This window comes from Sphingobium sp. FG58 (genome assembly GCF_057809055.1).
On the sequence record NZ_JBMDJF010000001.1, the window covers coordinates 387,398 to 440,335 of the forward strand.

Sequence of the window (52,938 nt, forward strand, 5' to 3'; positions counted from 1 at the left end):
ATTTGCGATCGTCTTGAGCTTCGCATAACGGCCGGCATATTTCTTCACCAGCTTCTTGCGACGTTCATTCTTGTTGATCGAACTCAGTTTCGCCATGACTTAAGTTCTCTTCCTTAGCTAATGCGTTGGGAGAGAAGCGGGGCCGATTAAGCCGCCTGCTTCTCTTCTTCCTGCGGGAAGGGGAAACCGAACAGGCGCAGCAGCTCGCGCGCCTCGTCGTCCGTCTTCGCGGTGGTGGTCACGATGATGTCCATGCCGCGCACCTTGTCGACGCGGTCATAGCTGATCTCCGGGAAGATGATCTGTTCCTTGATGCCGAAGGCATAGTTGCCACGGCCGTCAAAGCTTTTGGGGTTCAGACCACGGAAGTCGCGCACGCGGGGGAGCGCGATGTTGATCAGGCGATCCAGAAATTCATACATGCGCTCGCGGCGCAGCGTGACCTTGGCACCGATCGGCATCCCCTCACGCAGCTTGAACTGCGCGATCGACTTCTTCGCCTTGGTGATGACCGGCTTCTGGCCAGCGATCAGTTCCATTTCCTCGGCGGCCTGGGTGACCTTCTTCTTGTCCTGGGTCGCTTCGCCCACGCCCATGTTGAGCGTGATCTTTTCGATCCGGGGGATTTCCATGACGTTCTTATAACCGAATTTCTCGGTCATCGCCTTGATGATCTCGGCGTCATAGAGCGCCTTGGAGCGCGGGATATAAATGTCGGCCATTACAGCACCTCACCGGACTTGACGGCGACGCGAACCTTCTTGCCGTCGCGCTCCTCGAAACGAACGCGGGTCGGCTTGCCGTCCTTATCGGCGACCGCCACGTTCGAGATGTGGAGCGGCGCAGGCTTGCGCTCGATGCCGCCCTGCGGGTTCGACTGGTCGGGCTTGCGATGCTTCACATGCACGTTGATGCCTTCGACAAGAACCTTGTCGTCCTTGGGCATCACCTGAAGGACAGCGCCGGTACGGCCCTTGTCCTTGCCAGCCAGGACGACAATCTTGTCGCCCTTCTTGATCTTAGCAGCGCTCATTACAGCACCTCAGGGGCTAGGCTGATGATCTTCATGTGCTTCTTGGCACGCAGTTCACGAACCACGGGGCCAAAGATACGGGTGCCGATCGGCTCCTCGTTCTTGTTGATCAGCACAGCGGCGTTACCGTCGAAACGGATCACCGAACCATCGGCCCGACGAATGTCCTTGGCGGTACGCACGATGACGGCGCGGTGAACGTCGCCCTTCTTGACCTTGCCGCGCGGAGCCGCTTCCTTGACGGAGACGACGATGATGTCGCCAACGCCGGCGAAGCGCCGCTTCGACCCGCCCAGCACCTTGATGCACTGGACGCGCTTGGCGCCGCTGTTGTCCGCGACGTCAAGATTGGATTGCATCTGGATCATGGATCCGGTTCCTTCTTATTTGGCCTACCGGAAAAATTCCGGCGGTTCCGAATTTCGTGCCTGGACCCTTGGAGTCATACGCGAAGCGCGGGCCTGTAACCCCTTCTGAACGAAAAGGCCAGCCCCGCGTCGCAATTAGACTCAAAGAGTCGGTGACCTATCCCTCAGGCCGCCGTTTCCGGCGACTTGTGGGTGTCCACGCGCTCGATGACCTTCCAGGTCTTGAGCTTGGAAATCGGGGCGGTTTCCTCGATGCGGACCGTCTCGCCTTCCTTGTAGACATTGCCCTCGTCATGGGCATGATATTTCTTCGAACGACGAATGATCTTGCCGTAGAGCGCGTGCTTTACCTTGCGCTCCACGCGAACGACCACCGTCTTGTCGGTCTTGTCGGAAACCACAGTTCCCGTCAGCACGCGCTTGGGCATCGTGTGGTTCCTTTACTTGGCAGCGGAGCTGTTACGCTCCGTCTGCAGGGTCTTGATCTGAGCGATCGACCGGCGGACTTCCTTGACCCGGCTGGGCTTTTCCAGCTGGTTGGTGGCCGCCTGGAAACGCAGGTTGAACTGCTCGCGCTTCAGGTTGTTCAGCTCGGTCGACAGCTCGTCGTCCGTCTTGGTCTTGAGGTCAGCAACATTCGCCATGACCTTAGCCCTCCAGATGCGAGGTGTCGCCGAGGCGGGCGACAACCTTCGTCTTGATCGGCAGCTTCATCGCGGCACGCGAGAAAGCCTCAGCTGCGAGCGGACCGGGCACGCCGTCCAGCTCGAACAGAATGCGGCCGGGGGCGACGCGGGCCGCCCAATATTCGACCGAACCCTTGCCCTTGCCCTGACGGACTTCGGCCGGCTTCTTCGTCACCGGAACGTCGGGGAACACGCGGATCCACAGACGGCCCTGGCGGCGGATGTGGCGCGTGATCGCGCGGCGGGCCGCTTCGATCTGGCGCGCGGTGATCCGTTCCGGCTCCATGGCCTTCAGGCCGTAGGCGCCGAAGTTCAGCGCAGTGCCGCCCTTCGCATCGCCCTTGATCCGGCCCTTGAAGGTCTTGCGGAACTTCATTTTCTTCGGTTGCAGCATGACGCTATACCCTATTCAAAATCAGCGCGCCGGACGCACGCCGGAGGTCTGAGCCTCCAGCATGAGCCGGTCGGTCGCGAACGGATCATGGCCGAGAATCTCGCCCTTGAAGATCCACACCTTGATCCCGCACACGCCATAGGCGGTATGCGCGGTGGCTTCGGCATAGTCGACGTTCGCACGCAGCGTGTGCAGCGGAACGCGGCCTTCGCGATACCATTCGACGCGCGCGATTTCCGCGCCGCCCAGACGGCCGCCACAGGTGATCTTGATGCCTTCGGCACCCAGACGCAGCGCGGACTGAACCGCCCGCTTCATCGCCCGGCGGAATGCCACGCGGCGTTCCAGCTGGTCGGCAATGCCCTGCGCGACGAGACGGCTGTCGACTTCCGGCTTGCGGATTTCGACAATGTTCAGCGACACGTCGGACGAGGTCAGCGCACCCAGCTTCTTGCGAAGCTTCTCAATGTCCGCACCCTTCTTGCCGATGATGACACCCGGACGGGCGGCATAGATCGACACGCGGCACAGCTTGGCGGGACGCTCGATCACGACCTTGGAGATCGCGGCCTGCGGCATGTTCTTGAAGATGAACTGGCGGATCTTGAGATCTTCCAGCAGGAGACGACCATAGTCGGCACCTTCGGCGAACCAGCGGCTGTCCCAGGTACGGTTGATCTGGAGACGCAGACCGATCGGATTGCTCTTGTGACCCATGTGCTTACGCCTCCGCTTCTTCGCCAGCTTCACGCACGACGATACGCACGCGGCTGTAAGGCTTGAGGATCCGGGTCGACTTGCCGCGGCCACGGGCATGGAAGCGCTTGAGCGTGAACGCCTTGCCTACCGATGCTTCCGCGACGACCAGTGCGTCGACATCCAGATTGTGATTATTTTCGGCGTTGGCGATGGCCGAAGCCAGCACCTTGCGCACGTCGACCGCCATCGCCTTCTTGGAGAAGGCGAGGATATTCAGCGCGTCCTCGACCTTGCGGCCGCGGATGAGCGTGGCGACCAGGTTCAGCTTCTGGGCCGAACCACGGATCTGCGTGCCAACGGCCAGCGCTTCATTGTCGGCGACGCGACGCGGAGCTTTTTCCTTGCTCATTAGCGCTTGCCCTTCTTGTCGGCAGCGTGGCCGGGGAAGAAGCGGGTCGGAGCGAATTCGCCCAGCTTGTGACCCACCATTTCCTCGTTCACGGAGACCGGAACATGCTTGCGGCCGTTATAGACGTTGAACGTCAGACCAACGAACTGCGGCAGGATGGTGGAACGACGCGACCAGGTCTTGATCGGCGCACGGCCACCCGCGTCCTGCGCGGCTTCCGCCTTCTTCAGAAGGCTGAGGTCCACGAACGGACCTTTCCAGACGGAACGAGCCATCTCGCTTACCTCTTCTTCTTCGCGTGGCGGCTACGGATAATCATCTTATCCGTCGCCTTGTTGTGGCGGGTGCGGGCACCCTTGGTCGGCTTGCCCCAGGGCGTGACCGGATGACGGCCGCCAGAGGTCCGGCCTTCACCACCACCATGCGGGTGATCGACCGGGTTCTTGGCAACACCGCGGGTCAGAGGACGAATGCCCTTCCAACGGTTGCGGCCTGCCTTGGCGAGGTTGGTATTGCCATTGTCCGGGTTGCTGACGGCACCGATGGTGCCCATGCAGTCGGAACGAATGTAGCGCTGTTCACCCGACGACAGGCGAACCATGACCATGCCGCGGTCACGACCGACGAGCTGGGCATAGGTGCCTGCCGAACGGCAGAGCTGACCGCCCTTGCCTGGCTTCATTTCGATGTTGTGGATGATCGTGCCGACCGGCATCTGACCCAGTTCCATCGCATTGCCCGGCTTCACGTCGGTCTTTTTCGCCGCGATGACCTTGTCACCGGGGGCCAGACGCTGCGGCGCCAGGATATAGGCCTGGGTGCCGTCGGGATAGTTGACCAGCGCGATGAAGGCGGTGCGGTTGGGGTCATATTCCAGACGCTCGACCGTACCTTCGACGTCCCACAAGCGACGCTTGAAATCGATGATACGATAGCGCTGCTTGTGACCGCCGCCGATACCGCGCGAGGTCACATGACCCTTGTTGTTGCGGCCACCGGTCTTGCGCTTGCCTTCGGTCAGCGCCTTGACGGGCTTCCCTTTGTGCAGGCTCGACTTGTCGACCAGGATCAGGCCGCGCTGGGCGGGGCTGGTCGGGTTATAGTGCTTGAGTGCCATGGTCCGCGCCTCAGATACCGGTGGTGACGTCGATGGACTGGCCTTCGGCCAGCGTCACGATCGCCTTCTTGACGTCCGAACGCTTGTAGGGCTTGCCCTTCCAGCGCTTGGTCTTGCCCTTCTGCACCAGCGTGTTGACCGCTTTGACGGTCACGCCGAACAGTGCTTCGACAGCGGCCTTGATTTCCGGCTTGGTCGCGGTGTTGGCGACCTTGAAAACCACGGCGTTGTTTTCGCTCAGGAGCGTCGACTTCTCGGTGATGTGCGGCGCGACGACGACGTCATAATGACGGTTGTCGACGGTTCCGGCTTGCTTTTTAGCCATTGAAACGGGCCTCCAGCTTTTCGACCGCAGCGCGCGTGAGCACCAGCGAGTCGGCTTTCAATATGTCGTAGACATTGGCGCCGACGGCAGGGAGCAGGTCCACGCCGATGATGTTGGCCGATGCCTTGGCAAAGCTGATGTTCACAGCGTCACCGTCGATGAACAGCACCTTGGTGAGGTTCAGCTTGGCGAGGCTGGCGACCAGCGCCTTGGTCTTGCCTTCGGCAACATCCAGGCTGTCGATGATCGTCAGCGTTCCGGCCTTGACCTTCGACGACAGCGCCATCTTCAGACCCAGCGCGCGAACCTTCTTGTTCAGCGAGGGGTTGAAGTCACGGACGCGGGCGCCGTGGGCCTTACCACCGCCGATGAACACCGGCGCGCGGCGATCGCCGTGACGGGCGGTGCCGCCGCCCTTCTGGCGGCCGAACTTCTTGCCGGTGCGGGCAACATCGCTACGCTCACGGGTGCCGCGAGCGGTGCCGCGACGCTTTTCGAGCTGCCAGGTGACGACGCGATGCAGGATGTCGGCGCGGGGCTCGATACCGAAAACGGCATCGTTCAGCTCCAGATCGCCAGCTTCTGCTGCGTCGAGGGTCTGTACCTTGACCTTCATGGTTTAGCCCTCCTGGCCTTCGGTGACGTCGGTCGCCACGGCTTCTTCAGCCGGGGTGTTCGCAGCGTCATTGCTGTTGTCAGCCTTTTTCAGGCTGGCGGGATAGGGTGCATCCGCCGGACGAGCGACCTTGACCGCGTCCTTGACGGTGAGCCAGGTGCCCTTGGCGCCCGGAACGCTGCCCTTGACGAAAATCAGGCCACGCTCGACGTCGGTGCGCACGATTTCCAGATTCTGCTGGGTACGTTCACGATCGCCCATGTGACCGGCCATCTTCTTGTTCTTGAAGACGCGACCCGGATCCTGGCGGTTACCCGTCGAACCATGGGCACGATGGCTGATCGACACGCCGTGGGTGGCGCGCATACCGCCGAAGCCCCAACGCTTCATAGCGCCGGCAAAGCCCTTACCCTGCGTGTGACCCGCCACGTCGACCAGTTGGCCGGCGATGAAATGGTCAGCGGCGATTTCTGCACCGACATCGAGGAGTGCATCCTCGGCGACACGGAATTCGACCAGACGTGCCTTAGGCTCCACTTCCGCCTTGGCGAAGTGACCGCGCTGCGGCTTGGCGACATTCTTAACTTTCGCGGTGCCGGCACCCAGCTGCACGGCCACATAGCCGTCGCTGTCCACATCCTTCCGAGCCACGACCTGGTTGCCTTCAAGGGCCAGAACCGTAACCGGAACATGACGCCCGTCCTCTTGGAACAGGCGGGTCATCCCGACTTTCTTCGCGATCACGCCAGTGCGCATGATCCATACTCCCAATAGAGGCCCGCCTTATCAGCGGGCGTATCCAACGAAAAAACCGCTCAGGATTTCTCCTTCGCGGCCAACCCTTTGCTTGTAGATCACCCCGTCTGGGTTGGATGCCACCCCCTATTCGGGAACAGCGACGGGGGACCAGGGCCACGGCATGAGCCGCGCGGTATCCCTTGTGTCGTTTGAGCTTCCACCCTTCCCTAAAAGAAAGAGGGGGCGGAATACCCGATACCCTGCTCACCTTTCGGTCAGCAGGGACTTGCTGGCTTTAGGCCAGCTTGATCTCGACGTTCACGCCGGCAGCCAGGTCCAGCTTCATCAGCGCGTCGACCGTCTGCGGCGTCGGCTGCACAATGTCAAGCATACGCTTGTAAGTGCGGACTTCGAACTGTTCGCGCGACTTCTTGTCGACGTGCGGGCCACGGTTGACCGTGAACTTTTCGATGCGCGTCGGCAAAGGAATGGGGCCGCGAATGAGGGCGCCGGTGCGGCGGGCGGTGTCGGCGATATCGCCGGTCGCCTGATCGAGCACGCGATGATCGAACGCCTTGAGGCGAATGCGGATGTTGCTGTCCATGTCCTACTACCGATGCGAAAGAGCCAAAAAACAAACCGCCCCGTTTAGACCCTCTAGCGCAAAGCCGGCGAGGATCGGTCCGAGGCGGTTAAAATCCGAGCCGCGCGAATCAGGTGACCCGCGCGGCTCGCTGCCTATATTACTTGGTGACTGCCGAGACAACCCCCGAACCGACGGTCCGGCCGCCTTCGCGGATCGAGAAGCGCAGACCCTGCTCCATCGCGATCGGGGCGATGAGCTTGACGCCGAGCTTCACGTTGTCGCCGGGCATGACCATCTCGGTGCCTTCAGGCAGCACGACTTCGCCGGTCACGTCGGTGGTGCGGAAGTAGAACTGCGGACGGTAGTTGGCGAAGAACGGCGTGTGACGGCCACCCTCTTCCTTCGACAGAACATAGACTTCCGATTCGAACTCGGTGTGCGGCTTGATCGAGCCGGGCTTGCAGAGAACCTGGCCACGCTCAACGTCTTCACGGCCAACGCCACGAACCAGCGCGCCGATATTGTCGCCAGCTTCACCCTGATCGAGCAGCTTGCGGAACATTTCAACGCCGGTGACGACGGTCTTGCGGGTGTCCTTGAGGCCGACGATCTCGACTTCTTCACCAACCTTGACGATGCCGGTTTCAACGCGGCCGGTCACAACCGTACCACGGCCGGAGATCGAGAACACGTCTTCGATCGGCATCAGGAAGGGCTTGTCGACCGGACGGTCGGGCTGCGGGATCCAGCTGTCGACCGACTGCATCAGCTTCAGAACGGCGTCATGGCCGATTTCGTTGTTGGTGCCGTTGAGGGCGCAAACAGCCGAACCCGGAATGATGGGGATGTTGTCGCCGTCAAAGTCATAGGACGACAGCAGCTCGCGGATTTCCAGCTCGACCAGTTCCAGAATTTCTGGATCGTCGACCAGGTCAACCTTGTTCATGAACACGACCATCTGCGGCACGCCGACCTGACGGGCGAGCAGGATGTGCTCGCGGGTCTGGGGCATCGGGCCGTCGGTGGCGGACACGACCAGGATCGCGCCGTCCATCTGGGCGGCACCGGTGATCATGTTCTTCACATAGTCAGCGTGACCGGGGCAATCGACGTGCGCATAGTGGCGCTGCTCGGTTTCATATTCGACGTGGGCGGTCGAAATTGTGATGCCGCGCTCGCGCTCTTCAGGCGCCTTGTCGATATTGTCATACGACGTGAAGGTCGCGCCGCCGGTTTCGGCCAGTACCTTCGTGATCGCTGCGGTCAGCGAGGTCTTGCCATGGTCGACGTGACCGATGGTGCCGATGTTGCAATGCGGCTTCGTCCGCTCAAACTTAGCTTTCGCCATTTTATCCTACCTTCTAATCAAATCCGATGGGTTTGACCGCTCGGCCGCGCCTTGCGAAGGCGCGTCCATAGCAGCAAATTCGCATAATGAAAGCCCTAACCGCCCCGTTTGCACGGGGCGGATCAGGATTTTCAGGCCATCTTGGCCTTCACCTCGTCAGCGACATTCTGCGGCACTTCATCATAGTGCGAGAACGACATGGAATAGCTGGCCCGACCCTGGGTGAAAGAGCGCAGCGTATTCACATAACCGAACATGTTGGCCAGCGGGACCATGGCATCGACAGTCTGTGCGTTGCCGCGGCTGTCGGTGCCCTGGATCTGGCCACGACGGCTGTTCATGTCGCCGATGACGTCACCCAGATAGTCTTCCGGGGTCACGACTTCGACCTTCATGATCGGTTCGAGCAGCTTGATGCCCGACTTCTGCGCCGCTTCGCGCATCGCGCCACGGGCACAGATTTCGAACGCCAGAGCCGACGAGTCGACGTCATGATAGGCGCCGTCATAGAGATGGACTTCGAAGTCGATGATCGGGAAGCCGATCAACTGACCGGTCAGCGCCGTCTCACGGAAGCCCTTTTCGACCGAGGGGATATATTCCTTGGGAATATTGCCGCCCTTGATCTCGTCGAAGAACTGATAGCCCGAACCACGCTCGCCAGGAATGACGGTCGCCTTGATGCGGCCGAACTGACCCGAACCACCCGACTGCTTCTTGTGGGTATAGTCGATGTCGACCTTCTTCGCGAGATATTCGCGATAGGCCACCTGCGGCGCACCGACATTGGCTTCGACCTTGAACTCGCGACGCATACGGTCGACGAGGATTTCCAGGTGAAGCTCGCCCATGCCCTTGATGATGGTCTGGCCCGATTCGTGATCGGTCGACACGCGGAAGCTGGGATCTTCGGCCGACAGGCGATTGAGCGCGATGCCCATCTTTTCCTGGTCCGCCTTGGTCTTGGGTTCCACCGACAGTTCGATAACCGGCTCAGGGAATTCCATCCGCTCCAGCACGATCGGCTGACGCTCGGCGCACAGCGTGTCGCCGGTGGTGGTTTCCTTCATGCCGGCCAGCGCGATGATGTCGCCGGCAAATGCTTCGTCAACGTCCTTACGTTCGTTGGCGTGCATTTCGAGCATACGCCCGACCTTTTCCTTCTTATCCTTCACCGAGTTCAGGTAAGTACCCTTGACGAGCGTACCCGAATAGATGCGGATGAAGGTGAGCGAACCCACGAACGGATCGTTCATCACCTTGAACGCCAGCGCGCTGAACGGCGCGTCGTCGGTCGCGGGACGGCTGTCCGGCTCGTTGCTGTCCATCTTGACGCCCTGCACGTCCTCAATGTCGAGCGGGCTGGGCATATAGTCGACGACGGCGTCGAGCAGGGGCTGAACACCCTTGTTCTTGAACGCCGAACCGCAAACCACCGGGACGAACGACTGGTTGAGCGCGCCCTTGCGGATCAGCGCCTTGAGCGTCGCCGTGTCAGGCTCGGTGCCGTCAAGATAGGCTTCCATCGCAGCGTCGTCCTGCTCGACGGCCAGCTCGATCAGGTCGCTGCGATATTTCGCGGCTTTTTCAGCCATGTCGGCGGGGATTTCTTCAAAGAAGAATTCAGCGCCCAGCGATTCATCCTTCCAGATGATCGCGCGGTTTTCGACCAGGTCGACCAGACCCTTGAAATCGCTTTCCGTGCCGATCGGCAGATACAGCACGGCGGGACGCGCACCCAGACGATCGATGATCGACTGCACGCAATAATAGAAGTCGGCACCGGTGCGATCGAGCTTGTTGATGAAGCACATGCGCGGGACTTTATACTTGTCCGCCTGACGCCACACGGTTTCGGACTGCGGCTCAACACCGGCAACGCCGTCGAAGCAGGCAACCGCGCCGTCGAGCACGCGCAGCGAACGTTCGACTTCGATCGTGAAGTCGACGTGGCCGGGGGTGTCGATGATGTTGATGCGGTGGCCGTTCCAGAAACAGGTCGTCGCAGCCGAGGTGATCGTGATCCCGCGCTCCTGCTCCTGCTCCATCCAGTCCATCGTCGCGGCGCCGTCATGGACTTCGCCGATCTTGTAGGACTTGCCGGTATAATAAAGAATACGCTCGGTCGTCGTCGTCTTGCCGGCGTCGATATGGGCCATGATGCCGATATTGCGATACAGTTTGAGCGGATGGCTGCGGGCCATGATGCTTCTCCGTTGCCGGCGCACCGGCGGTTGGGGATTCGTGTTCTTGCGTGGCCCCTAAACCAATCCGTCCGCCATGGGTAGGCCCACGACGAACGGATGGATTTTTAAGAGCGATAAACGGGGCAACTGTCGATCGACCGCCGCCCCGCCAATCTTTTTACCAGCGATAGTGCGAGAAGGCGCGGTTCGCTTCCGCCATGCGGTGCGTGTCTTCGCGCTTCTTGACCGCGTTACCACGGTTGTTGGCTGCATCCATCAGCTCACCCGACAGGCGGGCAGCCATGGTGGTCTCGCTGCGGTTGCGCGCAGCGGTGATCAGCCAGCGGATGGCCAGAGCCTGCGAACGCTCAGGACGCACTTCGACGGGAACCTGATAGGTCGCACCGCCAACGCGGCGGCTGCGGACTTCGATGCCCGGCTTGATGTTGTTGAGCGCGTCATGGAACATGCCGATCGGATCCTTCTTGGCGCGAGCCTCGACGGTTTCCAGGGCGCCATAAACGATCGATTCAGCAACGGCTTTCTTGCCGTCCTGCATGATGGAGTTCATGAACTTCGACAGAACCTGATCGCCATATTTGGGATCGGGCAGGATGATGCGCTTTTCGGGGCGACGACGACGTGACATATTTTAGTCTCCCTTACTTAGGACGCTTGGCGCCGTACTTCGAACGGCTCTGCTTGCGATCCTTGACGCCCTGGGTATCCAGAACGCCGCGAAGAACGTGATAACGCACGCCCGGAAGATCTCGCACACGACCGCCACGGATCAGCACGACGCTATGTTCCTGCAGGTTGTGACCTTCACCAGGAATATAGGTGATGACTTCGCGCTGGTTGACCAGGCGAACCTTGGCCACCTTGCGGAGCGCGGAGTTCGGCTTTTTCGGGGTCGTGGTATAGACGCGGGTGCAAACGCCACGCTTTTGCGGGTTCGCATCCATGGCAGGGACCTTCGACTTGGCCTTCTGCGGTTCGCGGCCCTTGCGGACCAGCTGGTTGATTGTTGGCATGAAGCCCTTCACCTTTTTCAGTTACTTTACCGCAACACCCCTGCGTTCAATGCCGCCGGGAAACATATCGCTTCCAAACAGCAAAGGCCCCGGCGGGTGCAATACCCCCCTGGAGCCGCAAGAGCATCCGGTAATGTTCAGCTCTGTGTTGCCCGCGTGGGATGATGCGAGGAGACGAGTCTCTACGCGGCAGACCGCTGGGCAGGCGGGCCTATAGCGATGCCGGGGCAAAGGGTCAAGCATAGTGCCGACACTCTGCCCGTAGCGCTGACCGAGCGGGTCCGACAGGCGCTGGTTAGGGAATTACTAACCTTGCCTGCCCTATCTTGCGCCCCGGCACCATTGGGGTGCGTCAACTGGACAGGGCGTGACCGGGCTTTCGACCATCAGCGGCGAATTTCGCCTAGCCGAACGGGAAGCGGCGTTCCAGGCCGAACGCCTGCCCGAATCGCGACGCCATGCCCGCAACCTGTTCATCCTCTCGATCGTCCTGAATATTCTGTTCCTGATAAGCGACTGGCGCTTTGCCGGGACGCCGCATTTCTGGATCGCGGTGCCTGCACGGTTGACGGTGATTGTCTGGTCCATCGTCTGCCTGTCGCTATGCCGCCGGATGACCAGCTTTCCGGCGGTCGAGCGCATCTGCTTCGCCTGGCAGGTCGTGACAGCCATCGGCGTCGCCTTCCTCGTCAGTTCGCGCAGTGACATCGCCATCTTCGTCCTCGTCATGCTGCCGCTGGTATTCTACCTCGTCGTTCCCACTAGCTTTCGCGGCAATGTCGGCGGCGGACTGGGGTGCTGTATCGCGCTGCTGATCGGCTATCTTGCCCCTGCCCCGCTTTCCTCCACCACGCCCGGCATGGTTCTGGCCATGCTGATGCTCCATTGCGGCATGTGGATCGCGATCGCCCGGAACAACCGACTCCAGCGGCAGGAATGGACCGCCGGGCAGGTCGCACACGCCGTGCAGCTGGAACTGGCCAATAGTCGCGACACGCTGGAACGGATGTTCATGGCCGTGCCGCTGCCCTTGCTCGTCACACGCTATGACGGAAATATCCTGCGCCTCAACCGCGCTGCCACCGATGCCTATGCGGCAGGACATGATATCAACCTTGGCCATGTCGAGCAGACCTATGTCGACCTGCCGGTGCGCGACGAACTGTTCGCAATGCTCCAGCGCGGCGAGGCGGTCGACAATTTCGAGTGTCGGCTACGCCGCGCCGATGGCGCGCTTCGCCATGCGCTCCTGTCCTCCCGCCCGATCGTGATCGATGGCGAGCCTTGCTTCATGACGAGCGTGGTCGACATTACCGAACGCAAGCAGGCCGAACGGCATCTGGAGCGCCTGGCCATGACGGACGCGCTGACGGGCCTTGCCAATCGCGCGCACTTCATGGCTGCCGTCACGCAAGCAACGGCCGCGTCGAATGACCGGGCGCAACTGGCCGTGCTGCTGATCGACCTGGACGAATTCAAGCGGGTCAACGACACGGCCGGGCATGATGCCGGCGACGCGCTGTTGTGCGCGGTGGCCGGACGGTTGCGCCACGCCCTGCGACCGGGCGATCTGGTCGCGCGGATGGGCGGTGACGAATTCGCCGTGCTGCTTACCCGCCTGCCCGACGCCGACACGCTGCAACCCATCCTGGCACGCATCGCCGATCATCTCCACGCCCCGCTCGACTATCGCGGTCGCCCTATCGAATGCCGCGTCAGCATCGGCGTCGCGCTGTTCCCCGACCATGGCGAGGATGTGACGGCCCTGGTCAAACATGCCGACATCGCCCTCTATCATGCCAAGAATAATGGGCGGGGCCGCGCGATAATATTTGGGCCGGACCTGCTGGAAAGCTGGGATCGGGAAGCGGCCATGCTCGACCGTGCCCGCCATATTCTGGCGCAGGAACATCCCTGCCCCTGGTATCAGCCCAAAATTGCACTCGATACCGGCGCGATCGTCGGGTTCGAGGCGCTGTTCCGCTGCCCGACCGCCGATGGCACGGTCATCATGCCAGCCGACATCGCCGCCGCCTTCGAACATCCCGAACTGGGGCCTGCCATAACCGGCCGGATGATAGACGGAATCATTGCCGACTGCGTCGGCTGGCGCGACGCCGGGCTGCCGATCGGCCATGTTGCCCTCAACGTGTCGGGCGCGGACCTGAATGATGACAATTTCGTCGATCATTTGCTGGAGCGACTGGCGCAAGCCGGCCTGCCCCCGGCGATAATCGAGCTGGAAGTTACCGAATCGGTCTTTCTGGGCCGCAATGCCGACCGCGTCGGGCAGGTGCTGAACCGGCTGAGTGACGCTGGGGTTTCTATCGCCCTTGATGATTTCGGGACTGGCTACGCTTCCCTCTCCCACCTCAAGCAATTTCCGATCGACATCATCAAGATCGACCAGCGCTTCGTGCGCGATCTGGAGACCGACCCGGACGATGCCGCGATCGTGCGCACGGTGCTGAACCTTGCCTATAGCCTCGGCATCCGCACCGTTGCCGAAGGGGTCGAGAACAGCCATCAGATCGATTATCTGCGAGCCGGCGGATGCCATTACGGCCAGGGCTATCATTTCGGCGCGGCCATGCCCGCCACGGCTATAACAGAACTGCTGACAAGACAGGGACTCGCCCGCCCCGCCCTGAAATAGATTGAAACAAGGGCGGAAGATATTTGGGCAAATTATTTTCTGTAGCGGGGAACAAACGACGCAACTGTTCATTTCACCGCGCTGACGCTTCGACTCGTCACGACTCCGCAACGACGGATTCGCCTGTTCGACAGTGCTTTGCTATCGGCCCGACTCGAATAAGAGTGTGGGGTCGCAATTGTCGCAAAAAGCCAAGACGGGGGCAGCCGCTCTCCGCGCGCGGTTAAGCGCGCTTTGCCCTGAGCGGGAGATTTTCCTCCGCTCCGGGGGGCAAGTGAAGTTCCTGCGCGTCTCCCGCCGGGCGCAACTGACCGCTATCGCCATCGTCTCCACCGCGCTGATTGGCTGGGGCGGCGCGACCATCTCGATGCTCGCCAACAATGCCTCGGTCGCACAGGAGCGCGCGCTGCTGGCCCAGCAGGGCAAGGCGGTCGCCAGCACGGCGAACAAGGTCGCCGACTATCGCAAGTCGGTCGAGGATCTGGCGCAGGATCTGGAAGCGCGCCAGGATTTCATGGACGACCTCTACAAGACGCATTTCGGTGCAGAGGATGGCAACGCCGCGGGGGCCGATCTGGTCGGCCCGGCCAAGAGTGGCGAGAAGGGCAAGCTGACCACCAAGATCAGCATGGCTCCCGAAGCCGCGCCGCTCGTCCGCCTCGCCCAGCGCCAACGCCAGTTCGCGATGATGCTGACCGGCGCGGTCGAACGGCGCGCCGACAAGGCCGCCGCCGCGATCCGCAGCTTTGGCCTGAACCCCGACAGCCTGACCCGCAGCGCCGCCCGCGCCCAGGGTGGCCCCTTCGTTCCGTGGAAGGGCGACAAGGGCGCCATGACCGGCGAGCTGGAAGAGCTGGCAAGCGCGCTCAACCGGATGGAATTGCTGGAACGCAGCCTGCTTGCGATTCCCTCAGGCCAGCCGACGACGGCGCCGATGCAGACCAGTTCCTATGGCTATCGCCGCGATCCCTTTAACGGCCATGCCGCCTTCCATGCCGGAATCGACTTTCCCGGCCGCTTTGGCCAGCCGATCAACGCCGCCGCCGGTGGCAAGATCAGCTTTGTCGGCCAGCGCCAGGGCTATGGCAATGTCGTCGAGGTCGAACATGGCAATGGTCTGATGACCCGCTATGCCCATCTGTCCGGCTTTGCCAGCCGGGTCGGCCAGACGGTCGCGCGCGGCGACACGATCGGGCGCATGGGATCGACCGGCCGTTCGACCGGCACGCATCTGCATTTCGAGGTCCGGCTGAACGGCCAGGCCATCAACCCGCGCCGTTTTCTGGAGGCCCGCCAAGATGTTCTCCAAGTCCAGCAGATCGCCAAAGCGCGTTTCGCCGATGTCGGCAACCGGGGCTAAAAACACCCCCTTTTCGCTGATCGGCAGCGATGTGACGATCAGCGGCAACCTGACCGCCTCGGTTGACCTGCATGTCGATGGCGCGGTTGAGGGCGATATCAGCTGCGCCGCTTTGGTGCAGGGACCAGACAGCCGCATCGTCGGCCATGTCACCGCGCAGAGCGCGCGCCTGGCGGGACTGGTCGACGGGTCGATCACCGCGCAGGAACTGGTCGTCGAAAGCACGGCCCGGATCACCGGTGATGTCCGCTATGAACGGATCACGATCGAACCGGGCAGCCGGATCGAAGGCCATTTCGCGCATAAGGACCATGGCGCGGTGCCGGAACTCAAGCTGATCGCTGGGGACGGCGCAGTCTGACCGGCCCCGACGCTCCTAACCATATTTGTCACTGGATGCGGCCGCGTGGCCGCGATACCCGTCCCCTGTCACCGACATGGGGAGACGACCGCATGGACACGCCCGATTATTGGCCGGATATACGCCGCTTCCTGATCGGCTTCGCGATCGGCGGCATCGCCATCGGATTGTTCACGCTGATCAGCGTTCAGCCGATCCCCTGACCGGTCAGCCTGCCAGCCAGTACAGGCAGGCACCCAGTCCGACCACCCATAGCATCAGCACGATAATGACCCCGGCACGGCTGGATGGCCGCTCCGCACGATCCGCCGCCTCTGCCCGATAACGCGCCATCAGCGCAGGCGGGATGCAGCGGACTGACAGCATAATGCCGAGCGGCACGATCAGCAGATCATCGAACAGACCCAACACCGGTATGAAATCGGGAATCAGGTCGATCGGACTGAGCGCATAAGCGGCCACCAGCAGCGCGATCAGACGCGCGAACCATGGCGTGTCGGCACTGCGCGCCGCAATCCATAATGCTACGACCTCGCGCTTCAGCCGCTTTGCCCAGGCTTTGAGCGCGGCCAGCATCGTCGCCTCAGTTCACCGGCGCGCGACGACGATAGCTGAGCGCTTCGGCGATATGGACGCGCCCGACCTTCTCCGCCCCGGCCAGATCGGCAATCGTCCGGGCGACCCGCAGCACGCGGGTATAGCCGCGCGCCGACAGCTTCATCGCGGCGGCCGCCTGCGCCAGCAATTGCCGCCCGGCCTCGTCCGGTCCGGCGACATCCTCCAGCGCCTCGCCATCGACTTCGGCGTTGGTGCGCACCTTGCTGTCGGCATAGCGCGCCGTCTGGACCGCGCGGGCGGCGGCGACGCGCGCGGCGACCTCGGATGATCCTTCGGCGGGCGGTGGCAGCACCAGATCGGCGGCAGTTACCGCCTGCACCTCGACATGCAGGTCGATGCGGTCGAGCAGCGGCCCGGACACCTTGGCCTGATAGTCCGCCGCACAACGCGGCGCGCGCGAGCAGGCCAGTGCCGGATCACCCAAATGGCCACAGCGGCACGGATTCATCGCGGCAATCAACTGCACACGCGCCGGGAAGGTCACATGGGCGTTCGCGCGGGCCACCGTCACCTCGCCCGTTTCCAGCGGCTGACGCAGCGAATCCAGCACCACGCGCTGAAACTCCGGCAGTTCGTCCAGAAACAAGACGCCCAGATGCGCCATGCTGACCTCGCCCGGCCGCACCCGCAGCCCGCCGCCGACCAAAGCGGCCATCGACGCGCTGTGATGGGGGTTGCGGAATGGGCGGGCGCGGCTGATCCGTCCGCCCTCCAGCGTCCCGGCGACACTGGCCACCATCGATGTTTCCAGCGCTTCGCCCGGCGTCAGTTCGGGCAATATGCCCGGAACACAACTCGCCATCAGCGACTTGCCAGCACCCGGCGGCCCGACCATCAGCAGATTATGCCCGCCCGCTGCGGCGATCTCGATCGCGCGCTTGGCGGTCTCCTGCCCCTTGACCTGCTTGAGGTCGGCGGTGCGCACGGGCGCTTCGACCGCGCCCGGTTGCGGCGGCGAGAGGGCCGACGTCCCTTTGAAATGGTTGAGCAGGCTGAGCAAATCGGGGGCAGCGACCACCTCCACCTGCCCCGCCCAGGCGGCTTCGGCCCCCTGCGCGACCGGGCAGACCAGCCCCATATCCTGCTCGCCCGCATGAAGCGCCGCCAGCAACACGCCGGGCGATGGCGCGGTACGCCCGTCCAGCCCCAGTTCGCCGACGACGACATAGCCTGACAGCGTTTCGGCATCGATCACCCCCATCGCGCCCAGGAGCGCAAGCGCGATCGGCAGGTCATAATGCGACCCTTCCTTGGGCAGGTCGGCAGGGGAAAGGTTAACGGTAATCCGCTTGGGCGGCAGCGACAGGCCGATGGCGGCGATCGCGTTGCGCACCCGCTCACGGCTTTCGGCCACCGCCTTGTCCGGCAGGCCGACGACGATGAAATTGGGCAGGCCGGGGACCAGCTGGCACTGCACCTCGACGCCCCGCGCCTCCAGACCCAGATAAGCGACCGTCGATACCGTTGCGACCAAATGCCCCCCGATCTTTCGTACACCATGTTCCCGCGCAGGCGGGAAGCCAGTTCCGACGTTTCAACTGGGTTCCCGCCTGCGCGGGAACACGCCATTCTTCACTTAATCTTCTATCGGCGCGCCCGTCCGGTCCCGTGCCGGCTCATCGGGTCGCCCCTTGAACCCTTGCGCGACGACATACCATTCCACGCTGCCCTTGCGGCTGGCGGGAGGCTTTGCGTGCTTGATCGTCGTGAAATTCTTTTTGAGCAGCACCAGCAATTCGCCGTCGGTCCCGCCCGCAAAAACCTTGGCAACGAAGGTGCCGCCCTTGCGCAGATTTTCGACCGCGAACCAGGCCGCCGCTTCGACCAGGCCCATGGTACGCAGATGGTCGGTCTGGGCATGGCCGACCGTGTTGGCCGCCATGTCGGAAATCACCAGATCAGGCGCGTCGCCCAGCGCATCGCGCAGAAGCTGTGGTGCCTTGTCATCCATGAAGTCCATTTCGAACAGGGTGACGCCGCCGATCGGATCGACCGGCAACAGATCGATACCCACGACCGCCGCCTTGGGTGCCAGTTTACGCACCACCTGCGACCAGCCACCCGGCGCGACACCCAGATCGACAACCGCGCGCGATCCCTTCACGAAGTGAAATTTCTCGTCCAGCTCGATCAGCTTGAATGCGGCGCGGCTGCGCCAGCCTTCCGCTTTGGCCTTATGGACATAGGGGTCGTTCAGATGGCGTTCGAGCCAGCGCACCGACTGCGCCGTGCGGCCCTTCGCGCTCTTGACCCGCACCCTGCCTGCGCCAGCGCCTCTCACATCATTCTCCCGTCGCGGTCCATCAGACCGCGCAATATGCCCTCGCGAATGCCGCGGTCAGCAACGCCCAGTCGCTCCGCAGGCCAGATGTCGAGGATCGATTCCAATATGGCGCAGCCCGCCACCACCAGATCAGCCCGTTCCGTGCCGATGCAGGGCAGTTTCTGCCGTTCGCCCAGCGCCATGGCCGACAGGCGCTCCGAAATGGACCGCATGGACGCGCAGGGTACGATCAGCCCGTCAATCGCCTGCCGGTCATAGCGCGGCAGGTTGAGATGCAGGCTGGCCAGCGTGGTCACCGTCCCCGACGTACCCAATAGTCGTATATCCTGCGCGCCCTGCGGCAGACGACGGGCAAGCGGCGAGAAGGCTTCGCTGACCCGTGCGCGCATCCGGTCATAGGCGGCCAGTCGCGCGTCGGCATCGTCATGCTCGAACGCTTCGCTTTCGGTGAGCGACACGACACCCCAGGGCGCGCTGACCCAGTCGACAATGCGCGGCGCGCCCGATGATCCCTGTGAATCGACCAGCACCAGTTCGGTCGATCCGCCGCCAATATCGAAGATCAAGGCCGGGCCGTTGCCCGGTTCCAGCAAGGCATGGCAGCCCAGCACGGCGAGCCGCGCTTCTTCCTCCGCACTGATGATGTCGAGCGCAATGCCGGTTTCGCGATAGACGCGCTGGATGAATTCCGCGCCGTTGGTGGCGCGACGACAGGCTTCGGTAGCGACCGACCGCGCCAACGTCACATGGCGGCGGCGCAGCTTGTCGGCGCAGACGGAGAGCGCCGCAATCGCCCGGTCGATCGCGGCATCGCTGATCCGCCCAGTCGATGCCAGCCCTTCGCCCAGCCGAACGATCCGCGAAAAGGCGTCGACGACGATGAACCCGTCAGCCGACGGCTTGGCGATCAGCAGGCGGCAATTATTGGTGCCAAGGTCGATCGCGGCATAGGATCGCCGTTCGCGCGCGCCATAAGGCGCAAAGCCCCGCTGCGTCGACGGGGGAGGAATGGCCGCAGCCTTGCTCCCATCGCCCGGACCGGAAGGGGCGCGCTTGCCCGCATAACGGCCGGCCGGGCCGGAACTCTGCGGCGATGGGCGGCTCTGCTGCACCATGCCGTAACTCGCTTCACATATCGCCAGCCCCAAAGCGGGACCGGAACTTGGGGACCATGCTTAAGCAGATAAGCGCCAATGCGCAAGGCGCGCGCCCCGACCGACGATCCAAATCGGGAGCCGTCCTGCGGAGCGACCTTTTTCCTGGCCCCTCCCCTTCATCTTCCCGCCCGCCTGTTCTATGGCCACACTCCTATTGCCAAGAGGAAGCCGATTTGATCCTGGACCTTGCCGCTGCCGCTTCGGGTGCGATCCGTTTTGACGATCTGGGCGTCGGCCCGGTGGCGCTCGACCTGGGCTTCTTCACGCTGAAATGGTATAGTCTCGCCTATCTGGCGGGCATATTGATCGGCTACTGGTATCTGCTCAAGCTGATCGCCCAGCCCGGATCGCCGATGGGGCGCCGCCATGCCGACGACATGATCTTCTATGCGACGCTGGGCATCATCATCGGCGGGCGGCTGGCCTATGTCATCTTCTACCAGCCCGAAATATTGAACAATCCGCTCGACATCTTCAAGCTGTGGAATGGCGGCATGTCCTTCCATGGCGGCGCAGCGGGCGTGTCGCTGGGCATCCTCTATATGGCGCGCAAGGAGAAACTCAGCTGGCTGCGCATCCATGATTATGTCGCCTGCTGCGTCCCCTTCGGTCTGTTCTTCGGTCGCCTCGCCAATTTCGTGAATGGCGAATTGTGGGGCAAGGAAACCGACGTGCCGTGGGGCATCATCTTCCCGACTGGTGGCCCCTATCCGCGCCATCCCAGCCAGTTGTACGAAGCCGCGCTGGAAGGGATCGTCCTGTTCGCAATCCTTGCCTTCGCCTTCTGGCGCACCCGCGCCCGCTATCAGCCGGGGATGCTCGTGGGTCTCTTCCTGCTGGGCTATGGCGTGTTTCGCTTCGGTGTCGAATATGTGCGAGAGGCTGACGCGCAACTGATGGAGTTCGCCGCCCGCACCGGCCTGCATATGGGCCAGTGGCTGTGTGTGCCGATGATCCTGGGTGGCCTCTACCTGATCGTTACGTCGAAGGGGCGTCGCGTGCGGGTGGAACCGATCGCCGGAAGCGCGAGTGTCAGCTGAACCTCTGAGCCTCGCCGAACGGCTCTCGCGCCAGATCGCGGCGGGCGGGCCGATCTCGGTCGCCCATTATATGGCCGAGGCGAACCAGCATTATTACGCCACCCGCGATCCGCTGGGCGCGGATGGCGACTTTACCACCGCGCCGGAAATCAGCCAGATGTTCGGTGAACTGGTGGGGCTGTGCCTGGCGGACATCTGGATGCGGTCGGGCCGGAAGCCGGGGCCGCTTTATACCGAGTTGGGACCGGGACGCGGGACGCTGGCGGCTGACGCGCTGCGCGCGATGGAAAGCGCCGCGCTCGCGCCGCGCATCCATTTTGTCGAGACCAGCCCTACCCTGCGCGAACGGCAGCGCGCATTGCTGCCCCACGTCACCCATCATGACAATATCGACAGCCTGCCGACCGAAGGGCCGTTGCTGATCGTCGCCAATGAATTTTTCGATGCGCTGCCGGTGCGCCAGTGCATCCGCGTTGGCGAGGAATGGCGTGAGCGGGTCGTCATCCGGCGCGAACAAGAGGGGCGCTTCATGGCCGTCCCCGGCTATCGCCGCATCGAATCGGGCCTGCCGCCAATCGCCGCGCAAGCGCAGGACGGCGCGATCATCGAGACGCCGATCGTGGGCGCGGGTATCGCCTATGCATTGGCGCAGCGGATCGCCAAACAGGGCGGCGCGGCGATCATCATCGACTATGGCTATGCCGGGCCGCTGCTGGGCGACACGCTGCAAGCGGTCAAGGCCCACGCCTTTGCCGACCCCTTTACCGATCCCGGCGAGGTCGATCTGACGACCCATGTCGATTTCACCATGATCGGCAATATGGCGCGGCAGGCTGGGCTGCGTGTGTCGGGGCCGGTCGACCAGGGGGCGTTTCTGCGCGAATTGGGCATCGACGCCCGCGCCGATCAACTGGCCCGCACCAGCCCGGCCCGCGCCGCCGAAGTGGAGGCCGCCCGCGCCCGGCTGACCGATGCTGACGCCATGGGCAGGCTGTTCAAGGCGATGGCCTGGGTCCATCCCGACTGGGCCGATCCCGCGGGTTTTGGCGACTGATTGCCCTCAATCTTCCTGGTGATAACGGCCCAGCTTGCGGATGAAACCAATGAGGCCGGTCTGGCGGCTACGCTTCATCCGTTCGGCGTGCAGGATGGTCTGCACCCGGCTGAAACAATCGTCGGCATCGACATTGCACAGCACATAATCATAGCCGTCCCAATGCGCGATTTCGCCCGCGGCGCGGGCCATGCGGCCGTCAATGACTTCGTCGCTGTCCGTCGCGCGGCCGCGCAGGCGGCGTTCCAGTTCCTCCATCGACGGCGGCAGGATGAACACCCGCACCACGTCGCCCCCCGCAATCTGGTGCAATTGCTGCGCGCCCTGCCAGTCAATGTCGAACAAGACATCCTGCCCGCTCTTGAGCATGGCTTCCACCGGCGCGCGCGGGGTGCCGTAGCGCTGGCCGAATACATGCGCCCATTCCAGAAATTCCTGGTCGGCAGTCATGCGGCGGAATTCCGGCAGGTCGACGAAATGATAATCCTTGCCGTCGACTTCGCCCGGTCGCATCGGCCGGGTGGTCGCCGACACTGACATGGACATATCCGGCTCGGCCGCGAGCAGCTTGCGCGCGATGGTGGACTTTCCCGCGCCAGACGGCGAGGAAAGAACGAAGAGGACGCCGCGTCGCTTGAAGTCGGGGGTCTCGATCGGGATAGTGTCGGCCATGGCCGCTAGTGCCGCTTGAAGCGGGCTTTTGCAAGAGGGGGAAATGTCGGGATGCGGCACAGGCAGATGGTCCATCGCCGGGGTTTGATCGCCGCGGGGCTGATCGCGCTGTTGACCTGCGCCATCCTGTTGCTGATGGACCGGCCACCCATCTGCACCTGTGGCCGGATCGATCTGTGGCACGGGGCGCTCGACAGCGGTAACAGCCAGCATATCGCGGACTGGTATAGTCTGAGCCATGTCATCCATGGGCTGCTCTTTTACCCCGCCACCCTGTGGCTGCTGCGGCGGCGTCCGGTCGGGGTGCGGTTGGCGCTGGCTGTGGCGGTGGAATCGGCTTGGGAGATATTGGAAAATTCGCCGATCATCATTGATCGCTATCGAACCGCAACGATCGCGCTGGGCTATAGTGGCGACTCGGTCCTAAATTCGATGAGCGATATCGGCATGATGACGCTGGGCTTTCTGTTCGCGTCGCGCGCGCCAGTCTGGCTGTCGGTGGCGGTCGCGATCGGGTTCGAATTGGTGGCGCTGGCTGTCATACGCGACAATCTGACGCTCAATGTGCTGATGCTGACCTTTCCGGTAGACGCCATTCGCGATTGGCAGGCGGCGCTTTAGAGTTTGCGGGCCTTGCGCGCGGCGTCGATTGGGACCGGCTCCTTGCTCAGGTCCGGCAGCGCCTTGATCGCGCGCTTGCGGTCGACCTCGCGCTTCGCCTCATACATTTTGCCCGCCATATAGGCGCCGGTCACGAACAGCGCGCCAGCGGGGAAGCGCATGATGAGGCGCTTGACGCCCATGCCCGCAATCAGGCCGACGACGCCCTTCTTGCCCGTGTCCGCCGCGACGCGGGCGGCCACCACGGTCGCGCCGATACGGGCAGCCTTGCGCAGCAGGCTGGCCTTTTTGGGGGCGGTGACGGTAACGAGCGGGGCTTTGGGGGCGAAGGGCTTTTTCATACTGGCTCAATGTATCGAACGGCGCGCGGTTCCGCCATGCTGATATGGATCATGTCATATTTTCCGGCCGCACCAGCGCGTCGAAGGTCGCCGCATCCACCAGCCCCAGTTCGAGTCCCGCAGCTTTCAGCGTCTGGCCGGTCTTGTGCGCGTGCTTGGCGATGGCGGCGGCATTGTCATAGCCGATCGCCGGGGCGAGCGCAGTGACCAGCATCAGCGATCGATCGACCAGTTCGGCGATGCGCGGCTCGTTCGCCTCCAGCCCCTCGACACAGCGTTCGGCAAAGCTGTCCATGCCGACGCTCAGCAAATGGATCGAGCGTAGCACTGCCGCGCCGATCATCGGCTTGAACACATTGAGTTCCAGATGGCCCTGCATCCCGCCGACCGTCACCGCCTGATGATTGCCGATGACCTGGGCTGCCACCATGGTCAGCATTTCGCACTGGGTCGGGTTGACCTTGCCCGGCATGATCGAACTGCCCGGTTCGTTGGCGGGCAGATCCAGTTCGCCGAGGCCAGAGCGCGGGCCGGAACCGAGCAGGCGGATATCGTTGGCGATCTTGGTGAGCGCGACGGCCAGCGTGGCGAGGGTCGAGGAGAGGTGGACCAGCGGGTCGTTGGACGCGAGCGCCTCGAACTTATTGTCGGCGGTGCGGAACGGCAGGCCGGTGATGGCGGCGATTTCCGCCGCGACCGCGACGTCGAAGCCTTCGGGCGCATTGAGGCCGGTGCCGACTGCCGTGCCACCCTGCGCCAGCGCCATCATGCCGTGCATGACGGCAGGCTCGATGCGCTTGCGGCTGCGATAGACCTGGTGGGCATAGCCGGAAAATTCCTGCCCCAACGTCAGCGGGGTCGCGTCCTGCAAATGGGTGCGGCCGATCTTGACGATATGGTCCCACGCCTTCGCCTTGGCATCGAGCGCGGCATGGAGCCGGTCGAGCGCCGGGAACAGGGCGTTGGTGACCGCCAGCGCGGCGGCGATATGGAGCGCGGTGGGGAAGCTGTCGTTGGACGATTGGCCCAAATTCACACCATCATTGGGATGCACCGGATGCTTGCCGCCGCGCGTGCCGGTGAGCGCTTCATTGGCGATGCCCGCAATCACTTCATTGACGTTCATATTGGTCTGGGTGCCGCTGCCCGTCTGCCAGATGACGAGCGGGAACTGGTCGTCATGATGGCCAGCCGCCACGGCAGCGGCAGCGGTTTCGATCGCGTCGGCTTGGGGACCGTCCAGCCCGTGATGCCGGTTCACCCGCGCGGCCGCCTGCTTCACGATGGCGAGCGCATGAACGATGCCGATCGGCATCCGCTCCACCTGGTCGAACGGGAAATTCTCGATGCTCCGCTGCGTCTGCGCGCCCCAATAGGCTGCACTAGGCACCTCTATGGCGCCGATACTGTCGGTTTCGGTGCGGGTTGCGGGCATTGGAGAGGCCTTTCAGTTAAGAACTATTCGCAAATCTAAGACTGATCTGGGGTGTGGGTGTGGAAATCCAAGGGGTTGTGTGCAGAGCGGTGACCGGGCGGGTTGGTTGGAGGGAATAGAATGTGAAACTTCGCTAAGTTCGCCCATATCGCATATGGAGAGTTAGCGCCGGGGGGCGATGTAGGACAGCGGGAATTGCATTAGCCTTTCACAACATAGGCTGGCCGTGTTACCATGCACAGCTTATGTAACACAGGAGATGCGGCATGGGTGAAGCGACTTTCACGATACGAGTCGATAATGCGTTAAAAAGCGCCTTTGCCGACGCCGCCAAGGCCCATGATCGCACAAGCGCGCAATTGATCCGGGATTTCATGCGGGATTATGTTGCCGGGCAGCGGACCGTTGCCGAGCATGACATCTGGTTTCGCAGTCAGGTTCAGGCAGGCCTGGATTCCGCCAATGCGGGCCATCTTGTATCCGACGATGAGGTCGAGGCCGAGGCGCAGGCATGGCGGGACGACATGCGCCGCAGGATGGCCGGTCCGGCGTGAAGCTGCTCTGGACGCTGGACGCGCGTCAGGACCGCCGGGATATTGGCGAGCATATCGCGAAGGAAAATCCGGCGGCTGCCATCATGATGGATGAAATCTTCTCGCAGAAGACGCGAACTTTGACCGATCACCCTGCGATGGGCCGCCCTGGACGGGTAGCCGATACGCGCGAGCTGGTCGTCCATCGCAACTATTTGCTGATCTATGACGTCGCCGGAGACAATATACGCATCCTGCGTGTGCTCCATGCGCGCCGCCAATGGCCGCTACGCGAGTGACAAAGCGTCGTCGGCCTACTTCTTCTTGCCGAAGTCCACCGTCACCACATTGGACCCATCCTCGGCCACCACCTGCGGGCCGTCATTTTCCGCTTCGTCATGGGGTTCCGGCAATGCGTCGCCCGCCACCTGAAACTGGAGCGCGAAGTTGACGGCGGGGTCCACGAACGCCGTGATCGCGGCGAAGGGGATGTTGAGGTGGGCGGCGACCTGGTTGAAGGTCAGGCTGACTTCGAAATGATGGTCGCTGACTTTCAGGTCCCAATATTTATTCTGGAGGACGATGGTCATTTCGTCCGGGAAGCGCTCGATCAGCCGCTTGGGGATGTCGACGCCGGGGGCCTGGGTCTTGAAGGTGATGTAGAAATGGTGGCTGCCGGGCAGGCCGCCGCTGGCCTGCACCTCTCCCAACACGCGGCCGACGACGGCGCGCAAGGCTTCCTGCACGATTTCGTCATAGGGAATCAGGCTGTCGGGCAGGTCATCGCTCATGGCGTCCATGTCCTAACGACGCGAAACAGGGGGTCAACCCCCCTCCCGGTTTGGATGGACCGCATTGCACGACCAGATTGCAAGATGGGCGGCACGCGCTATAGGGCCACCATGCGCACGGCCGAGATTCACCGCAACACGGCGGAAACCCAGATCGACGTAACCGTCAACCTTGACGGCACGGGTCTTTATACGGTGTCGACGGGCATCGGCTTCCTCGACCATATGATCGAGCAATTGTCGCGGCACTCGCTGATCGACATGACGGTCAAGACCGCGGGCGACCTGCATATCGACCAGCATCACACGACCGAGGATACCGCGATCGCCATTGGCGAGGCGGTGGCCAAGGCGCTGGGCGACAAGCGGGGGATTTCGCGCTACGGCTCCGTCTATTCGCCGATGGACGAGACCCTGACACGGGTGGCGCTCGACATTTCCGGGCGGCCTTGGCTGGTGTGCAAATTGCCCTTCACGGTGCAGAAGATCGGCGAATGGGACGCCGAGATGGTGGAGCATTTCTTCCACAGCTTCGCGCAGGCCGCGGGCATCACGCTGCACATCGAATTTCTCTATGGCAGCAATAATCACCATATCGTCGAAAGCGCATTCAAGGGTCTGGCCCGCGCGCTGCGGCAGGCGGTGGAGATCGACCCGCGCAAGGCGGATGCGATCCCGTCGACCAAGGGGATGTTGTGAGCGGGGTCGCCCTGATCGACTATGGCGCGGGGAATCTGCATTCGGTCTATAATGCCCTGCGCAAGGCGGGGGCGAACGATGTCGTCATCACTGCGGACGCCGATGTGGTGGCACGGGCCGACCGGATCGTGTTGCCGGGCGTGGGCGCGTTCCGGGCGTGCCGCGATGCGCTGGTGGCGATTCCCGGCATGGTCGAGGCGATGGGCGAGGCCGTCCACAAGCGCGGCGTGCCGTTTCTGGGCGTGTGCGTGGGGATGCAATTGCTGGCCGAGGCTGGCGAGGAATTCGGGCGGCATGAGGGGCTGGGCTGGATTCCCGGCACCGTCCGGCTGATGCAGCCGGACGATGCCAGCATCAAGGTGCCGCATATGGGGTGGAATGATGTCGTGCTGAACGGCGCGCCGCCCCTGTTGCAGCCGGGCGAAGCCTATTTCCTGCACAGCTATCATTTCGAGGCGACCGATCCGGCGCATGTCGCGGCCGTGACCGACCATGGCGGGCCATTGGTCGCGGCGGTGGCGCGCGACACCATCATCGGTTGCCAGTTTCACCCGGAAAAGAGCCAGAGCTATGGCCTTTCCTTCCTGTCGCGCTTTCTGGAGTGGAAGCCGTGATGATGCCGACCCGTGTTCCCGCGAAGGCGGGAACCCAGTTGAAACGTCGGAGCTGGGTTCCCGCCTTCGCGGGAACACGCTGCCCCAATATTGTCTGGTGAGTCCATGTCTCTGATCGTCTTTCCCGCCATTGACCTGAAAAACGGGCAGGTCGTGCGCCTGGCCGAGGGTGATATGGACCGTGCGACCGTCTATGGCGACGATCCGGCGGCGCAGGCGGCTTTGTTCGCGCAGGCGGGGGCGCAGCATCTGCATGTCGTCGATCTGGACGGGAGTTTTGCCGGCCATGCGGTCAATGCTGCGGCGGTCGAGCGGATTGTCGAGACCTTTCCGGGCCATGTCCAGCTGGGCGGCGGCATCCGCAATCGCGAGTCGGTGGAGCGCTGGTTCGACCTGGGCGTGTCGCGCATCGTCATCGGCACGGCGGCGCTGAAAGACCCGGCGTTCGTCAAGCTGGCGGCGCGTGATTTTCCCGGCGGGATTGTCGTGGCGGTCGATGCCCGCGACGGCTTTGTCGCGACCGATGGCTGGGCGGAGAAATCGGACATGCCGGTGATCGACCTGGCGCGGCGGTTCGAGGATGCGGGCGTCGCCAGCCTGCTCTTCACCGATGTGGGCCGCGACGGGATGCTGAAAGGCTGCAATGTCGAGGCGACAGTCGATCTGGCGCGGGCGACCGACATTCCGGTGATCGCCAGCGGCGGCGTGGCGGGGATTGCCGACATTCGCGTGCTGAGCCTGCACGCCGATGACGGGATTGAGGGCGTGATCACCGGGCGGGCGCTCTATGACGGGCGGCTGGACCTGAAAGTCGCGCTGGCCGTGGCGCAGGCGGCGGCGTGATCCGATGACCGTCCGCACCCGCGTCATTCCCTGTCTGGACGTGGCCAATGGGCGCGTGGTCAAGGGCGTCAATTTCGTCGATCTGCGCGATGCGGGCGATCCGGTCGAGCAGGCGAAGCTGTATGATGCGGCGGGCGCGGACGAGCTGTGTTTTCTGGACATTACCGCGACGCATGAGGCGCGCGGCACGATCCTGGACGTGGTGCGGCGCACGGCCGAGGTCTGCTTCATGCCGGTGACCGTTGGCGGCGGGGTGCGGACGCCGGAGGATGCGCGCGCGCTGCTGCTGGCCGGGGCGGACAAGGTGGCGGTAAACAGCGCGGCGGTGGCGCGGCCCGAACTGGTCGCCGATATTGCCGATCGCTTTGGCAGCCAGTGCATAGTGGGATCGGTCGATGCGCGGCGGGTCGGCGAGAATCGCTGGGAAATCTTCACCCATGGTGGGCGCAAACCGACGGGGATCGACGCGCTGGACCATGCGCTGCGACTGGCGGAGCTGGGCGCGGGCGAATTGCTGGTAACGTCGATGGATGGCGACGGGACCAGGGCAGGCTATGATCTGGCACTGACGCGGGCGATTGCCGATGCGGTATCGATCCCGGTCATCGCCAGCGGCGGCGTGGGGACGCTGGACCATCTGGTCGAGGGCGTGACATTGGGCCATGCCAGCGCAGTGCTGGCGGCGTCGATCTTCCATTTCGGGCAGCATACGATCGCCGACGCGCATCGCGCGCTGGCGGCGGCAGGCGTGCCGGTGCGTGGCACCAATCTGGCTGAGGCATGAGGACAGATATGCGCGAAACCCTCCACCAACTGGAACAGACGATCCGCCAGCGGCGCTCGGCTGACCCGTCCACATCCTATGTCGCCAAGCTGACGGCGCGGGGGCGTGGCAAGATTGCGCAGAAAGTGGGCGAGGAAGCGGTCGAGACGGTGATCGCCGCGATGGCGGACGACCGTGACGGCGTGGTTGGCGAAAGCGCGGACCTGCTGTTCCACCTGCTGCTGCTGCTCGCCGATTGCGACATTTCGCTCGACGATGTGTGCGACGAGCTGGAGCGGCGCGAGGGCGTGTCGGGCATTGCCGAGAAGGCATCGCGCCCCGCGGACTGACAATCATCGGATAGATATTGCGTCCGCTGCGTTCTGGCCTAGCCTCATGGGCGGGACAGGGAGTGGAGAGCATGATGATACGGACAGTAATCGGCGGCCTGCTGGGCGGCTTTGCGATGTTTATCACAGGCTTCATCTTCTGGGGGACGCCGCTAAGCGCGCTGGCGATGAGCCGCGCCGAGGGGCAGGCGAGCGCCAATTTGCAGGCGGCGCTGGCGCAGGCGCTCAATACGACCGGCACCGGCGTCTATACCATCCCCGACCCGGCGACGGCGGAGGGGACGATCCTGTATGGCAAGGGTCCGGTCGCGCAAATTTTCTATAATAGCAGCGGCTTTCCGGTGATGGACAGCGCCAGCCTGATCGGCGGGCTGATCCTGGCGCTGGTGGTGGGTGTGCTGATCGCGCTGGCGCTGCGGCTCGTCACGACCGGCTTTGCCGAGCGGGCGCGGGTTAGCCTGATCCTCGCGCTGGCGACGGTGCTGTGGATGGATATTGGGCAGGCCGTGTTCAACCATGCACCCTGGGGCTATATCCCCTATCTGGGGTTCAGCGATTTCGTCGCGCTGGCGGTGGCAGGGCTGATCGCGGCCAAGCTGATGGACGGTGCGCAACCCGCAGTCGGGACGGTGCATTAGGGCGGGATAACTTTAGCCTGCACAACCTCCGTTCGTGCTGAGTAGAGGCTGAGCTTGTCGAAGGCTCGTATCGAAGCATCGCATCCATACGCATCCTTCGATACGCCATTTCGACTTCGCTCAATGGCTACTCAGGACGAACGGAATTTGGTAAAGGCAGATCGCGTTACGCCATAGCTTCCTGCGCCATGCGGATCATGCAGGCGGCGTGGCGGTGGGCGACGGCCATGCGATCCTCGCCATAGCCGCCGCCCATGGTGCTGGCGACGGGAATGGCCCGCGCCCTCGCCTGGCGCATGACATAGCGGTCGCGCGCGTCGAGACCCGCGTCGGTCAGCGCCAGCCGCCCCAGCCGGTCATCGCCATGGGGATCGACCCCGGCCTGATAGAGGATGAGGTCGGGGACGAAATCGTCCAGCACGGGCGGCAGCGTGTTGTGCAGGATGGCGAGATAGGCGGCGTCCTCCACCCCGTCAGGCAGGCCGATGTCGAGCGTCGATCGTGCCTTTCGCACCGGGAAATTTTTTTCCGCGTGGATCGACAAGGTGAAAATGTCCGACCGGCCCGCCAGCAGCGACGCTGTGCCATCGCCCTGATGCACGTCGAGGTCGAGGATCAGGATGCGGTCCGCCTCCCCCTCCGTGATCAGCCGGTTGGCGGCGATGGCCAGGTCGTTGAACACGCAATAGCCCGCCCCGCTATCGGCCAGCGCATGATGGCTGCCGCCTGCGGCATTGGCGGCAAAGCCATGGACAAGCGCCAGCCGCGCCGCCGCCCAAGTGCCGCCGGGCGATAGAATGGAGCGACGCATCACCCGTTCGGTGACCGGAAAGCCGATCCGCCGTTCCTTGGGCGGCGGGACGGTGAGGGTCAGCACCTCCTCCACATAGTCGGGATCATGCACCGCCTCTATCCAGGCGCGCGGCATCGGATCGGGGGTGTGGAGGGTCATGGGCGGTGCAATTTCGCGCAGCGCCTCCATCACCAGCCCATATTTGTCGAAACGAAAGCGGCTGCCGGGTGTTGCGGGAGAGACATAGGCAGGATGGTGAACGACGTGCAGCATGATCTTTTCCGCTATCGTGATTTGAACGGTGGCCGCTTTGCGCTATCTGGTCCAGCATGAACCGTCCCAACATGATCCGTTTTTCGACGCTCGCCCTGCTGAGCGCCAGTGTCCTTAATGCCAGCACCCTGCCCGCTTACGCCCAGACGCCGGTAACGCAACCCCCGGCCACCGCGCCGACGCTGCCCCCGGCAATGGTGCAACCGGTGCCGCCCGCACCATTGCCAGCGCCCATCCCGCCGCTGTCGGCGGCGCAGGAAGCGTGGGCGAATGGCTGGCTGCGCGGTGGCGCGGAACAGGGGCTGATGGCGCGCAGCAAGGCGACCGCCAGCCTGACCGGCGAGGCGCTGGTCAATGCGGTGCTCGACCGGGCGAAGGCGCTGTCCACCGGGCGGGTCGATACTGCCGATTTCCTGGAGATATGGGCGCTGCGCCCCGAACGGTTCGATCCGCGCCCAGGACTGGCCAAGGCGGTGGCCGAGGATCGGCTGGCGCAATGGGCCAATGCGCTGACGCCGCCCTATGCGGGCTATGACGGGCTGCGCAAGGGACTGGCCACCTATGAGGCGATCCGCGACAAGGGTGGCTGGCCGGTGCTGACCGCGACGTCCGCGCCGATGGTGGTGCGCGCACGCATCGCGCTGGAGGACAAGAGCGTCACGCCGACCGAAAATCTGACCGACGTGCTGCAACGGGCGCAGCGGCGCTATGGACTTAATCCCACCGGCTTGCTCGACGCACGGACGCTGGCGGCGCTCAATGTCAGCGTGGATGACCGGATCGCCGCGATCATGGCCAATATGGAGCGGTGGCGCTGGATGCCGCGCCGCCTGCCGGTCAACCGGGTGCAGGTGAACATCGCCGCCGCCGTGCTGACCGTTTTCCAGGGCGACCAGCCGGTCACGTCGATGCGCGCGGTCACCGGCAGCCCGCAAAATGCGACGCCGATGCTGACGTCGAACATCCATTCGATCGTGGTCAATCCGCCGTGGAACGTGCCGATGTCGATCGCCAATCGGGAGCTGTTTCCCAAGGGTCGCGCGGCGCTGGCAAGGCAGGGCTACAAGATCATCAAGACGCCCGAAGGGGGCGAGCGGATCGTCCAGCCCGCCGGCCCGAACAGCGCGCTGGGGCGGTTGAAGTTCGACTTCGCCAACCCGTTCGCCGTCTATCTGCACGACACGCCGTCACGCGGCAAATTTGCGAGCTATGACCGGCTGGCCAGCCATGGCTGCATCCGGCTGGAAAAGCCGGTGTCGCTGGCCGAGCTGATGGTGGCGAGCGACCCGGAGCTGAACGGCCAGATCCAGACGCTGATCGACGCGGGCAAGACCCAGCGCGTGTCGTTGCCGCAGGAAGTGGCGGTCTATCTGCTCTACTGGACCGCCTTTGCCAGCAGCAACGGGACGATGAGTTTCCGCGCCGACCCCTATGGCTGGGACAAGTTGCTGGCCGCCAAGATCGAGGCGTCGAGCCGCCGGGCCGACCCCACCGCCCTCCCCTCCCCGACGATCGCATCGAAGGACTGACCACCCATGCGCAAAATTGCCCTGTTCGCCCTTGCCGGTGCCCTTGCCCTGTCCGCCTGCGGCAAGAAGGAGGAAGAGCCGACGGCGACCAATAATCTGGTAGAGCCGCCGGTCGAGAATGTCATTATCGAGGAGCCGGACGCGGTGCTGCCGCCGCCGTCCAACAATGCCGTCGCGACTCCAGCCGCGCCGCCGCCCTCCGTGTCGGAACAGCAGCAGATTCAGGATGATGCCGACGCCACCGGCATGACCGCGCGCCTGCCCCAGGAAGGCGAAGAGAGCCAGCCCGCAGACGAAGCGAGCAGTTCCGCACCATAAGCCGCATCGCCCCGCTCTTGGAGCGGGGCTGCGTCTTTGCTATATTGGTATCATGGATCGCCGCAATTTCACGAAGTTCGCCGTAAGCGGACTCGCCTTTTCGTTTCTATCCGACAGCATCGGCCGGGCGGCCGTGCCAGTGGGGGCCGCGCCTTTGCCTGCGACGCCGGTCGTGCAGCCGATAGCGGCCAAGCCCTATGCGTCGCTGCTGGAACGCGCCAAGGCCGCGCTCGACCGGCATGGCGACGCTTTCACCCTGCGGGACCGGGTGGCAATCGCCGACTTTACCGCGCCGTCGAAGGATGTGCGCTTCCATGTCATCGACCTGATTGGCGGGCAGAGCAGCAGCTATCTGGTGGCCCATGGCCGCGGATCGGACCCGGCGCATAGCGGCTGGCTCCACAGTTTTTCCAACGAACCCAATTCGCTGGCCAGCAGTTCAGGCGCGTTCAAGACCGGCGAGCAATATATCGGCCAGCATGGCCGGGCGATGCGACTCATTGGGCTGGACCCGCAGAACAACAATGCCGAACCGCGCGCCATCGTCGTCCATGGCGCGGACTATGTGGGCGAGGACCATATCGCCGCCTGGGGCAAATGCGGACGGAGCGAAGGCTGCTTCGCGGTCGCGCCGCACATGCTGCCGCAATTGCTGGGGCTGCTGGGCAGCGGGCGGTTGCTCTATGCGGACAAGATCGGGGTTGCGGGTTAAGCTTTTCCAGCGTCATCCCGGCGAAAGCCGGGATCTCTGTTCTTCCGGCGCGGCGTTGCGAAGAAAAGCGGGATGCCAGCTTTCGCTGGCATGACGGGAGATGGGGGCGGTTCGTCTCCCTCTCCCGCCAGACATATTACCCCGCCTTGGCGCCCGTCAGCGCTTCGGCCGCAGGCTTGTTGGTCGCGTCGACCGAGCCATCGGCCAGCATCGTCTTGCTGAGCGCGACCGCTTCGGCCTGCAGCGCGGTGTCGGTGCTGGTCTGGCTGGCACCGATGAGGGCGGAGAGGAGGATGTTTTTCGTGACCTTGTCCGCCGCATTTTCGGATGCCGACTTGCGGGCCAGAGCCAGCGCTTCGGTATAGAGCGGGGCGGAGCCGGCCTTGTCCTGCGCGGCGAGTTTCTGGTTGCCCATCTGGATCAATATGCCCGCCAATATGTTGCGGCTGGCGGCATCAGTGGGCTTGGCTTCCACCACCTTGCGCCAGTGCGGCACCGATTCGCCGTACAGCGCGATCACCTTGTCCATCTGGCCCAGCGCGCCATAGGCGGCAGCGTCGGCATAGAGGGCGTTGGCGAGGAAATTGACATTGTCGATCTTCGACGGGTCCACCTCTACCGCGGTGCGGATGGCGGGGAGCGCGGCATCATATTTGGCGACGGCCCCGGCATTGTCGCCGGCCTGCTGGGCGGCCTGTCCGGCGGTGAAGGCCGTGACCGCGCTGTTGAAGGCGGCGATCTGGGCCGGGGTCATCTGCGCGGCGGCGGGAGCGGATTGGGCAGCAGGTGCGTCCTGAGCCGATGCGGGCGTCGCAAGCGCCAGCGGCGCGGACAGGGTCATCAGAGCGATCAGGGTGGTCTTTGCCAATGTCAGGGTCTCCTTGGTCGTTGCACCATAAATGTCGAACAGGCGAACCTCGCGCCTCTCAACATCAATAATGAACGAAGGCGCAGGCCGGTTCCCAGAGGGTCAGGGACGGCTCATCGCGCAAAAGGCTCCAGCCGTGGCAAAATCGGCGGTGCGCCGGGCGTTGCGGGCCGCTGCCTGTGCATCCTCGCCCCATTGTTCGATCTGCCACGCCTCGTCGATTTCGGCGGCCTGCCAGATGGCGTCGAGGTCATGGCCGCCATCGACAATGGCGAGGCCGCAGATCAGTGATCCGCTGAGGTTCACCAGCGTGGAGAGGCCGGCAAGCAGGAAGGGATCGAAGGCCGCGACCGCTGCGCCGAGCCGGATGAGCGTCTGTGCGGGCTGGTCGACCGGCCAGATCCCCTGCGTCACGACGAAGGCGACGTCATAGCGCGCCCGCGCCCAGTCGAGCAGCGGCTCCCATGCTGCCGCCTGCCGCTCCACCAGCGTCTGCGGCGCTTCGGCGCGGTAGCAGAGCAGGTCGCTTTCGCCATAGCGGGCGATGCTGGCGGCAAAGCTGGCATGGTTGGGGACGATATGGTCGATCGCGGCATTGGCAAGGCCGGTGAGCGGCATGGTAGCAGGATCGACGCTCTCCCCCTGCGCGCGCCATTCAGCGGCGACCGCGTCGGCCAGCGCTGGCGTGGGCAGCGCCAGCAGCGCGCGGGCGGGGGTGCGGACCGGGCGGGTGTCGAGCTGGATGGCAAAGCCTTCGTCAGCGGGAACGACGGCGACGTCCTTGTAAAAGCGCTTCATGGCTTGGTGCGCTTGAACAGGGCCAGCATCAGGCGCGGGACGACCATGAACTGGAACAGGCCGACGATGACCATGATCGCGCCGAAAGCCTTGGCCTTGTCCCCCTGCACCCAGGTGAAGCGCTGCATGATGGCGAGGAAGCCGAACATGACGATGAAGGCGCCCGACAGGCGGAACAGGCCGATGGCGAAATGGCGCTGGCGGGCGATCTTTTCGGGATCAACGGGGGGTGGAGGCGGAAAGTCGGTCATGGCGCGCCGATATGGCCGCGCAATTGCGCGCTGTCCATGGCCACGGCCTGCGCGCCCGCCGCGATGAGATCATCAGGCGCATGATAGCCCCAGGCGACACCAATACTGCGGACGCCTGCGGCCATTCCCATGTCGATGTCGAAACTCGTGTCGCCGATCATGACGGTGGTGTCGGGCGCGGCCCCGGCTTCGGCCATCGCAGTGAGCAGCATGGAGGGGTGCGGCTTGGACGGGTGGCGATCGGCGGTCTGGAGCGTGACGAAGCGGTCGATCAGGCCATGATGGGTGAGGCACAGGGCCAGGCCGCGATCCGACTTGCCGGTGGCGACGCCCAGCAGCCAGCCCGCGCGGTCCAGATCATGGACCAGATCGGCAATGCCGGGATAGAGCGGTTCGGACACGGCATTTTCGCGCCGCATCGCCTGAAACGCCAGCTTGTAGCGCTCCGAGAGATGATCGTGAAAATCCGCCTCCGCGTCCGGCAGCAGCCGGGCCATGGCGTGGGGCAGCGAGAGGCCGACGACCGAGAGGATGGCGAGGCGATCCGGCGCGGCAAGCTTCGCGTCCTCGAACGCGCGGGCCATGGCGGCGCAGATATTATGCTGGCTGTCGACCAGCGTGCCGTCACAATCGAACACGACCAGGGGGTTAGGCATCGACGCTGTCCCTATTCGCCCCCGCCGCGCGAGCGCCGCTCGCCCTTGCGGTCCTTGCGCACCTGCTTGGCGTGCTGGCGCGCGAACTTCTTTTCATCCTCGCGCGTGGGGCTGCGGTCGATCTCATCGTCCAGCGGCATGTCGCCGAGGCTCAGGTCAAAGCCGAGATCGGCCAGGCTGGAGGCGAAATGGGCGGGCAGGTCGGCCATCACGTCCACCCGGCCACCGTCGGGGTGATCGACGCGGATGCGGCGGGCGTGAAGGTGCATCTTGCGGCTGATCGTGCCGGTCAGGAAACTGTCCTTGCCGCCATATTTGCCGTCGCCCACGATCGGGTGGCCGATCGCGGCGAGATGGACGCGCAGCTGGTGGGTGCGGCCGGTATAGGGTTGCAGCTCGACCCAGGCGGCGCGGTTGCCCGCCCGTTCGATGACGCGGTAGCGGGTGCGCGCGGGCAAGCCTTCGGCTTCATCGACATGCATTTTTTCGCCGCCGGTGCCGGGTTGCTTGGCCAGCGGCAGTTCGATCATGCCGTCCGCGATGGACGGCACGCCGATAACCAGCGCCCAATAGACTTTGCGCGCGGTCCGGCTGGAAAAAGCCTTGGCGAAATGGGCGGCGGCGCGGCTGGAGCGGGCGAGCAGCAAGGCGCCCGACGTATCCTTGTCCAGCCGGTGAACCAGCTTGGGCCGCGATTCGGCGTTGAAGATCAGGCCATCGAGCAATTTGTCGACATGCTCGTCCGTCTTGGTCCCGCCCTGCGTGGCAAGGCCCGGCGGCTTGTTGATGACGATCGCCTGCGCGTCGCGGTGGATCACCATTTCCTGCACATAGGCGATCTCGTCCTCGGTCAGGTCGATGACCATGGCGCGCTTGGCGGGACGTTCGGAGGGCGCGGCCCTGGCTTCGGCGGGGGGGACGCGGATCATTTGCCCCTCGGCGATGCGATCGCCCGGCGCGGCGCGTGCGCCGTCGATGCGCAACTGGCCGGTGCGCGACCAGCGCGACACGATGTTGAAGCCGACATCGGGCAGATGACGCTGGAACCAGCGGTCGAGGCGGATGCCGTCATCGTCGGGCTGGACCCGATATTGGCGCACGTCGAGCGAGACGCCCTTGGCCGCCGATGGCTTGGGCGCGGCGGCCTGCACCACGGGTGCTACCTTGGCGGCGGCGGGCTTGGCAGCGGGCTTTTTCGGGCCGGACTTGAACGGCGGCTTGAAGGCGGGCTTGCCGCCCTCCCCCTTGCGCGCGGTCGCCGCCTTTGCGCCGCCACGGGCGCGACCGGGCGCCCCGGTCGGCTTGCCGGGGGCGGATTTACCGGCAGCGGGCTTGCCGAAGCCTTTGCCGGGGGCTGCTTTGCCAGCGGCGGCTTTGCCGGGGGCAGCGGGTTTGCGACCGCGCGGGGCGTCGCTCTTGCCGGGAGGACGGCCCTTCATGCCACGACACTCCGCATCAGCGACAGGCCCAGCGCCAGCGCCACGACGGCGCCGATCACCGACGCGAGCGCATAGGCCAGTGCGACGAGGATCTGGCCGCGCTCGATCATCAGCAATGTTTCCAGGCTGAAGGCGGAGAAGGTGGTGAAGCCGCCCAGCACGCCGACACCCAGTAGCAGCCGCATCGGTTCGCCCGACGTCATGCTGCCGCGCGCCAGCCAGCCAGCGAGCAGGCCCATGGCGAAACCGCCGATCAGATTGGCCGCGAACGTACCCCACGGCCAGGTCGCGCCCGGCGTCATCGCGCCCAGGAAACGGCCCAGCTGATAGCGCAGCGCAGCGCCCACCGCGCCACCGCCCATAACAAGGAAAATATTGGTCATGCCGCTGCCCCTACAGGCAAATGGCGATCAGGGGAATGGGGCGGTCCGATTCCGCCCCTTTGCCCCTATTTGCCGTTGTCGGCGATGATGTCGACGCTGGTCTTGCCGCCCGGCGCGTCGGTGAAGAGGATGAAATAGGCGCTGCCATCGGCCTTGCGCGTACCGCCCAGCACATGATCGCCGCCCAATATCTTATGTTCGCCATCATAACCGGCGCGGCGGGCGAGGGTGTAATAATAGTCCATCACGCCTTGGCGCGGCGCGGGTGTCACGAAACTGGCGGCACGCAGGGTGCAGCCATTGCGTTCCGCGCCCGCCGCTTCGGTCAGTTGCGCGCCGGGATAGAGGGTGAAGGGATCGGGCAGGCGCTGCGCCCATTCCATGCCGTAAGCGAGCTGCTTGCTGCAATGGGCGTTGCCGCCGTTGCGCGACGCCTGTTCGCGGGCGACTGCGCCCAAGGTGACGGTCGATGCCATCGCGTCGCCTGCACTGGGCGCGGGCGCGGCGAGCAGCTTGCCGCCCGCCTGTTGCAGCGCCGCGGCCTGCGCCTTGCCTGCGTCGCCACTCAGCAACGGCACTGCGCCATTGGCGGGACGGTCGGCGGGGCGCACGGCGTTGCGATTGGACTGGCCGACCAGTTGGGGGTCGACCACGATCGGGTCGGCCAGCGCGCCTTTCAGCGCCGGATCGACCGCATTGTTGGTGAGTTGCGCATCGAGCGCGGCGAGGCTGGCATCCTTGTCCCCCTTGCCACAGGCGGCGAGCGCCAGCGTCAGCGTGATGATGGAAACGGACCTGAAAAACGCCATGCTGCACTCCTTCGTAAACAAGGCATGAAGAGTGCGGGTTAATTTTTCGTTAGGACTTTTGGTGAATCGCAGTGAAATTCCGCATCATCGGGCCAGTTTCTGCTTACTGGCCTGCCTGTTTACCTTGTGGCCAAGCGACGGAACGGCCATTTAGGCCGGATGCTAAATATATTATCCGGCTTTATCGGCCTTGTCACCCTGGTCCTGATGATCCCCGCCTTCATTCCGTTGCTGGGCGCATTGAACTGGCTGCTGGTGCCCATGGCGCTGTTCGGCGCAGTGATCGGCATGATCTCTTCGCGCAATGGCGGGCGCAATTTCTGCCTGATCGTCGCGGCGTTCGGCGCGCTGCGGCTGTTCCTGGGCGGGGGGATTTTCTGAACCCGACGCACAATTATACGCGCAATGGCCTGATCGCTGCGATTGTCGCCTATACCGCCTGGGGGATGCTACCGCTCTTCTTTCGGCTGGTCCATCATGTCGATCCGATCGAGATCGTCACCCAGCGGGTGCTGTGGTCGCTGTTGCTGATCGTCACGCTGCTGGCGGCGCGGCGGGGACTGGTCCCGCTGATGACGGCATTGCGCGAACGGCGGCTGATCCTGCCGCTGGCCGCTTCGGCGCTCATGATCGCGATCAACTGGCTGGTCTATGTGTGGGCGGTCAATGATGGGCATGTCGTCGCAACGAGCCTGGGCTATTTCCTCAACCCGCTGGTCAATGTCGCGCTGGGCGTGGTGGTGCTGAAGGAAAAGTTGCGACGTCCGCAAATGCTGGCGATCGGCGTGGCGGCGGTCGGCGTTGCCATATTGGCGGCGGCGGCGCTGACGACCTTGTGGATCAGCCTGACGCTGGCGATCAGCTTTGCTTTCTATGGCCTGTTGCGCAAAATTACGCCAGTCGCGCCGATGACGGGCCTTGGCGTCGAGACGCTGTTGCTGACGCCGCCAGCCATTGCTTACCTGATCTGGGAAGCGGGCCATGGCGGGGTGAGTTTCGGACAGGATGCCGGGACGACTGCGCTACTGGTGATTTCCGGCGCGGTGACGACAGTGCCGCTGGTGCTGTTCGCCATGGCGGCGCAACGGCTGCCCATGGCGACGCTGGGCATATTGCAATATCTGGCCCCGATGCTGCAATTTTTCTGCGGCGTCGTGCTGTTCGGCGAGACATTGAGCCAGGGCCAGATGCTGAGCTTTGGACTCATTTGGATCGCGCTGATCCTGTTTGCGACCGATGGCGTGCGGATGGCCCGGCGGAACCGGGTGGCGACGGTTTAATCATAGCCCGTTCGTTTCGAGGGGGCCGAGAGTGGTTTCTCGACTTCGCTCGAAACGAACGGAGGTAGGTGTCAGGAAAATTCCGTCGCCTCGAAACGCACGGCTTCGCCCACAGCTTCGTTGGCCAGCCCATCTTCCCACATCACGCGATTGCCGCGGATGATGGTGCCGATCGCCTTGCCGGTCAGCTCCATCCCCTCGAACGGGGACCAGTTGCAGCGCGAGGCAAGCCAGTCGCTGCCCACGGTCCAGCGTTTTTTCAGGTCCACCACGGTGAAGTCGGCGTCATAGCCAAGCGCGATCCGGCCTTTGCTGACCAGCCCGAACACACGTTGCGGGCCGGAGGAGGTCAGTTCGATGAAGCGGCGCAAAGTCAGCCGCCCCTCCGCCACATGGTTGAGCAGCAACGGCACCAGCGTCTGGACACCGGGCATCCCGCTGGGGCTGGTGGGATAGGGCTTGGCCTTTTCCTCGATCGTATGGGGGGCGTGATCGCTGCCCAGCACATCAGGCACGCCCTGATTGAGCCAGTGCCACAGCCCATCGCGGTGCGCGCCCGACCGGATCGGCGGGTTCATCTGCGCATAGGTGCCAAGGCGCGGATAGGCCTCCTCCCCCGCCAGCGTCAGATGCTGGGGCGTGACCTCGCAGGTCGCGATATCCTTGTTCTGGCCGATATAGGCCAGTTCGGCGGGCGTGGTGATGTGCAATATGTGGATGCGGCGGCGCGCGGCGCGGGCCAAGCCGATGATGCGTTTGGTCGCGATCATCGCGCTCTCATCGTCGCGCCAGACCGGGTGCGAGGACGGATCGCCCGCCAGAGCGTAACCTTTGCGCGCATTCATCCGCGTTTCGTCTTCGGCATGGATGGCGACGCGGCGGGTGCCGCTGGCCAGCACGCGGGCGAGTGCATTGTCATCGTCGACCAGCAGGCTGCCGGTCGATGCGCCCATGAAAATCTTGACCCCTGCGGTGCCGGGAATGCGTTCCAGATCGCGCAGATGTTCGGCATTGTCCGCCGTCGCGCCGACATAGAAAGCATGATCGCACCACATGCGATGATGGGCGCGTTGCAGCTTGTCATGGACGCGCTCTGCCGTGTCGGTATTGGGATTGGTGTTGGGCATTTCAAACACGGCGGTGATGCCGCCCAGCACCGCGGCGCGGCTGCCGGATTCGAGATCTTCCTTATGCTCCAGCCCCGGCTCGCGGAAATGGACCTGACTGTCGATGCAGCCGGGCAGCACGTCGAGGCCGGTGCAGTCGATCACCTCGCCCGCGTCGCCAAGGCCCGTGCCGATCGCGACGATCCTGCCGCCGCGCACGCCGACATCGGCCTGCTCCGCGCCGCCCGGCGTGTGGATGGTGCCGTTCTTCAGGATCAGGTCGAAAGTTTCGGACATGGTGGCTCACCGCTTGGATATGGAAGTCGCCTGTCCTACCTAAAGCCGATGACCGGCACCACCCTCACCGACCGCGCGATCCTCAGAATTTCAGGGGAGGAAGCGCGACCCTTCCTGCAAGGCCTGCTGACGCGCGATGTTTTGACGCTGGCACCCGGTGCGCCGCGCTGGACCGCGTTGCTGACCGCGCAGGGGAAAGCGCTGTTCGACATGATGTTGTGGGCTGATGGCAATGACGTGCTGATCGACTGTGAGGCGGCGCAGGCCGATGCGCTGGCCAAGCGGCTGACGCTGTATCGGTTGCGGCGCAAGGTCGCGATTGCCCGCGACGAGTCGCTGGCGGTGCATTGGGCGCTGGAGGCGGCGGACAGGCCGCACGATCCGCGCTTGCCTGCGCTGGGACATCGCTGGATTGCTGCGCTGGGGGATGGCGACGCGGCGGCGGCGTTTCGCGCGCATAGGCTGGCCTTGGGCGTGTTCGAGGGCGCGGGCGAGCTGGGGCAGGACCAGACGCTCTGGCTGGAAACCAATGCCGGGGAACTGAACGGGGTCGATTATGACAAGGGCTGCTATGTCGGGCAGGAAAATACCGCGCGGATGCATTATCGCGCCAAGGTGAACCGGCGGCTGGTCGCGGTGCCGCTCCGCCAAGCCGACGAGAAAAGGCAGCGGGCGGCACTGCCGGACATGGGGCTGTCGATCGAATTGCGGCGGGTGGAAACGCTCGATCCCGCTACCCTGCCCGACTGGCTCGCGGCGGCGGTTGCGGATCAGGCCGCGGCGGAATGAAGCGGCTGCTGCTCACGCTATTGGGCGCGCTGGCTTTCGCCACCCCGGCCCTCGCCGACACGCCCTGGACGCTGGTCAAAACCTACCCGCATGATTCCACCGCCTTCACCGAGGGGCTCTTTTTCCATGACGGGGCGCTGTATGAAAGCACCGGACTGGAGGGGCAGTCGGACATTCGCAAGGTGCGGCTGAAGGATGGCAAGGTCATCCAGCGGCGCGTGCTGGAGCCGCGCTATTTTGGCGAGGGGATCGTCAATTGGGGTGACCGGCTGATCAGTCTGACCTGGCGCCATGGGCAGGGTTTCGTCTGGAAGCTGGCCGATTTCGCGCCGGTCGGGGATTTTCGCTATGCGGGCGAAGGCTGGGGGCTGACGCAGGACGGGCGACATATCATCCAGAGCGACGGCAGCGCGCAATTGCGCTTCCTTGATCCCGACACGCTGGCCGAGCAGCGGCGCATCACCGTGACGTGGAACGGGCGCGCGGTCGAGCGGCTCAATGAGCTGGAATATGTGCGCGGCGAGATTTGGGCGAATGTGTGGTATGAAACGAAGATTGCCCGGATTGATCCCGCGACCGGCGCAGTGATCGACTGGATCGATGTCGCGCCGTTGATGAAGGCGGCGGGCGTGCGCGATAGCGAGGCGGTGGCCAACGGGATCGCCTATGATGCGGCGAAGGACCGGGTTTTCATCACCGGCAAATATTGGCCGAAGCTGTTTGAGATACGGGTTGGGAAGTAGGCTTACCGCTTCCAGCGCGCCCAGATGGCGGTGGGAAGCAGCAGCCCGCGCGCTTCTTCCCGCACCGCCAGCTCGCCCACTTCAACCTCGCCGGGCAGGTCGGCAAAGGCTTGACGCAGCAGTTCGCCGATCGCGAGGGCCGACATGCGGACGGCATAGACGGTCAGGAACAGGAAACGGCTGTCGGCGTCGAGCAACTGGCGGCAATTGGCGATGAGCGCGGGAAGATCTTCCTCCAGCCGCCAGACTTCGCCATCGGGGCCGCGGCCATATTTGGGCGGGTCGAGCAGGATGCCGTCATAGCGGCGGTTGCGCCGGACTTCGCGCGCGACGAATTTGGCGGCATCCTCGACGATCCAGCGCACGGGCCGGTCCGCCATCCCCGACAGGTCGGCGTTGGCGCGGGCCTGCGCGACCGACTTTTTCGACGCATCGACATGGACCATGCGCGCGCCGCTGGCCGACATGGCGAGCGTGCCGACGCCGGTATAGCCAAACAGGTTCATGACTTCGGCGTCGGGCTTGTCGGCGGTGCGTTCGCGCATCCAGTCCCACACCGGGGCCATGTCCGGGAAGAAGCCAAGATGGCGGAAGGGGGTGCAGCTCGACTGGAAAGTCACGTCCTTCCATTTGAGCGGCCAGCCTTCGGCAGGGACCGGCTTTTCATAGAACCAGCGTCCCCCGCCCTCCTCATCCGAGCCGGGGACGAATTCGCCGTCCGCTTTCCAGTTTTCGGTCGCGGGCGCCCACATCGCCTGCGGTTCGGGGCGGATGAAGCGGAAGCGGCCGTAGCGTTCCAGCTTGCGGCCATAGCCCGAATCGATCAGGCCATAATCGGCCCAGGGTTCGCCGATGAGGGTCTTGAGTTCCACTTTTCAACAACCTCCGTTCGCCCTGAGTAGCCGCTGAGCGAAGTCGAAGCGGCATATCGAAGGGTGAGTAGCGCGCTTATGCTTCGATACGGGCCTTCGACAAGCTCAGTCCCTACTCAGCACGAACGGTAAAATATATGCCGATCAGCCGCGCGGGGTCGCGCGTTCGGCGACATAGGCGGTGACCGCCTCGAACGTGCCGGGCAGCTTCACATAGCTTTCTTCACGCGCGAACAGGTCGCCAACGCGGGCGGGGAGCGGCGGGCGGGTGCCGGTGGCGCGCTCGACCGCGTCGCGGAACTTGGCGGCGTGGGCGGTCGCCAGCGTGACCACCGGGATCGACGGGTCGAGATCGGTCGCCTGCGCCGCGGCCAGGCCGATGGCGCTGTGCGGGTCGATGATCTGGCCCGCCGCGTCATAGGCCCAGCGCATCGCCATGGTCATGCCGTCGGCGTCGATCCGGGCGGAGGTGAACAGGCCTGCCGCGCCCTCCTGCTGCGCATTGGTAAGGCGCATCGCGCGGGTGGCTTCGAAGCCGCCCATCTGTGCCGCCAGCGCCAGCCCGTCGCGCCCGCCCGCGTCGAACAGCAGCCGCTCAAAATTGGAGCTGACCTGAATGTCCATGCTGGGGGTGGCGGTCGGGACGACCTGGCCCTGGCTATAATCGCCCTGCGACAAGGCGCGATGGAGAATGTCGTTGACGTTGGTGGCGACGATCAGCTTGGCGACCGGCAAACCCATTTTCGCCGCGACATAGCCGGCGAACACATCGCCGAAATTGCCGGTCGGGACCGAGAAGGCGACCGGGCGTTCAGGCGCGCCCAGGCGCACGGCGGCGTAGAAATAATAGACGACCTGCGCCATCAACCGCGCCCAGTTGATCGAGTTGACGGCGGACAGGTTGAAGCGACGCTTGAAATCGGCGTCGTTGAACATCCGCTTCACCATCGCCTGCGCATCATCGAAGCTGCCCTCGATCGCGATATTATGGACGTTGGGCGCGCGTACGGTGGTCATCTGCCGCCGCTGCACGTCCGACACGCGGCCTTCGGGGTGGAGCATGAAGATGTCGATCTTCTCGCGCCCCGCCACCGCGTCGATCGCCGCCGAGCCGGTGTCGCCCGACGTCGCACCGACGATGGTCAGGTGATCGTCGCGGCGCGACAGGAAGCGCTCGAACAACTGGCCGAGCAATTGAAGCGCGACATCCTTGAACGCCAGCGTCGGGCCATGGAAGAGTTCGAGCAGCCAGTTGCGATGATCGAGCTGAACCAAAGGCACGACCGCATGATGGCTGAAACGGCCATAGGCGGCCTGGCACAATTCGCGCAGTTCGGCCTCATCCAGCGATCCGGCGACGAACGGGGCCATGACCCGGACGGCGGTTTCGACATAGGATAGGCCGGAAAGGGCGCGAATGTCATCGGGCGAAAAGGACGGCCAGCTTTCCGGCACATAGAGCCCGCCATCGGACGCAAGGCCCGCCAGCGTGACATCCTCAAAACCGAGCGCCGGTGCGCTACCCCTGGTGCTGACATATTGCATGATGGGGAAGCGCGGTAGCGATGCGCGCGCTTGTGGGCAAGCTTTTAGGGCGAGTTGGGCGCGTTGCGGCGGCGCAGGGCGAGAATATAGATGATCGCGGCAACAATCGCGAAGAAGAACCACTGCACCGCATAGGCGAGATGATTGTTGGAGACGTCAGCGGCGCTGGGCGGGGCCGAGGGTTTGAGGCCCGCAGGTGCCGTGCGGGCGATCAGCATCGGGCGCAGCGGCATGGCCTTGCCGCCGATGCGGGTCAGCAGCGCGCGGTGGTCGGGTTCTTCGCTGATCCAGCCTGCCACCTGCCCGCCGGTCCAGGCGACCTTGGCGTCGGGGCGTTCCGTCACACCGAGTGCGACCAGCGCGCCCGGTCCTTCCGCCCCGGTGGCGCATTGGGCGATGTGGCGATAGCCGGTGGAGCCATCGGCGGCGCGGCCTGCCTCGACCTGCCAGCCGACAACGCGCAGGCATTGGACCGACGAGGGGCGGAAGAGGATTTCGGGCGATACCGGCGGCAATTGCGGGAAAGCGACCGGGGGACGGGCCGGGTTGCTAGCGGCCAGTTGCAGCGCCTGCGCCTTTTCCGCGCGACGCTGGAACTGCCAGATGCCAAGGCCGATCATGACCAGCACGGCGGCCACGACGATGATGGTCGGGATGACGGGGATGCGCGACTTGCTCATGCGTCCGGGCCTTTGCTGGCGATGCGGCCTTCGCGGGCGCGGTTACGATATTCCAGCGTCAGCAGCGCGCCCTTGGCAACACGCAGGCTGGCGACCACGGCGATCGTGGTGAGCGGGGTCCAGAGCAGGATATGCACCCAGAGCGGCGGGTGGAGATTAAGTTCCAGCGCCAGCGCCAGCACCACCATCAGCGTGCCGACAATCAGCGTCAGGAAGGCGGCGGGACCGTCGCCGACATTGAACTGGACATAGTCGAGACCGCAGGCGCGGCAGCTGGATGCGAATCGGACCGGGCCGTCGAACAGGGTCGCCGCACCGCATTTGGGGCAAGCACCCCGCGCGGCATCGACCAGAAGCGGCGCGGCGGGGCGGACGGGTTCAACGGGGGTTATCATGGGGCTGGCATAGCGGGCGGCGGCCCAAAAGAAAACGGCCGGGGACAAGCCCGGCCGTTATTCATTGTATCAAGGATCGCCAGGCGATCAGCCGCCGTGGACTGGCGCGCCCCAGCCACCCCAGACATAGATGGCGACGAAGAGGAACAGCCACACCACGTCGACGAAATGCCAGTACCAGGCAGCGGCTTCAAAGCCGAAATGCTGGCGCGGGGTGAAGTGGCCCTTATAGGCGCGGACCAGATTGACGATCAGGAAGATCGTGCCGACCAGAACGTGGAAACCGTGGAAGCCGGTCGCCATGTAGAAGGCCGAGCTATAGGGGTTGCCGCCGAAATCGAACGGGGCATGGGCATATTCATAGGCCTGCACGCAGGAGAAGATTGCGCCCAGAATGATGGTACACCACAGACCCTTGATCAGGCCGTCGCGGTCGCCGTGGATCAGCGCGTGATGCGCCCAGGTGACGGTGGTGCCGGAGCAGAGCAGGATCAGCGTGTTGAGCAGGGGCAGCTCAAAGGCGTTCATGACTTCCACGCCCTTTGACGGGAACAGGCCGTCGATCGGGGGCAGCGCGCTGGGGAACAGCGAGAAGTCGAAAAAGGCCCAGAACCAGCCGACGAAGAACATCACTTCCGATGCGATGAACAGGATCATGCCGTAGCGCAGGTGCAGCTGGACGACCGGGGTGTGATCACCCGCATGGGCTTCGGCCACGACATTGGCCCACCAGCTGTAGAAGGTGAACAGCACGCCGGCGAGGCCGAGCAGGAACACCCAGCCGCCGCCAGCGGGCAGCGCGTCGGGGTGCATCCACATGATCCCGCCAAAGGCCATGACCAGCGCCGACATGGCGCCAAACAAGGGCCAGATGCTGGGCGGGAGAATATGATAATCGTGATTCTTGGCGCCTGCCATGACTGCTCTTCCCTGTTCGCTTGTCCGTGTTCTTAACTCGTGCCTTAGCTTGGCTTCTTGTCCTGCTCAACAGGGTAGAAGGTATAGCTGAGGGTAATTTGCTGCGTATCCTTGTTATCCGGGTCGTTCAGGATCTTGGGATCGACGAAATAGAGGACGGGCATCCGCACCTCCTGCCCCGGTTGCAAGGTCTGCTGGGTGAAGCAGAAGCATTGAATCTTGGTGAAATAGGCCCCGGCTTGCGACGGGGTGACGTTGAAGCTGGCGGTGCCGGTGACCGGCTTGTCCGACATGTTCTTCGCGATGAAGATCGCCATGTCCTTGCTGCCCACGGTCACCGTATCGGTGCGATGTTCGGGGTAGAATTGCCAGGGCATCCCCGGCTGGACATTGGAATCGAAGCGGATCGACATGGTGTGGCCCGCCGCTTCGCGCACCTGCACATTGGCGTCCGCGCGCATGGTGGTGCCGCCAAAGCCGGTCTGTTCGCAAAAGATGCGATAGAGCGGGACCGAGGCGAAGCCGAGCGCCAGCATCGACAGGCCGACGCCCGCCATGGCGATCATCGTCCGGCGATTGCGCCGGTCGCGGTCGAACGGAGAAGGCGGCAGCGTCGCCATCAAATCGCGCTGCTCCCACCGATCTTCGCCAGGGTGATGGCGTAGAACAGGATCACCAGCGCCGCCAGAATGAGGCCCGTCACCAGCGCGCGCGACTTTTGCCGGGCGCGGATCAGCTTTTCTTCGTCTGGGGTCATGCAAGTAGCCAGCGGTCGACGACCACTGCTCCAAAGAGGAGGAAAAGATAGAGGATCGAATATTTGAACAGCCGCCGTTCCGGTCCCATCCGCGCCGGATCGCTTTCGCGACGGCGATAGACCTGGAAGGCAAAGACGGCGAACAGCAATGTGCCGAGCAGCGCCACGGTGCCATAGAGCAGGCCGGTGAGGCGCAGCAGCACCGGAGCCATCGCCGCGACCGCCATGATCGCGGTGTAGAACCAGATCTGGCGACGGGTCGCGACCTCGCCTGACACGACCGGCAGCATCGGGATACCGGCAGCGGCATAATCGGGCTTGGCGAACAGGGCCAGCGCCCAGAAATGCGGCGGCGTCCAGAAGAATACCAGCATGAACAAAGCGACCGGTAGCGCCGCGACGTCGCCGGTAACCGCGGCCCAGCCGATGACCGGCGGGAAGGCACCCGCTGCGCCGCCGATGACGATATTCTGCGCCGTGCGGGGCTTGAGCCAGATGGTGTAGACGAATACGTAGAAGAGGATCGAGACGGCCAGAATGGCGGCGGCGAGCCAGTTGGTCGCCATGCCCATCAGGATGACCGAAAAGAAGGACAGGCCGACGCCGAAATGCAGCGCCGACGTGCGGTCCATACGCCCGGCGGGCAGCGGACGGTTGGCGGTGCGCTTCATCTTCGCGTCGATATCCGCCTCATACCATTGGTTGAGGGCGGCGGCAGCACCTGCGCCCAGCGCGATGCAGAGGATGGCGGTGAAGGCCAGGACCGGGTGGATATGACCGGGGGCCGCCAGCAGGCCGCACAGGCCGATGAACACCACCAAAGTCATGACGCGCGGCTTGGTCAGCGCGAGGAAGTCGCGCCAGTGGGCCGTGATCGGGGCGGATGTCATCGTTACGCTCGTCATATCGGTTCCGGCCCCACCAGTCGGGGGCATATAGCATGAGGGGGCGGGCTTGGCACCCGCCCCCTCGATCATGTCAGTATGTCCGATAATCAGTGATGCGCGGCATCGTCGATCACGGGCAGGGTTTCGAACTGGTGGAAGGGCGGCGGGCTGGACAGGGTCCATTCCAGCGTGGTCGCGCCTTCGCCCCAGGGATTGCCAGCGGCCTTCTTGCCAGCCGCCAGCGACCAGAACACGTTGATGAAGAAGATCACCATGCCGACAGCCATGATTTCATAGCCATGGGTCGCGACCTGGTTCCACTTTTCAAAGGCGGCAGGATAATCGGGGTAGCGACGCGGCATACCCGACAGGCCCAGGAAATGCATCGGGAAGAACAGCAGGTTCACGCCGACGAAGAACACCCAGAAATGCAGCTGGCCGAGGAATTCATTATACATGCGCCCCGACATTTTCGGGAACCAGTAATAGAAGCCCGCGAACAGCGAGAACACCGCACCCAGCGAGAGGACGTAGTGGAAGTGCGCGACGACATAATAAGTGTCGTGCAACACGTCGTCGACGCCGCCATTGGCCAGCACGACGCCGGTGACGCCGCCCACGGTGAACAGGAAGATGAAGCCCAGCGCCCAGACCATCGGGGTCTTGTAGCTGATCGAGCCACCCCAGATGGTCGCGATCCACGAGAAGATCTTGATGCCGGTCGGCACCGCGATGACCATGGTGGCGGCGGTGAAATACATCTTCACATTCACAGACATGCCGGTGGTGAACATATGGTGCGCCCAGACGACGAAGCCGACGACGCCGATCGCGACCATGGCGTAGGCCATGCCGAGATAGCCGAATACGGGCTTTTTCGAGAAGGTCGAGATGATCTGGCTGACGATGCCGAAGCCGGGCAGGATCATGATATACACTTCGGGGTGACCGAAGAACCAGAAGAGATGCTGGTAGAGTTCAGGATCGCCGCCACCGGCCGCGTCATAGAAGGTGGTGCCGAAGTTGCGGTCGGTCAGCAGCATCGTGATCGCAGCGGCCAGGACCGGGAGGGCCAGCAGCAGCAGGAAGGCAGTGACCAGCACCGACCAGACGAACAGCGGCATCTTGTGCAGGGTCATGCCCGGCGCGCGCATGTTGAGGATGGTGGTGATGAAGTTGACCGCGCCCAGAATCGAGCCAGCGCCCGCAATATGCAGCGACAGGATTGCCATGTCGACCGCCGGACCAGCAGAGCCGCTGGTCGAGAGCGGGGCATAGACGGTCCAGCCGGTGCCAGCGCCATAGCCGGTGCCGCCGGGCACGAAGGCCGAGCCGAGCAGCAGCGCGAAGGCGGGGATGAGCAGCCAGAAGCTGATATTGTTCATGCGCGGGAAGGCCATGTCCGGCGCGCCGATCATGATCGGCACGAACCAGTTGCCAAAGCCGCCGATGATGGCGGGCATCACCATGAAGAACACCATGATGAGGCCGTGCGCGGTGATCAGCGCATTCCAGAGGTGATAGGCCTGGTCGAGGCTGGCAGGCTCAGCGCCCAGCAGCGAATGCTGAATATTGGCCCAGCCCTGGAGATACTGGATGCCCGGCTGCGCCAGTTCGACGCGCATCAGGCCGGAAATCGCCCCACCCACGACGCCCGCGAAAATCGCGAAGATCAGGTAGAGGGTGCCGATGTCCTTATGGTTGGTGGACATGAACCAGCGCTGGAAGAAGGCTGGCTTGTGATCGGCGTCGTGATGATCATGGGCGTGGTCGCCATGATGATCTGCGGTAATGGTGGTCATGGCGGTTCTGCCCTTACATCAAAGCTTGGCGTCAGCGGCGGGCGCGGCGGCGGCAACGGCAGGCGCCGCGCCAGCGGGCTTGCCGCCCTGCGAGAGTACCCACTGGTCGAACTGCGCAGGCGGCAGTGCCTCGATCGCGATCGGCATGAAGCCGTGGCGCGCGCCGCACAGTTCCGAACACTGGCCGTAATAGACGCCCGGCTTTTCGATGGTGAAGCTCTTTTCATTCAGGCGGCCGGGAACGGCGTCCATCTTGACCCAGAGCGAAGGCACCGCGAAGCTGTGGATGACGTCGGCAGCGGTGATGATCAGCTTGATCGGGCGACCGGCGGGCAGAACCAGACGGTTGTCGGCGGCCAGCTGATGCGGTTCGCCGCTGGCCTTGGCCTGTTCCTCGGTCAGCATGTTCGACACGAATTCGGGGATGCCCGCGTCGGGATATTCATAGCCCCAATACCATTGATAGCCGGTGACCTTGACGGTCAGCGCATCCTTGGGCGCGGGCTTATACTGGTCGGCCAGCAGGCCGATCGATGGCACCGCGACGATCAGCAGGATGATGACCGGCGCGACGGTCCACACCACTTCGATGAAGGTGTTGTGCGACGTCTTGGACGGGATCGGGTTCGCGCTCGCCCGGAAACGCCACATGGCATAGAGCATCAGGGCGAGGACGAGGATGGAGATCGCGAAGATCAGCGGCAGCAGCATCTTGTCATGCAGCCAGCGGGCGGTGTGGCCGGTGGAGGTGAACTGCTCCTGCAGCGTGACTTCGCCCGGCTTTGGCATACCGATGCCTTCGGTCGGCTTCATGCGCGGCGGCGCGGCGACCTTGGCCACGGGCGCAGCCTGCGCAGCCGGTGCGGCGGCGTTGGCGGCCGAATCAGCCGGAGCGGCGGCATTGTCCGCAGCTGGCGCGGCGACGGCGACATTGTCCTGCGCCAGCGCCTGACCGTTCATCGCGATCGATGGCGCGAAGGCCAGCAATCCGGCGAGAACGAGCGATTTCACCTTGTTCATAGCGTATTCTTACCCCGTAACCCCTTGGCGCCGCTGCAACGAAGACGCGCGTCTGCGCATCGCCCCCGCCCGGTCGGTTCTGCCGCGGCTTATAGGCATGGTTTTTTCATGCCTCAAGCTTCCATGACCAGATTTTCTTCGCTGTTGCAACGTCCCCTTTGGCCCCCTATTTCGCAGCAGCGCGCACAGGGGCGCGATCATGGCGCGTCGCGTGCGTCATGTTTACAGGGATATGATGGGGGGCAGAGCGCCCGCATGGCCCGCGACAGGATAGATGAACGGCATGAGCGACGAAGAGGTTTTGGCGGAATTCCGGGCAGCAGGGGCATTGCTGGAAGGACATTTCATATTGTCGTCGGGTCGCCGCAGCGCCAATTATCTGCAATGCGCCCGCGTGCTGATGAATGCCGAGCGGGCAGGCACGCTCGCCCGCGCGATGGTGCAGAAACTGCCGCGCGAATTGCGGCAGGAGATCGACCTGGTGGTTTCGCCAGCCATGGGCGGGCTGATCGTCGGGCATGAAGTCGGTCGCGCGCTCGGCAAGGACGCCGTGTTTCTGGAACGGCCCGAAGGGACGTTCGAGCTGCGCCGGGGCTTTGCCATATCGCCCGGACAGAAAGTGCTGATGGTCGAGGATGTCGTGACCACC

At 63.9% G+C, this 52,938-nt stretch carries 68 protein-coding genes (2 of these 68 only partly in view); 22 read left to right on the forward strand and 46 right to left on the reverse strand.

The window, feature by feature from the left end:
• From rpsN to rpsL, 19 genes are all read right to left on the reverse strand, one after another.
• Nucleotides 1-96, reverse strand: partial view of a 30S ribosomal protein S14 gene (gene rpsN / locus ACODR8_RS02055; protein ID WP_119745090.1) — the start only. It extends 210 nt beyond the left edge of the window; the window shows 96 of its 306 coding nt (coding positions 1-96); it begins with the start codon at nt 94-96; its stop codon lies off the left edge, out of view.
• Between the two features lie 50 nt (nt 97-146).
• Entirely contained in the window at nt 147-722 is a 576-nt protein-coding gene (gene rplE, locus ACODR8_RS02060) for a 50S ribosomal protein L5 (protein ID WP_294133897.1), read from the reverse strand.
• Nucleotides 722-1,033, reverse strand: coding sequence for a 50S ribosomal protein L24 (gene rplX / locus ACODR8_RS02065; RefSeq protein ID WP_119745092.1), 312 nt, complete (start codon nt 1,031-1,033; stop codon nt 722-724). The genes rplE and rplX overlap by 1 nt, the downstream gene beginning before the upstream one ends.
• Complete coding sequence (gene rplN / locus ACODR8_RS02070; protein WP_006960322.1) at nt 1,033-1,401, reverse strand: 50S ribosomal protein L14; 369 nt, start codon at nt 1,399-1,401, stop codon at nt 1,033-1,035. The genes rplX and rplN overlap by 1 nt, the downstream gene beginning before the upstream one ends.
• Before the next feature lie 164 nt (nt 1,402-1,565).
• Nucleotides 1,566-1,829, reverse strand: a complete 264-nt coding sequence (rpsQ, locus tag ACODR8_RS02075; protein ID WP_006960320.1) for a 30S ribosomal protein S17 — start codon at nt 1,827-1,829, stop codon at nt 1,566-1,568.
• A gap of 12 nt (nt 1,830-1,841) precedes the next feature.
• A complete protein-coding gene (gene rpmC, locus ACODR8_RS02080) occupies nt 1,842-2,045 on the reverse strand; it encodes a 50S ribosomal protein L29 (protein ID WP_056691689.1) in 204 nt (67 codons plus the stop codon).
• A gap of 4 nt (nt 2,046-2,049) precedes the next feature.
• The gene (gene rplP, locus ACODR8_RS02085) at nt 2,050-2,481 is read right to left on the reverse strand and encodes a 50S ribosomal protein L16 (RefSeq protein ID WP_006960313.1); all 432 of its coding nucleotides are present in this window, start codon (nt 2,479-2,481) and stop codon (nt 2,050-2,052) included.
• Nucleotides 2,482-2,502: 21 nt separating this feature from the next.
• Nucleotides 2,503-3,198, reverse strand: coding sequence for a 30S ribosomal protein S3 (gene rpsC / locus ACODR8_RS02090; protein WP_006960312.1), 696 nt, complete (start codon nt 3,196-3,198; stop codon nt 2,503-2,505).
• A 4-nt stretch (nt 3,199-3,202) separates the two neighbouring features.
• Complete coding sequence (gene rplV, locus ACODR8_RS02095) at nt 3,203-3,589, reverse strand: 50S ribosomal protein L22 (RefSeq protein ID WP_006960310.1); 387 nt, start codon at nt 3,587-3,589, stop codon at nt 3,203-3,205.
• Nucleotides 3,589-3,864, reverse strand: a complete 276-nt coding sequence (gene rpsS, locus ACODR8_RS02100; protein ID WP_017184033.1) for a 30S ribosomal protein S19 — start codon at nt 3,862-3,864, stop codon at nt 3,589-3,591. Before rpsS ends, rplV begins: the two co-directional genes overlap by 1 nt.
• Before the next feature lie 5 nt (nt 3,865-3,869).
• Nucleotides 3,870-4,706, reverse strand: a complete 837-nt coding sequence (gene rplB / locus ACODR8_RS02105) for a 50S ribosomal protein L2 (RefSeq protein WP_119745094.1) — start codon at nt 4,704-4,706, stop codon at nt 3,870-3,872.
• Between the two features lie 10 nt (nt 4,707-4,716).
• Nucleotides 4,717-5,031, reverse strand: coding sequence for a 50S ribosomal protein L23 (locus ACODR8_RS02110; RefSeq protein ID WP_006960305.1), 315 nt, complete (start codon nt 5,029-5,031; stop codon nt 4,717-4,719).
• Nucleotides 5,024-5,647 carry a 50S ribosomal protein L4 gene (rplD, locus tag ACODR8_RS02115; RefSeq protein ID WP_119745096.1) on the reverse strand — a complete coding sequence of 208 codons (624 nt, stop codon included), beginning with the start codon at nt 5,645-5,647 and terminating at the stop codon, nt 5,024-5,026. The genes ACODR8_RS02110 and rplD overlap by 8 nt, the downstream gene beginning before the upstream one ends.
• A gap of 3 nt (nt 5,648-5,650) precedes the next feature.
• The gene (gene rplC / locus ACODR8_RS02120) at nt 5,651-6,403 is read right to left on the reverse strand and encodes a 50S ribosomal protein L3 (RefSeq protein ID WP_217673615.1); all 753 of its coding nucleotides are present in this window, start codon (nt 6,401-6,403) and stop codon (nt 5,651-5,653) included.
• Nucleotides 6,404-6,680: 277 nt separating this feature from the next.
• The gene (rpsJ, locus tag ACODR8_RS02125) at nt 6,681-6,989 is read right to left on the reverse strand and encodes a 30S ribosomal protein S10 (RefSeq protein ID WP_006960299.1); all 309 of its coding nucleotides are present in this window, start codon (nt 6,987-6,989) and stop codon (nt 6,681-6,683) included.
• Between the two features lie 139 nt (nt 6,990-7,128).
• Nucleotides 7,129-8,319 carry an elongation factor Tu gene (gene tuf / locus ACODR8_RS02130; RefSeq protein WP_217673616.1) on the reverse strand — a complete coding sequence of 397 codons (1,191 nt, stop codon included), beginning with the start codon at nt 8,317-8,319 and terminating at the stop codon, nt 7,129-7,131.
• 131 nt (nt 8,320-8,450) lie between these two features.
• Nucleotides 8,451-10,523 (reverse strand): elongation factor G, encoded by a 2,073-nt coding sequence (fusA, locus tag ACODR8_RS02135; protein WP_489005741.1) that lies wholly within the window; start codon nt 10,521-10,523, stop codon nt 8,451-8,453.
• 160 nt (nt 10,524-10,683) lie between these two features.
• Nucleotides 10,684-11,154 (reverse strand): 30S ribosomal protein S7, encoded by a 471-nt coding sequence (gene rpsG, locus ACODR8_RS02140; RefSeq protein ID WP_066606496.1) that lies wholly within the window; start codon nt 11,152-11,154, stop codon nt 10,684-10,686.
• A gap of 13 nt (nt 11,155-11,167) precedes the next feature.
• Complete coding sequence (gene rpsL, locus ACODR8_RS02145; RefSeq protein WP_026002556.1) at nt 11,168-11,539, reverse strand: 30S ribosomal protein S12; 372 nt, start codon at nt 11,537-11,539, stop codon at nt 11,168-11,170.
• Between the two features lie 367 nt (nt 11,540-11,906).
• Between rpsL and ACODR8_RS02150 the strand changes: the two genes are divergently transcribed.
• From ACODR8_RS02150 to ACODR8_RS02160, 3 genes are all read left to right on the forward strand, one after another.
• A complete protein-coding gene (locus ACODR8_RS02150) occupies nt 11,907-14,195 on the forward strand; it encodes a putative bifunctional diguanylate cyclase/phosphodiesterase (RefSeq protein WP_489005742.1) in 2,289 nt (762 codons plus the stop codon).
• 274 nt (nt 14,196-14,469) lie between these two features.
• Nucleotides 14,470-15,555 carry a M23 family metallopeptidase gene (locus ACODR8_RS02155; RefSeq protein ID WP_489005743.1) on the forward strand — a complete coding sequence of 362 codons (1,086 nt, stop codon included), beginning with the start codon at nt 14,470-14,472 and terminating at the stop codon, nt 15,553-15,555.
• Nucleotides 15,536-15,916, forward strand: a complete 381-nt coding sequence (locus ACODR8_RS02160; protein WP_489005744.1) for a bactofilin family protein — start codon at nt 15,536-15,538, stop codon at nt 15,914-15,916. The genes ACODR8_RS02155 and ACODR8_RS02160 overlap by 20 nt, the downstream gene beginning before the upstream one ends.
• 207 nt (nt 15,917-16,123) lie before the next feature.
• On the opposite strand, the gene ACODR8_RS02165 is transcribed toward ACODR8_RS02160, so the two are convergent.
• The 4 genes from ACODR8_RS02165 to ACODR8_RS02180 form a co-directional block, all read right to left on the reverse strand.
• Nucleotides 16,124-16,492: a YkvA family protein gene (locus ACODR8_RS02165; protein ID WP_489005745.1), complete on the reverse strand. Its 369-nt coding sequence runs from the start codon at nt 16,490-16,492 to the stop codon at nt 16,124-16,126.
• 7 nt (nt 16,493-16,499) lie between these two features.
• The gene (locus tag ACODR8_RS02170; protein ID WP_489005746.1) at nt 16,500-18,008 is read right to left on the reverse strand and encodes a YifB family Mg chelatase-like AAA ATPase; all 1,509 of its coding nucleotides are present in this window, start codon (nt 18,006-18,008) and stop codon (nt 16,500-16,502) included.
• Between the two features lie 102 nt (nt 18,009-18,110).
• The gene (locus tag ACODR8_RS02175) at nt 18,111-18,815 is read right to left on the reverse strand and encodes an RlmE family RNA methyltransferase (RefSeq protein WP_119745114.1); all 705 of its coding nucleotides are present in this window, start codon (nt 18,813-18,815) and stop codon (nt 18,111-18,113) included.
• Nucleotides 18,812-19,933 carry a Ppx/GppA phosphatase family protein gene (locus tag ACODR8_RS02180; protein WP_489005747.1) on the reverse strand — a complete coding sequence of 374 codons (1,122 nt, stop codon included), beginning with the start codon at nt 19,931-19,933 and terminating at the stop codon, nt 18,812-18,814. Before ACODR8_RS02180 ends, ACODR8_RS02175 begins: the two co-directional genes overlap by 4 nt.
• Before the next feature lie 215 nt (nt 19,934-20,148).
• Between ACODR8_RS02180 and lgt the strand changes: the two genes are divergently transcribed.
• On the forward strand, nt 20,149-21,015 hold the full coding sequence (lgt, locus tag ACODR8_RS02185; RefSeq protein ID WP_489005748.1) for a prolipoprotein diacylglyceryl transferase: 867 nt from the start codon (nt 20,149-20,151) through the stop codon (nt 21,013-21,015).
• Nucleotides 21,005-22,069, forward strand: a complete 1,065-nt coding sequence (locus tag ACODR8_RS02190) for a class I SAM-dependent methyltransferase (RefSeq protein WP_489005749.1) — start codon at nt 21,005-21,007, stop codon at nt 22,067-22,069. Before lgt ends, ACODR8_RS02190 begins: the two co-directional genes overlap by 11 nt.
• 6 nt (nt 22,070-22,075) lie before the next feature.
• Here the strand turns inward: ACODR8_RS02190 and gmk are convergent, their stop codons facing one another.
• Nucleotides 22,076-22,741 carry a guanylate kinase gene (gmk, locus tag ACODR8_RS02195; protein WP_217673627.1) on the reverse strand — a complete coding sequence of 222 codons (666 nt, stop codon included), beginning with the start codon at nt 22,739-22,741 and terminating at the stop codon, nt 22,076-22,078.
• A 66-nt stretch (nt 22,742-22,807) separates the two neighbouring features.
• Between gmk and ACODR8_RS02200 the strand changes: the two genes are divergently transcribed.
• A complete protein-coding gene (locus ACODR8_RS02200; protein WP_489005750.1) occupies nt 22,808-23,362 on the forward strand; it encodes a DUF2585 domain-containing protein in 555 nt (184 codons plus the stop codon).
• Here the strand turns inward: ACODR8_RS02200 and ACODR8_RS02205 are convergent.
• Nucleotides 23,359-23,703: a hypothetical protein gene (locus ACODR8_RS02205; protein WP_294133808.1), complete on the reverse strand. Its 345-nt coding sequence runs from the start codon at nt 23,701-23,703 to the stop codon at nt 23,359-23,361. The two genes, ACODR8_RS02200 and ACODR8_RS02205, sit on opposite strands and share 4 nt — an antisense overlap.
• Nucleotides 23,704-23,752: 49 nt before the next feature.
• Complete coding sequence (gene fumC / locus ACODR8_RS02210) at nt 23,753-25,138, reverse strand: class II fumarate hydratase (protein WP_489005751.1); 1,386 nt, start codon at nt 25,136-25,138, stop codon at nt 23,753-23,755.
• A 266-nt stretch (nt 25,139-25,404) separates the two neighbouring features.
• On the opposite strand from fumC, the gene ACODR8_RS02215 reads away from it, so the two are divergent.
• The gene (locus ACODR8_RS02215; RefSeq protein ID WP_489005752.1) at nt 25,405-25,692 is read left to right on the forward strand and encodes a CopG family ribbon-helix-helix protein; all 288 of its coding nucleotides are present in this window, start codon (nt 25,405-25,407) and stop codon (nt 25,690-25,692) included.
• The gene (locus ACODR8_RS02220; protein WP_489005753.1) at nt 25,650-25,970 is read left to right on the forward strand and encodes a type II toxin-antitoxin system RelE/ParE family toxin; all 321 of its coding nucleotides are present in this window, start codon (nt 25,650-25,652) and stop codon (nt 25,968-25,970) included. Before ACODR8_RS02215 ends, ACODR8_RS02220 begins: the two co-directional genes overlap by 43 nt.
• A 15-nt stretch (nt 25,971-25,985) precedes the next feature.
• Here the strand turns inward: ACODR8_RS02220 and ACODR8_RS02225 are convergent, their stop codons facing one another.
• On the reverse strand, nt 25,986-26,462 hold the full coding sequence (locus ACODR8_RS02225; protein WP_119745137.1) for an SspB family protein: 477 nt from the start codon (nt 26,460-26,462) through the stop codon (nt 25,986-25,988).
• Nucleotides 26,463-26,573: 111 nt separating this feature from the next.
• On the opposite strand from ACODR8_RS02225, the gene hisB reads away from it, so the two are divergent.
• The 6 genes from hisB (at nt 26,574) to ACODR8_RS02255 (ending at nt 30,369) form a co-directional block, all read left to right on the forward strand.
• A complete protein-coding gene (hisB, locus tag ACODR8_RS02230) occupies nt 26,574-27,161 on the forward strand; it encodes an imidazoleglycerol-phosphate dehydratase HisB (protein WP_489005754.1) in 588 nt (195 codons plus the stop codon).
• Nucleotides 27,158-27,775 carry an imidazole glycerol phosphate synthase subunit HisH gene (hisH, locus tag ACODR8_RS02235; RefSeq protein WP_489005755.1) on the forward strand — a complete coding sequence of 206 codons (618 nt, stop codon included), beginning with the start codon at nt 27,158-27,160 and terminating at the stop codon, nt 27,773-27,775. The genes hisB and hisH overlap by 4 nt, the downstream gene beginning before the upstream one ends.
• Nucleotides 27,776-27,880: 105 nt before the next feature.
• The gene (gene hisA / locus ACODR8_RS02240) at nt 27,881-28,618 is read left to right on the forward strand and encodes a 1-(5-phosphoribosyl)-5-[(5-phosphoribosylamino)methylideneamino]imidazole-4-carboxamide isomerase (RefSeq protein ID WP_217673633.1); all 738 of its coding nucleotides are present in this window, start codon (nt 27,881-27,883) and stop codon (nt 28,616-28,618) included.
• A 4-nt stretch (nt 28,619-28,622) separates the two neighbouring features.
• Nucleotides 28,623-29,402 (forward strand): imidazole glycerol phosphate synthase subunit HisF, encoded by a 780-nt coding sequence (hisF, locus tag ACODR8_RS02245; protein WP_489005756.1) that lies wholly within the window; start codon nt 28,623-28,625, stop codon nt 29,400-29,402.
• An 8-nt stretch (nt 29,403-29,410) separates the two neighbouring features.
• Nucleotides 29,411-29,731: a phosphoribosyl-ATP diphosphatase gene (locus ACODR8_RS02250; protein WP_489005833.1), complete on the forward strand. Its 321-nt coding sequence runs from the start codon at nt 29,411-29,413 to the stop codon at nt 29,729-29,731.
• A gap of 71 nt (nt 29,732-29,802) precedes the next feature.
• Nucleotides 29,803-30,369, forward strand: a complete 567-nt coding sequence (locus ACODR8_RS02255; protein WP_489005757.1) for a hypothetical protein — start codon at nt 29,803-29,805, stop codon at nt 30,367-30,369.
• Nucleotides 30,370-30,535: 166 nt separating this feature from the next.
• Here the strand turns inward: ACODR8_RS02255 and ACODR8_RS02260 are convergent, their stop codons facing one another.
• Nucleotides 30,536-31,435 carry a histone deacetylase family protein gene (locus ACODR8_RS02260; protein WP_489005758.1) on the reverse strand — a complete coding sequence of 300 codons (900 nt, stop codon included), beginning with the start codon at nt 31,433-31,435 and terminating at the stop codon, nt 30,536-30,538.
• 56 nt (nt 31,436-31,491) lie between these two features.
• Between ACODR8_RS02260 and ACODR8_RS02265 the strand changes: the two genes are divergently transcribed.
• From ACODR8_RS02265 to ACODR8_RS02275, 3 genes are read left to right on the forward strand one after another with little or no spacing between them, the layout of a single operon-like run.
• Complete coding sequence (locus tag ACODR8_RS02265; protein WP_489005759.1) at nt 31,492-32,964, forward strand: L,D-transpeptidase family protein; 1,473 nt, start codon at nt 31,492-31,494, stop codon at nt 32,962-32,964.
• A 6-nt stretch (nt 32,965-32,970) separates the two neighbouring features.
• Nucleotides 32,971-33,282: a hypothetical protein gene (locus ACODR8_RS02270; RefSeq protein WP_489005760.1), complete on the forward strand. Its 312-nt coding sequence runs from the start codon at nt 32,971-32,973 to the stop codon at nt 33,280-33,282.
• A 52-nt stretch (nt 33,283-33,334) separates the two neighbouring features.
• Entirely contained in the window at nt 33,335-33,994 is a 660-nt protein-coding gene (locus tag ACODR8_RS02275; protein ID WP_489005761.1) for a murein L,D-transpeptidase catalytic domain family protein, read from the forward strand.
• A 136-nt stretch (nt 33,995-34,130) separates the two neighbouring features.
• On the opposite strand, the gene ACODR8_RS02280 is transcribed toward ACODR8_RS02275, so the two are convergent.
• The 7 genes from ACODR8_RS02280 to ACODR8_RS02310 all read right to left on the reverse strand — a co-directional run bounded on the left by ACODR8_RS02280 (nt 34,131) and on the right by ACODR8_RS02310 (nt 39,198).
• Nucleotides 34,131-34,835, reverse strand: a complete 705-nt coding sequence (locus ACODR8_RS02280) for a hypothetical protein (protein WP_489005834.1) — start codon at nt 34,833-34,835, stop codon at nt 34,131-34,133.
• Between the two features lie 129 nt (nt 34,836-34,964).
• Nucleotides 34,965-35,660: an ATP12 family chaperone protein gene (locus ACODR8_RS02285; protein ID WP_489005762.1), complete on the reverse strand. Its 696-nt coding sequence runs from the start codon at nt 35,658-35,660 to the stop codon at nt 34,965-34,967.
• Entirely contained in the window at nt 35,657-35,911 is a 255-nt protein-coding gene (locus tag ACODR8_RS02290) for a hypothetical protein (RefSeq protein ID WP_119745159.1), read from the reverse strand. Before ACODR8_RS02290 ends, ACODR8_RS02285 begins: the two co-directional genes overlap by 4 nt.
• Complete coding sequence (locus ACODR8_RS02295) at nt 35,908-36,567, reverse strand: HAD-IA family hydrolase (RefSeq protein WP_489005763.1); 660 nt, start codon at nt 36,565-36,567, stop codon at nt 35,908-35,910. The genes ACODR8_RS02290 and ACODR8_RS02295 overlap by 4 nt, the downstream gene beginning before the upstream one ends.
• An 11-nt stretch (nt 36,568-36,578) precedes the next feature.
• Complete coding sequence (locus tag ACODR8_RS02300; RefSeq protein WP_489005764.1) at nt 36,579-38,006, reverse strand: RluA family pseudouridine synthase; 1,428 nt, start codon at nt 38,004-38,006, stop codon at nt 36,579-36,581.
• Complete coding sequence (gene crcB / locus ACODR8_RS02305) at nt 38,003-38,389, reverse strand: fluoride efflux transporter CrcB (protein ID WP_489005765.1); 387 nt, start codon at nt 38,387-38,389, stop codon at nt 38,003-38,005. The genes ACODR8_RS02300 and crcB overlap by 4 nt, the downstream gene beginning before the upstream one ends.
• Nucleotides 38,390-38,454: 65 nt before the next feature.
• On the reverse strand, nt 38,455-39,198 hold the full coding sequence (locus tag ACODR8_RS02310; RefSeq protein ID WP_489005766.1) for a hypothetical protein: 744 nt from the start codon (nt 39,196-39,198) through the stop codon (nt 38,455-38,457).
• A 159-nt stretch (nt 39,199-39,357) separates the two neighbouring features.
• Here ACODR8_RS02310 and ACODR8_RS02315 point away from each other — a divergent pair, with 159 nt between their 5' ends.
• Together ACODR8_RS02315 and rarD are read left to right on the forward strand one after the other, a co-directional pair.
• On the forward strand, nt 39,358-39,579 hold the full coding sequence (locus tag ACODR8_RS02315) for a hypothetical protein (protein WP_119746088.1): 222 nt from the start codon (nt 39,358-39,360) through the stop codon (nt 39,577-39,579).
• A gap of 32 nt (nt 39,580-39,611) precedes the next feature.
• Entirely contained in the window at nt 39,612-40,478 is an 867-nt protein-coding gene (gene rarD, locus ACODR8_RS02320) for an EamA family transporter RarD (RefSeq protein WP_489005835.1), read from the forward strand.
• A gap of 71 nt (nt 40,479-40,549) precedes the next feature.
• Here rarD and ACODR8_RS02325 read toward each other — a convergent pair whose 3' ends face one another.
• Nucleotides 40,550-41,881, reverse strand: coding sequence for a dihydroorotase (locus tag ACODR8_RS02325; protein ID WP_489005767.1), 1,332 nt, complete (start codon nt 41,879-41,881; stop codon nt 40,550-40,552).
• A 48-nt stretch (nt 41,882-41,929) separates the two neighbouring features.
• Here ACODR8_RS02325 and ygfZ point away from each other — a divergent pair, with 48 nt between their 5' ends.
• On the forward strand, nt 41,930-42,670 hold the full coding sequence (gene ygfZ / locus ACODR8_RS02330) for a CAF17-like 4Fe-4S cluster assembly/insertion protein YgfZ (protein WP_489005768.1): 741 nt from the start codon (nt 41,930-41,932) through the stop codon (nt 42,668-42,670).
• Nucleotides 42,667-43,413, forward strand: a complete 747-nt coding sequence (locus tag ACODR8_RS02335) for a glutaminyl-peptide cyclotransferase (protein WP_489005769.1) — start codon at nt 42,667-42,669, stop codon at nt 43,411-43,413. Before ygfZ ends, ACODR8_RS02335 begins: the two co-directional genes overlap by 4 nt.
• Nucleotides 43,414-43,415: 2 nt before the next feature.
• On the opposite strand, the gene ACODR8_RS02340 is transcribed toward ACODR8_RS02335, so the two are convergent.
• The 10 genes from ACODR8_RS02340 to coxB all read right to left on the reverse strand — a co-directional run bounded on the left by ACODR8_RS02340 (nt 43,416) and on the right by coxB (nt 52,289).
• Nucleotides 43,416-44,285, reverse strand: a complete 870-nt coding sequence (locus ACODR8_RS02340) for a class I SAM-dependent methyltransferase (RefSeq protein ID WP_489005770.1) — start codon at nt 44,283-44,285, stop codon at nt 43,416-43,418.
• A gap of 144 nt (nt 44,286-44,429) precedes the next feature.
• The gene (thrC, locus tag ACODR8_RS02345) at nt 44,430-45,830 is read right to left on the reverse strand and encodes a threonine synthase (RefSeq protein ID WP_489005771.1); all 1,401 of its coding nucleotides are present in this window, start codon (nt 45,828-45,830) and stop codon (nt 44,430-44,432) included.
• Nucleotides 45,831-45,874: 44 nt separating this feature from the next.
• On the reverse strand, nt 45,875-46,510 hold the full coding sequence (locus ACODR8_RS02350) for an SURF1 family protein (protein ID WP_489005772.1): 636 nt from the start codon (nt 46,508-46,510) through the stop codon (nt 45,875-45,877).
• Nucleotides 46,507-46,905 carry a DUF983 domain-containing protein gene (locus tag ACODR8_RS02355; protein ID WP_489005773.1) on the reverse strand — a complete coding sequence of 133 codons (399 nt, stop codon included), beginning with the start codon at nt 46,903-46,905 and terminating at the stop codon, nt 46,507-46,509. Before ACODR8_RS02355 ends, ACODR8_RS02350 begins: the two co-directional genes overlap by 4 nt.
• An 87-nt stretch (nt 46,906-46,992) precedes the next feature.
• A complete protein-coding gene (locus ACODR8_RS02360; RefSeq protein WP_489005774.1) occupies nt 46,993-47,823 on the reverse strand; it encodes a cytochrome c oxidase subunit 3 in 831 nt (276 codons plus the stop codon).
• 44 nt (nt 47,824-47,867) lie between these two features.
• Nucleotides 47,868-48,443: a cytochrome c oxidase assembly protein gene (locus tag ACODR8_RS02365; RefSeq protein ID WP_217673652.1), complete on the reverse strand. Its 576-nt coding sequence runs from the start codon at nt 48,441-48,443 to the stop codon at nt 47,868-47,870.
• Entirely contained in the window at nt 48,443-48,580 is a 138-nt protein-coding gene (locus tag ACODR8_RS02370) for a hypothetical protein (RefSeq protein ID WP_182913925.1), read from the reverse strand. The genes ACODR8_RS02365 and ACODR8_RS02370 overlap by 1 nt, the downstream gene beginning before the upstream one ends.
• Nucleotides 48,577-49,485 (reverse strand): heme o synthase, encoded by a 909-nt coding sequence (locus tag ACODR8_RS02375; protein ID WP_489005775.1) that lies wholly within the window; start codon nt 49,483-49,485, stop codon nt 48,577-48,579. The genes ACODR8_RS02370 and ACODR8_RS02375 overlap by 4 nt, the downstream gene beginning before the upstream one ends.
• An 89-nt stretch (nt 49,486-49,574) precedes the next feature.
• A complete protein-coding gene (gene ctaD, locus ACODR8_RS02380; RefSeq protein ID WP_294133706.1) occupies nt 49,575-51,269 on the reverse strand; it encodes a cytochrome c oxidase subunit I in 1,695 nt (564 codons plus the stop codon).
• Between the two features lie 18 nt (nt 51,270-51,287).
• A complete protein-coding gene (gene coxB, locus ACODR8_RS02385; RefSeq protein ID WP_489005776.1) occupies nt 51,288-52,289 on the reverse strand; it encodes a cytochrome c oxidase subunit II in 1,002 nt (333 codons plus the stop codon).
• Between the two features lie 283 nt (nt 52,290-52,572).
• On the opposite strand from coxB, the gene pyrE reads away from it, so the two are divergent.
• Nucleotides 52,573-52,938: the 5' portion of an orotate phosphoribosyltransferase gene (gene pyrE / locus ACODR8_RS02390; RefSeq protein WP_119746419.1), read on the forward strand. The gene runs 216 nt beyond the window's last position; 366 of the gene's 582 nt are visible here — the first part of the coding sequence; it begins with the start codon at nt 52,573-52,575; its stop codon lies off the right edge, out of view.

What these genes read in the sequence shown, in the direction of transcription:
- rplE (WP_294133897.1), bottom strand. Translation starts at nt 722, where the DNA reads ATGGCCGACATTTATATCCCGCGCTCCAAGGCGCTCTATGACGCCGAG.
- rplX (WP_119745092.1), bottom strand. Translation starts at nt 1,033, where the DNA reads ATGAGCGCTGCTAAGATCAAGAAGGGCGACAAGATTGTCGTCCTGGCT.
- rplN (WP_006960322.1), bottom strand. Translation starts at nt 1,401, where the DNA reads ATGATCCAGATGCAATCCAATCTTGACGTCGCGGACAACAGCGGCGCC.
- rpsQ (WP_006960320.1), bottom strand. Translation starts at nt 1,829, where the DNA reads ATGCCCAAGCGCGTGCTGACGGGAACTGTGGTTTCCGACAAGACCGAC.
- rpmC (WP_056691689.1), bottom strand. Translation starts at nt 2,045, where the DNA reads ATGGCGAATGTTGCTGACCTCAAGACCAAGACGGACGACGAGCTGTCG.
- rplP (WP_006960313.1), bottom strand. Translation starts at nt 2,481, where the DNA reads ATGCTGCAACCGAAGAAAATGAAGTTCCGCAAGACCTTCAAGGGCCGG.
- rpsC (WP_006960312.1), bottom strand. Translation starts at nt 3,198, where the DNA reads ATGGGTCACAAGAGCAATCCGATCGGTCTGCGTCTCCAGATCAACCGT.
- rplV (WP_006960310.1), bottom strand. Translation starts at nt 3,589, where the DNA reads ATGAGCAAGGAAAAAGCTCCGCGTCGCGTCGCCGACAATGAAGCGCTG.
- rpsS (WP_017184033.1), bottom strand. Translation starts at nt 3,864, where the DNA reads ATGGCTCGTTCCGTCTGGAAAGGTCCGTTCGTGGACCTCAGCCTTCTG.
- rplB (WP_119745094.1), bottom strand. Translation starts at nt 4,706, where the DNA reads ATGGCACTCAAGCACTATAACCCGACCAGCCCCGCCCAGCGCGGCCTG.
- ACODR8_RS02110 (WP_006960305.1), bottom strand. Translation starts at nt 5,031, where the DNA reads ATGGCTAAAAAGCAAGCCGGAACCGTCGACAACCGTCATTATGACGTC.
- rplD (WP_119745096.1), bottom strand. Translation starts at nt 5,647, where the DNA reads ATGAAGGTCAAGGTACAGACCCTCGACGCAGCAGAAGCTGGCGATCTG.
- rplC (WP_217673615.1), bottom strand. Translation starts at nt 6,403, where the DNA reads ATGCGCACTGGCGTGATCGCGAAGAAAGTCGGGATGACCCGCCTGTTC.
- rpsJ (WP_006960299.1), bottom strand. Translation starts at nt 6,989, where the DNA reads ATGGACAGCAACATCCGCATTCGCCTCAAGGCGTTCGATCATCGCGTG.
- tuf (WP_217673616.1), bottom strand. Translation starts at nt 8,319, where the DNA reads ATGGCGAAAGCTAAGTTTGAGCGGACGAAGCCGCATTGCAACATCGGC.
- fusA (WP_489005741.1), bottom strand. Translation starts at nt 10,523, where the DNA reads ATGGCCCGCAGCCATCCGCTCAAACTGTATCGCAATATCGGCATCATG.
- rpsG (WP_066606496.1), bottom strand. Translation starts at nt 11,154, where the DNA reads ATGTCACGTCGTCGTCGCCCCGAAAAGCGCATCATCCTGCCCGATCCC.
- rpsL (WP_026002556.1), bottom strand. Translation starts at nt 11,539, where the DNA reads ATGCCAACAATCAACCAGCTGGTCCGCAAGGGCCGCGAACCGCAGAAG.
- ACODR8_RS02160 (WP_489005744.1), top strand. Translation starts at nt 15,536, where the DNA reads ATGTCGGCAACCGGGGCTAAAAACACCCCCTTTTCGCTGATCGGCAGC.
- ACODR8_RS02165 (WP_489005745.1), bottom strand. Translation starts at nt 16,492, where the DNA reads ATGCTGGCCGCGCTCAAAGCCTGGGCAAAGCGGCTGAAGCGCGAGGTC.
- ACODR8_RS02180 (WP_489005747.1), bottom strand. Translation starts at nt 19,933, where the DNA reads ATGGTGCAGCAGAGCCGCCCATCGCCGCAGAGTTCCGGCCCGGCCGGC.
- gmk (WP_217673627.1), bottom strand. Translation starts at nt 22,741, where the DNA reads ATGGCCGACACTATCCCGATCGAGACCCCCGACTTCAAGCGACGCGGC.
- ACODR8_RS02200 (WP_489005750.1), top strand. Translation starts at nt 22,808, where the DNA reads ATGGTCCATCGCCGGGGTTTGATCGCCGCGGGGCTGATCGCGCTGTTG.
- ACODR8_RS02205 (WP_294133808.1), bottom strand. Translation starts at nt 23,703, where the DNA reads ATGAAAAAGCCCTTCGCCCCCAAAGCCCCGCTCGTTACCGTCACCGCC.
- fumC (WP_489005751.1), bottom strand. Translation starts at nt 25,138, where the DNA reads ATGCCCGCAACCCGCACCGAAACCGACAGTATCGGCGCCATAGAGGTG.
- ACODR8_RS02215 (WP_489005752.1), top strand. Translation starts at nt 25,405, where the DNA reads ATGGGTGAAGCGACTTTCACGATACGAGTCGATAATGCGTTAAAAAGC.
- ACODR8_RS02220 (WP_489005753.1), top strand. Translation starts at nt 25,650, where the DNA reads ATGGCGGGACGACATGCGCCGCAGGATGGCCGGTCCGGCGTGAAGCTG.
- ACODR8_RS02225 (WP_119745137.1), bottom strand. Translation starts at nt 26,462, where the DNA reads ATGAGCGATGACCTGCCCGACAGCCTGATTCCCTATGACGAAATCGTG.
- hisB (WP_489005754.1), top strand. Translation starts at nt 26,574, where the DNA reads ATGCGCACGGCCGAGATTCACCGCAACACGGCGGAAACCCAGATCGAC.
- hisA (WP_217673633.1), top strand. Translation starts at nt 27,881, where the DNA reads ATGTCTCTGATCGTCTTTCCCGCCATTGACCTGAAAAACGGGCAGGTC.
- hisF (WP_489005756.1), top strand. Translation starts at nt 28,623, where the DNA reads ATGACCGTCCGCACCCGCGTCATTCCCTGTCTGGACGTGGCCAATGGG.
- ACODR8_RS02250 (WP_489005833.1), top strand. Translation starts at nt 29,411, where the DNA reads ATGCGCGAAACCCTCCACCAACTGGAACAGACGATCCGCCAGCGGCGC.
- ACODR8_RS02255 (WP_489005757.1), top strand. Translation starts at nt 29,803, where the DNA reads ATGATGATACGGACAGTAATCGGCGGCCTGCTGGGCGGCTTTGCGATG.
- ACODR8_RS02260 (WP_489005758.1), bottom strand. Translation starts at nt 31,435, where the DNA reads ATGCTGCACGTCGTTCACCATCCTGCCTATGTCTCTCCCGCAACACCC.
- ACODR8_RS02265 (WP_489005759.1), top strand. Translation starts at nt 31,492, where the DNA reads ATGAACCGTCCCAACATGATCCGTTTTTCGACGCTCGCCCTGCTGAGC.
- ACODR8_RS02270 (WP_489005760.1), top strand. Translation starts at nt 32,971, where the DNA reads ATGCGCAAAATTGCCCTGTTCGCCCTTGCCGGTGCCCTTGCCCTGTCC.
- ACODR8_RS02275 (WP_489005761.1), top strand. Translation starts at nt 33,335, where the DNA reads ATGGATCGCCGCAATTTCACGAAGTTCGCCGTAAGCGGACTCGCCTTT.
- ACODR8_RS02280 (WP_489005834.1), bottom strand. Translation starts at nt 34,835, where the DNA reads ATGACCCTGTCCGCGCCGCTGGCGCTTGCGACGCCCGCATCGGCTCAG.
- ACODR8_RS02285 (WP_489005762.1), bottom strand. Translation starts at nt 35,660, where the DNA reads ATGAAGCGCTTTTACAAGGACGTCGCCGTCGTTCCCGCTGACGAAGGC.
- ACODR8_RS02290 (WP_119745159.1), bottom strand. Translation starts at nt 35,911, where the DNA reads ATGACCGACTTTCCGCCTCCACCCCCCGTTGATCCCGAAAAGATCGCC.
- ACODR8_RS02295 (WP_489005763.1), bottom strand. Translation starts at nt 36,567, where the DNA reads ATGCCTAACCCCCTGGTCGTGTTCGATTGTGACGGCACGCTGGTCGAC.
- ACODR8_RS02300 (WP_489005764.1), bottom strand. Translation starts at nt 38,006, where the DNA reads ATGAAGGGCCGTCCTCCCGGCAAGAGCGACGCCCCGCGCGGTCGCAAA.
- crcB (WP_489005765.1), bottom strand. Translation starts at nt 38,389, where the DNA reads ATGACCAATATTTTCCTTGTTATGGGCGGTGGCGCGGTGGGCGCTGCG.
- ACODR8_RS02310 (WP_489005766.1), bottom strand. Translation starts at nt 39,198, where the DNA reads ATGGCGTTTTTCAGGTCCGTTTCCATCATCACGCTGACGCTGGCGCTC.
- ACODR8_RS02315 (WP_119746088.1), top strand. Translation starts at nt 39,358, where the DNA reads ATGCTAAATATATTATCCGGCTTTATCGGCCTTGTCACCCTGGTCCTG.
- ACODR8_RS02325 (WP_489005767.1), bottom strand. Translation starts at nt 41,881, where the DNA reads ATGTCCGAAACTTTCGACCTGATCCTGAAGAACGGCACCATCCACACG.
- ygfZ (WP_489005768.1), top strand. Translation starts at nt 41,930, where the DNA reads ATGACCGGCACCACCCTCACCGACCGCGCGATCCTCAGAATTTCAGGG.
- ACODR8_RS02335 (WP_489005769.1), top strand. Translation starts at nt 42,667, where the DNA reads ATGAAGCGGCTGCTGCTCACGCTATTGGGCGCGCTGGCTTTCGCCACC.
- thrC (WP_489005771.1), bottom strand. Translation starts at nt 45,830, where the DNA reads ATGCAATATGTCAGCACCAGGGGTAGCGCACCGGCGCTCGGTTTTGAG.
- ACODR8_RS02350 (WP_489005772.1), bottom strand. Translation starts at nt 46,510, where the DNA reads ATGAGCAAGTCGCGCATCCCCGTCATCCCGACCATCATCGTCGTGGCC.
- ACODR8_RS02355 (WP_489005773.1), bottom strand. Translation starts at nt 46,905, where the DNA reads ATGATAACCCCCGTTGAACCCGTCCGCCCCGCCGCGCCGCTTCTGGTC.
- ACODR8_RS02360 (WP_489005774.1), bottom strand. Translation starts at nt 47,823, where the DNA reads ATGGCAGGCGCCAAGAATCACGATTATCATATTCTCCCGCCCAGCATC.
- ACODR8_RS02365 (WP_217673652.1), bottom strand. Translation starts at nt 48,443, where the DNA reads ATGGCGACGCTGCCGCCTTCTCCGTTCGACCGCGACCGGCGCAATCGC.
- ACODR8_RS02370 (WP_182913925.1), bottom strand. Translation starts at nt 48,580, where the DNA reads ATGACCCCAGACGAAGAAAAGCTGATCCGCGCCCGGCAAAAGTCGCGC.
- ACODR8_RS02375 (WP_489005775.1), bottom strand. Translation starts at nt 49,485, where the DNA reads ATGACGAGCGTAACGATGACATCCGCCCCGATCACGGCCCACTGGCGC.
- ctaD (WP_294133706.1), bottom strand. Translation starts at nt 51,269, where the DNA reads ATGACCACCATTACCGCAGATCATCATGGCGACCACGCCCATGATCAT.
- coxB (WP_489005776.1), bottom strand. Translation starts at nt 52,289, where the DNA reads ATGAACAAGGTGAAATCGCTCGTTCTCGCCGGATTGCTGGCCTTCGCG.